Annotated in this window: 50 protein-coding genes, 1 pseudogene and 1 other annotated feature; of the genes and pseudogenes, 39 read left to right on the top strand and 12 right to left on the bottom strand. The window is 37.3% G+C overall.

Going from position 1 to position 51,954, the window contains the following annotated elements:
• Nucleotides 1-171: 171 nt before the first annotated feature.
• A complete protein-coding gene (gene pdxR / locus CD152_RS11580; protein ID WP_103214810.1) occupies nt 172-1,506 on the bottom strand; it encodes a MocR-like pyridoxine biosynthesis transcription factor PdxR in 1,335 nt (444 codons plus the stop codon).
• A gap of 104 nt (nt 1,507-1,610) precedes the next feature.
• On the opposite strand from pdxR, the gene pdxS reads away from it, so the two are divergent.
• The 3 genes from pdxS (at nt 1,611) to CD152_RS11565 (ending at nt 3,790) form a co-directional block, all read left to right on the top strand.
• On the top strand, nt 1,611-2,498 hold the full coding sequence (pdxS, locus tag CD152_RS11575; protein WP_103214809.1) for a pyridoxal 5'-phosphate synthase lyase subunit PdxS: 888 nt from the start codon (nt 1,611-1,613) through the stop codon (nt 2,496-2,498).
• A 1-nt stretch (nt 2,499) separates the two neighbouring features.
• The gene (gene pdxT / locus CD152_RS11570) at nt 2,500-3,060 is read left to right on the top strand and encodes a pyridoxal 5'-phosphate synthase glutaminase subunit PdxT (protein ID WP_101057584.1); all 561 of its coding nucleotides are present in this window, start codon (nt 2,500-2,502) and stop codon (nt 3,058-3,060) included.
• Nucleotides 3,061-3,163: 103 nt separating this feature from the next.
• Nucleotides 3,164-3,790, top strand: coding sequence for a nitroreductase family protein (locus CD152_RS11565; RefSeq protein ID WP_101035791.1), 627 nt, complete (start codon nt 3,164-3,166; stop codon nt 3,788-3,790).
• 79 nt (nt 3,791-3,869) lie between these two features.
• Here the strand turns inward: CD152_RS11565 and CD152_RS11560 are convergent, their stop codons facing one another.
• A complete protein-coding gene (locus tag CD152_RS11560; RefSeq protein ID WP_103214808.1) occupies nt 3,870-5,078 on the bottom strand; it encodes a NupC/NupG family nucleoside CNT transporter in 1,209 nt (402 codons plus the stop codon).
• A gap of 184 nt (nt 5,079-5,262) precedes the next feature.
• Here CD152_RS11560 and CD152_RS11555 point away from each other — a divergent pair, with 184 nt between their 5' ends.
• The 29 genes and pseudogenes from CD152_RS11555 (at nt 5,263) to tuf (ending at nt 36,272) form a co-directional block, all read left to right on the top strand.
• A complete protein-coding gene (locus CD152_RS11555; RefSeq protein WP_101141334.1) occupies nt 5,263-5,724 on the top strand; it encodes a CtsR family transcriptional regulator in 462 nt (153 codons plus the stop codon).
• A gap of 10 nt (nt 5,725-5,734) precedes the next feature.
• Nucleotides 5,735-6,121 carry a UvrB/UvrC motif-containing protein gene (locus tag CD152_RS11550; protein WP_015912387.1) on the top strand — a complete coding sequence of 129 codons (387 nt, stop codon included), beginning with the start codon at nt 5,735-5,737 and terminating at the stop codon, nt 6,119-6,121.
• Nucleotides 6,111-7,115, top strand: coding sequence for a protein arginine kinase (locus CD152_RS11545; protein WP_101141331.1), 1,005 nt, complete (start codon nt 6,111-6,113; stop codon nt 7,113-7,115). Before CD152_RS11550 ends, CD152_RS11545 begins: the two co-directional genes overlap by 11 nt.
• Nucleotides 7,116-7,124: 9 nt before the next feature.
• Nucleotides 7,125-9,551, top strand: coding sequence for an ATP-dependent Clp protease ATP-binding subunit (locus CD152_RS11540; protein WP_101141329.1), 2,427 nt, complete (start codon nt 7,125-7,127; stop codon nt 9,549-9,551).
• A gap of 222 nt (nt 9,552-9,773) precedes the next feature.
• A complete protein-coding gene (gene radA, locus CD152_RS11535) occupies nt 9,774-11,135 on the top strand; it encodes a DNA repair protein RadA (protein ID WP_015912383.1) in 1,362 nt (453 codons plus the stop codon).
• 12 nt (nt 11,136-11,147) lie between these two features.
• Nucleotides 11,148-12,197 carry a PIN/TRAM domain-containing protein gene (locus CD152_RS11530; RefSeq protein ID WP_101141328.1) on the top strand — a complete coding sequence of 350 codons (1,050 nt, stop codon included), beginning with the start codon at nt 11,148-11,150 and terminating at the stop codon, nt 12,195-12,197.
• The gene (gene ispD, locus CD152_RS11525) at nt 12,190-12,870 is read left to right on the top strand and encodes a 2-C-methyl-D-erythritol 4-phosphate cytidylyltransferase (RefSeq protein WP_086039305.1); all 681 of its coding nucleotides are present in this window, start codon (nt 12,190-12,192) and stop codon (nt 12,868-12,870) included. The genes CD152_RS11530 and ispD overlap by 8 nt, the downstream gene beginning before the upstream one ends.
• The gene (gene ispF, locus CD152_RS11520) at nt 12,867-13,346 is read left to right on the top strand and encodes a 2-C-methyl-D-erythritol 2,4-cyclodiphosphate synthase (protein ID WP_086039304.1); all 480 of its coding nucleotides are present in this window, start codon (nt 12,867-12,869) and stop codon (nt 13,344-13,346) included. The genes ispD and ispF overlap by 4 nt, the downstream gene beginning before the upstream one ends.
• Before the next feature lie 17 nt (nt 13,347-13,363).
• Complete coding sequence (gltX, locus tag CD152_RS11515) at nt 13,364-14,818, top strand: glutamate--tRNA ligase (RefSeq protein WP_103214807.1); 1,455 nt, start codon at nt 13,364-13,366, stop codon at nt 14,816-14,818.
• Between the two features lie 237 nt (nt 14,819-15,055).
• Entirely contained in the window at nt 15,056-15,709 is a 654-nt protein-coding gene (gene cysE, locus CD152_RS11510) for a serine O-acetyltransferase (protein ID WP_101038220.1), read from the top strand.
• Nucleotides 15,693-17,087, top strand: a complete 1,395-nt coding sequence (gene cysS / locus CD152_RS11505) for a cysteine--tRNA ligase (protein WP_101141324.1) — start codon at nt 15,693-15,695, stop codon at nt 17,085-17,087. Before cysE ends, cysS begins: the two co-directional genes overlap by 17 nt.
• Nucleotides 17,080-17,490 carry a Mini-ribonuclease 3 gene (locus CD152_RS11500; protein WP_101141322.1) on the top strand — a complete coding sequence of 137 codons (411 nt, stop codon included), beginning with the start codon at nt 17,080-17,082 and terminating at the stop codon, nt 17,488-17,490. The genes cysS and CD152_RS11500 overlap by 8 nt, the downstream gene beginning before the upstream one ends.
• Nucleotides 17,477-18,220 (top strand): 23S rRNA (guanosine(2251)-2'-O)-methyltransferase RlmB, encoded by a 744-nt coding sequence (gene rlmB / locus CD152_RS11495; RefSeq protein WP_101141320.1) that lies wholly within the window; start codon nt 17,477-17,479, stop codon nt 18,218-18,220. The genes CD152_RS11500 and rlmB overlap by 14 nt, the downstream gene beginning before the upstream one ends.
• The gene (locus tag CD152_RS11490; protein ID WP_101141318.1) at nt 18,220-18,738 is read left to right on the top strand and encodes an NYN domain-containing protein; all 519 of its coding nucleotides are present in this window, start codon (nt 18,220-18,222) and stop codon (nt 18,736-18,738) included. Before rlmB ends, CD152_RS11490 begins: the two co-directional genes overlap by 1 nt.
• Nucleotides 18,739-18,813: 75 nt before the next feature.
• A complete protein-coding gene (locus tag CD152_RS11485) occupies nt 18,814-19,440 on the top strand; it encodes a hypothetical protein (protein ID WP_103214806.1) in 627 nt (208 codons plus the stop codon).
• Nucleotides 19,441-19,582: 142 nt separating this feature from the next.
• Nucleotides 19,583-19,762, top strand: coding sequence for a preprotein translocase subunit SecE (gene secE, locus CD152_RS11480; RefSeq protein WP_086039301.1), 180 nt, complete (start codon nt 19,583-19,585; stop codon nt 19,760-19,762).
• Between the two features lie 13 nt (nt 19,763-19,775).
• Nucleotides 19,776-20,321, top strand: coding sequence for a transcription termination/antitermination protein NusG (nusG, locus tag CD152_RS11475; RefSeq protein ID WP_015912371.1), 546 nt, complete (start codon nt 19,776-19,778; stop codon nt 20,319-20,321).
• Between the two features lie 148 nt (nt 20,322-20,469).
• The gene (rplK, locus tag CD152_RS11470) at nt 20,470-20,892 is read left to right on the top strand and encodes a 50S ribosomal protein L11 (RefSeq protein WP_041636217.1); all 423 of its coding nucleotides are present in this window, start codon (nt 20,470-20,472) and stop codon (nt 20,890-20,892) included.
• A 106-nt stretch (nt 20,893-20,998) separates the two neighbouring features.
• A complete protein-coding gene (gene rplA, locus CD152_RS11465; RefSeq protein ID WP_015912369.1) occupies nt 20,999-21,694 on the top strand; it encodes a 50S ribosomal protein L1 in 696 nt (231 codons plus the stop codon).
• A 46-nt stretch (nt 21,695-21,740) separates the two neighbouring features.
• Nucleotides 21,741-21,866, top strand: a sequence feature (ribosomal protein L10 leader region).
• Nucleotides 21,867-21,903: 37 nt separating this feature from the next.
• Nucleotides 21,904-22,422, top strand: a complete 519-nt coding sequence (gene rplJ / locus CD152_RS11460) for a 50S ribosomal protein L10 (RefSeq protein ID WP_015912368.1) — start codon at nt 21,904-21,906, stop codon at nt 22,420-22,422.
• 55 nt (nt 22,423-22,477) lie between these two features.
• On the top strand, nt 22,478-22,843 hold the full coding sequence (gene rplL / locus CD152_RS11455; RefSeq protein WP_015912367.1) for a 50S ribosomal protein L7/L12: 366 nt from the start codon (nt 22,478-22,480) through the stop codon (nt 22,841-22,843).
• Between the two features lie 112 nt (nt 22,844-22,955).
• A pseudogene (locus tag CD152_RS11450) lies at nt 22,956-23,551 on the top strand (class I SAM-dependent methyltransferase).
• A 192-nt stretch (nt 23,552-23,743) separates the two neighbouring features.
• Nucleotides 23,744-27,286, top strand: a complete 3,543-nt coding sequence (rpoB, locus tag CD152_RS11445) for a DNA-directed RNA polymerase subunit beta (RefSeq protein WP_103214805.1) — start codon at nt 23,744-23,746, stop codon at nt 27,284-27,286.
• Nucleotides 27,287-27,389: 103 nt separating this feature from the next.
• Nucleotides 27,390-31,001 (top strand): DNA-directed RNA polymerase subunit beta', encoded by a 3,612-nt coding sequence (gene rpoC / locus CD152_RS11440; RefSeq protein WP_103214804.1) that lies wholly within the window; start codon nt 27,390-27,392, stop codon nt 30,999-31,001.
• Between the two features lie 405 nt (nt 31,002-31,406).
• Nucleotides 31,407-31,664, top strand: coding sequence for a ribosomal L7Ae/L30e/S12e/Gadd45 family protein (locus CD152_RS11435; protein ID WP_041636216.1), 258 nt, complete (start codon nt 31,407-31,409; stop codon nt 31,662-31,664).
• An 86-nt stretch (nt 31,665-31,750) separates the two neighbouring features.
• Nucleotides 31,751-32,170 (top strand): 30S ribosomal protein S12, encoded by a 420-nt coding sequence (rpsL, locus tag CD152_RS11430; RefSeq protein ID WP_015912363.1) that lies wholly within the window; start codon nt 31,751-31,753, stop codon nt 32,168-32,170.
• Between the two features lie 109 nt (nt 32,171-32,279).
• Entirely contained in the window at nt 32,280-32,750 is a 471-nt protein-coding gene (gene rpsG / locus CD152_RS11425; protein WP_015912362.1) for a 30S ribosomal protein S7, read from the top strand.
• Between the two features lie 108 nt (nt 32,751-32,858).
• Nucleotides 32,859-34,940, top strand: coding sequence for an elongation factor G (gene fusA, locus CD152_RS11420; RefSeq protein ID WP_101171267.1), 2,082 nt, complete (start codon nt 32,859-32,861; stop codon nt 34,938-34,940).
• A gap of 144 nt (nt 34,941-35,084) precedes the next feature.
• Nucleotides 35,085-36,272 carry an elongation factor Tu gene (tuf, locus tag CD152_RS11415; protein WP_086039297.1) on the top strand — a complete coding sequence of 396 codons (1,188 nt, stop codon included), beginning with the start codon at nt 35,085-35,087 and terminating at the stop codon, nt 36,270-36,272.
• A 52-nt stretch (nt 36,273-36,324) separates the two neighbouring features.
• Here tuf and CD152_RS11410 read toward each other — a convergent pair whose 3' ends face one another.
• The 3 genes from CD152_RS11410 to CD152_RS11400 are packed head-to-tail and all read right to left on the bottom strand — an operon-like array spanning nt 36,325 to nt 39,828.
• On the bottom strand, nt 36,325-37,497 hold the full coding sequence (locus CD152_RS11410) for a M20 metallopeptidase family protein (protein WP_101171268.1): 1,173 nt from the start codon (nt 37,495-37,497) through the stop codon (nt 36,325-36,327).
• A complete protein-coding gene (locus CD152_RS11405) occupies nt 37,497-38,675 on the bottom strand; it encodes a M20 metallopeptidase family protein (protein WP_103214803.1) in 1,179 nt (392 codons plus the stop codon). The genes CD152_RS11410 and CD152_RS11405 overlap by 1 nt, the downstream gene beginning before the upstream one ends.
• Nucleotides 38,650-39,828, bottom strand: coding sequence for an amidohydrolase (locus CD152_RS11400; protein WP_101171270.1), 1,179 nt, complete (start codon nt 39,826-39,828; stop codon nt 38,650-38,652). The genes CD152_RS11405 and CD152_RS11400 overlap by 26 nt, the downstream gene beginning before the upstream one ends.
• A gap of 162 nt (nt 39,829-39,990) precedes the next feature.
• Here CD152_RS11400 and CD152_RS11395 point away from each other — a divergent pair, with 162 nt between their 5' ends.
• The 5 genes from CD152_RS11395 to CD152_RS11375 all read left to right on the top strand — a co-directional run bounded on the left by CD152_RS11395 (nt 39,991) and on the right by CD152_RS11375 (nt 45,480).
• Nucleotides 39,991-41,181, top strand: a complete 1,191-nt coding sequence (locus CD152_RS11395) for a glycine C-acetyltransferase (RefSeq protein ID WP_101141178.1) — start codon at nt 39,991-39,993, stop codon at nt 41,179-41,181.
• 173 nt (nt 41,182-41,354) lie between these two features.
• Nucleotides 41,355-42,308: an NAD-dependent epimerase/dehydratase family protein gene (locus CD152_RS11390; RefSeq protein ID WP_101141175.1), complete on the top strand. Its 954-nt coding sequence runs from the start codon at nt 41,355-41,357 to the stop codon at nt 42,306-42,308.
• Nucleotides 42,309-42,501: 193 nt separating this feature from the next.
• On the top strand, nt 42,502-43,572 hold the full coding sequence (locus CD152_RS11385) for a branched-chain amino acid aminotransferase (protein WP_101171271.1): 1,071 nt from the start codon (nt 42,502-42,504) through the stop codon (nt 43,570-43,572).
• Nucleotides 43,573-43,663: 91 nt separating this feature from the next.
• The gene (locus CD152_RS11380) at nt 43,664-44,698 is read left to right on the top strand and encodes a PTS transporter subunit IIC (protein WP_232237431.1); all 1,035 of its coding nucleotides are present in this window, start codon (nt 43,664-43,666) and stop codon (nt 44,696-44,698) included.
• 89 nt (nt 44,699-44,787) lie between these two features.
• On the top strand, nt 44,788-45,480 hold the full coding sequence (locus CD152_RS11375) for an HAD family hydrolase (RefSeq protein ID WP_101141169.1): 693 nt from the start codon (nt 44,788-44,790) through the stop codon (nt 45,478-45,480).
• A gap of 48 nt (nt 45,481-45,528) precedes the next feature.
• Here the strand turns inward: CD152_RS11375 and CD152_RS11370 are convergent, their stop codons facing one another.
• Together CD152_RS11370 and CD152_RS11365 are read right to left on the bottom strand one after the other, a co-directional pair.
• Nucleotides 45,529-46,185 carry a deoxynucleoside kinase gene (locus CD152_RS11370; protein ID WP_015912351.1) on the bottom strand — a complete coding sequence of 219 codons (657 nt, stop codon included), beginning with the start codon at nt 46,183-46,185 and terminating at the stop codon, nt 45,529-45,531.
• Between the two features lies 1 nt (nt 46,186).
• Nucleotides 46,187-46,786: a deoxynucleoside kinase gene (locus tag CD152_RS11365; RefSeq protein ID WP_101039970.1), complete on the bottom strand. Its 600-nt coding sequence runs from the start codon at nt 46,784-46,786 to the stop codon at nt 46,187-46,189.
• Between the two features lie 72 nt (nt 46,787-46,858).
• Here CD152_RS11365 and tadA point away from each other — a divergent pair, with 72 nt between their 5' ends.
• Together tadA and CD152_RS11355 are read left to right on the top strand one after the other, a co-directional pair.
• Complete coding sequence (gene tadA, locus CD152_RS11360) at nt 46,859-47,353, top strand: tRNA adenosine(34) deaminase TadA (RefSeq protein ID WP_101171272.1); 495 nt, start codon at nt 46,859-46,861, stop codon at nt 47,351-47,353.
• 54 nt (nt 47,354-47,407) lie between these two features.
• Nucleotides 47,408-48,277 carry a Cof-type HAD-IIB family hydrolase gene (locus tag CD152_RS11355; RefSeq protein WP_101039966.1) on the top strand — a complete coding sequence of 290 codons (870 nt, stop codon included), beginning with the start codon at nt 47,408-47,410 and terminating at the stop codon, nt 48,275-48,277.
• Nucleotides 48,278-48,293: 16 nt separating this feature from the next.
• Here the strand turns inward: CD152_RS11355 and CD152_RS11350 are convergent, their stop codons facing one another.
• The 5 genes from CD152_RS11350 to thiD all read right to left on the bottom strand — a co-directional run bounded on the left by CD152_RS11350 (nt 48,294) and on the right by thiD (nt 51,852).
• Nucleotides 48,294-48,851: a sugar O-acetyltransferase gene (locus tag CD152_RS11350; protein WP_111626117.1), complete on the bottom strand. Its 558-nt coding sequence runs from the start codon at nt 48,849-48,851 to the stop codon at nt 48,294-48,296.
• A gap of 1 nt (nt 48,852) precedes the next feature.
• The gene (gene folE2, locus CD152_RS11345; RefSeq protein WP_101141167.1) at nt 48,853-49,731 is read right to left on the bottom strand and encodes a GTP cyclohydrolase FolE2; all 879 of its coding nucleotides are present in this window, start codon (nt 49,729-49,731) and stop codon (nt 48,853-48,855) included.
• 13 nt (nt 49,732-49,744) lie between these two features.
• Nucleotides 49,745-50,407: a bacillithiol biosynthesis deacetylase BshB2 gene (gene bshB2, locus CD152_RS11340; RefSeq protein ID WP_015912345.1), complete on the bottom strand. Its 663-nt coding sequence runs from the start codon at nt 50,405-50,407 to the stop codon at nt 49,745-49,747.
• Nucleotides 50,408-50,420: 13 nt separating this feature from the next.
• On the bottom strand, nt 50,421-50,777 hold the full coding sequence (locus CD152_RS11335) for a YojF family protein (protein ID WP_099482401.1): 357 nt from the start codon (nt 50,775-50,777) through the stop codon (nt 50,421-50,423).
• Nucleotides 50,778-51,021: 244 nt separating this feature from the next.
• A complete protein-coding gene (thiD, locus tag CD152_RS11330) occupies nt 51,022-51,852 on the bottom strand; it encodes a bifunctional hydroxymethylpyrimidine kinase/phosphomethylpyrimidine kinase (RefSeq protein WP_103214802.1) in 831 nt (276 codons plus the stop codon).
• Nucleotides 51,853-51,954: the final 102 nt, after the last annotated feature.

Raw genomic sequence — 51,954 nt, 5'->3', positions numbered from 1 at the left:
TAAGCTCTCTAGCGCCGATGGTAGTTGGTCTTACGATCCGCGAGAGTAGGACGTTGCCGGGCAATATATAGATGGATGCGATGAGCCGCACATTGGGGACCTGTTAGGTCTCTTTTTTTTATACAAAAAAGTAACTGCATTTTCATGTAGTTACTTTTATTTATTGTAGATTTAATTTTTAAGTCGTTTAATAACAGAAGAAATTTCATCGTCTTCGATACTTCCAAATCCGATAATATACTGATTTTTATAACTTGTTTTTTCTCCAGAATAGTAATCATCTATCGTATTAATTGCGATACTATCTTTATTGATAACTTCTGTCGTCTCGAGTACGAAGTGCATACCCGCATCACTGCCAGTTATATTGCTTTGCTTAAAGGTCTCTTTAACAGACTGAAGTACAAGCTCTAATTTCTTCTTATATTCCTTTCTCATTCTGTTAATATTCCGTTCAAATTCACCATCTTTCATAAATGCAGCGATCATATATTGAATATGTCTTGGTACAGTATTATTCGGCTTTGACATCGATTTATACAACTCCAGCAGTTTATCAGGCAGTACTAAATAGGCACATCTGATACTTGGGAAGATAGATTTTGAGAATGTACTCATATATATTACACGTTCATTGCTCATACCTTGTAATGCAGCGAGAGGCCTTCCTTTATATCTAAATTCACTATCATAATCATCTTCAATAATGTAGCGATTTTGTTTTTGTTTAGACCAATTAATCAGTTCGGTTCTGCGCTTTGCACTGAGTAAGACACCTGTTGGGAACTGATGACTTGGTGTAACGTGCACAATTTCAACATTTTCAGGAAGTGATGAAGCTATGAGCCCTTCTTCATCAACATCGATATACTGATAGTGTTTATGTTCACTTTGTAATACTTTTCTAATGAGTGGATAACCAGGATTTTCTAATATATATGAGCTGTTACCTAATATTTTAGTAAGGAGTGTAAACAGCTGTTCTGTAGAACTACCGATAATGATTTGATAGTTTTCACAGTTCACTCCGCGAGAGTGGTATAGATAGCGCCTAATTTCATTGCGTAATATTTCTTCCCCCTGAATATCACCACGTTCTAACAAATGATACTGATCTTGTTCAAATGCATCTCGTGCGTATTTTCTGAATTTGTGAAATGGAAATGATTTAATGTGACTGTCTTCTATCTTAAGAGATAATTGTCTTTGCTTATGATGATAATCTGGTATGTCTGCTTTACTTTCTGGTGCTATATTTATCGTCTGAATATCTTCTACAAAGAAACCTACTTTTGGTACTGAATATATATATCCTTCATCAAGTAATTGCTGATATGCGATTTCGATTGTCGTCCCACTTAAGTTCAGGTGTGTACTGAGTTTACGTTTCGAAGGAAGTTTTTCTTTATGTTTTAATTTCCCAGATAAGATATCTCTTTTTATGTTTTCATATAATTGCGTATATAAATATTTTTGATCACTGAATTTGTATGTAAGTATCTCCATGAAACTGACCCCTTTATTTTATTGATAACTGATACTTTTATAATATCAGAAACTATTATACATTAGTAATTGTAGTGTAAATCCAGAATATGAGGTGTATATTAATGAGTAAAATCGTAGGATCAGATAAAGTTAAACGTGGTATGGCAGAAATGCAAAAAGGCGGCGTTATTATGGATGTTGTCAACGCTGAACAAGCAAAAATTGCTGAAGCTGCAGGTGCAGTAGCAGTAATGGCATTAGAACGTGTTCCTAGTGATATTCGTGCAGCAGGTGGCGTTGCTCGTATGGCTGACCCCCGTATCGTTGAAGAGGTAATGAATGCTGTATCTATTCCTATTATGGCAAAAGGTCGTATCGGTCATATTACTGAAGCACGTGTATTAGAAGCAATGGGTGTTGACTATATCGACGAATCAGAAGTATTAACACCAGCAGATGAGGAATTCCACTTAAAGAAAGATGAATTTACAGTACCTTTCGTTTGTGGATGCCGTGATTTAGGAGAAGCAGCACGTCGTATTGGCGAAGGTGCAGCGATGTTACGTACGAAAGGTGAGCCTGGCACAGGAAATATCGTTGAAGCTGTGCGTCACTTACGTAAAGTAAATGCACAAGTACGTAAACTAACTGTTATGAATGATGATGAAATTATGACGGAAGCAAAACTTTTAGGGGCACCATATGAAGTATTAAAAGAAATTAAAGCTTTAGGTAAGTTACCAGTTGTAAACTTTGCTGCAGGCGGTGTTGCTACACCAGCGGATGCGGCATTAATGATGGAACTTGGAGCAGATGGTGTATTCGTTGGTTCTGGTATCTTCAAATCAGAATCACCAGAAAAATTTGCGAAAGCAATCGTTCAAGCAACAACACATTATCAAGACTATAAATTAATCGGTGAACTTTCTAAAGAGTTAGGTGCAGCGATGAAAGGTTTAGATATTAATAAACTTTCTTTAGAAGAAAGAATGCAGGAACGTGGCTGGTAATATGAAGATAGGTGTATTAGCACTGCAAGGTGCTGTAAGAGAGCATATTCATCATATTGAACTAGCAGGTCACACGGGGATACCTGTAAAACGTGTGGAACAACTAGCGGATATTGATGGATTAGTATTGCCCGGTGGAGAGTCGACAACGATGCGCCGTCTGATGGATCTATATGGCTTTACTGAAGCGTTACGCCAAAGTGAGCTACCAATGTATGGCACATGCGCAGGATTAATCTTACTTGCAAATGATATCGTCGGTTATGAGCAAGGTCATTTAAGGAAGATAGATATTATAGTTGAACGTAATTCATTTGGACGTCAAGTCGATAGCTTTGAAGCTAATATTGATGTTAAGGGTATTGAAGATCAAGTAGATGCAGTCTTTATCCGTGCACCCCATATTGTGTCAGTAGGACCAGGTGTTGAAGTATTAAGTTCGGTAGAAGATAAGATGGTAGCCGTGAAGCAAGGGAAATATCTTGGTATATCTTTTCACCCGGAGCTTACAGAAGATTATAAGATAATGAAATATTTTATTGAAGAAATGGTAACGAAATAATATTTTTATGAGAAGACACCAATTATACAATTGGAGTCTTCTTATTTTGATACAATTTATATGCATGATATAATCTATCATTATAGAAAAAGGAGCTTCTTACATGAAAGACTTATCATTAAAACAAGCAATCGAATCACGTCATTCAATAAAAGAGTTTAATCCAGAAATCACAATTCCTCATGAAACGATGGAAGAAATGATTACATTAGCAACGAAGGCACCATCGTCTTTAAATTTGCAGCCTTGGAGATTTGTTGTAGTAGAATCCAATGAAGCGAAAGCAGCAATCAGAGATCATGTTCATTTTAATACCCGTCAATTAGATACGAGCTCAGCTTTTGTACTTGTATTATCGGATAATAACCATAAAAATGACTTAGATAGAATTATGCAGCAAAATGTAAAAGAAGGATATATGGATCAAAATATAAAAGATGAAAATACGAAGTTAATTCAACAGCTTCTCGATCAGACGCCAGATGAATTTATGCATACTCAAGGAATGATGGATTCTGCCATGGCAGCAATGCAGTTTATGCTTGTCGCAAAAGATTATGGCTTTGATACAAATCCAATTGGTGGTTTTGACAGAGGAGCGGTATTACAAGCGTTAAATATTGACGGAGGACGATACACACCTGTAATGTTCATCGCAATTGGAATTGCAGCTAAAGAACATTATCCATCTTCAAGACATGATGTATCAGAAATATTGACATATAATTAATTAGAGACGAATTTTGTAAGAAAAAATCAACATTATTATAAAAAAGAGTGGACTGTTTATGAAACAGTCCACTTATCTTTTATATAAAGAAACCTGCAATTGTTGCTGAAATGAATGATACAAGTGTAGCGCCGTATAATAATTTCAGACCGAATCTAGCGACCACATCACCTTGCTTATCATTAAGTGATTTAATAGCACCTGCGATAATACCGATAGATGAGAAGTTAGCAAAAGATACTAAGAATACAGAAACGATTCCGACCGCATGTTCTGATAATTCGCCAGTCTTTCCTTTAACAATAGACTGAATATCTAGCATTGCGACAAATTCATTCGAAACGAGTTTTGTAGCCATAATAGATCCTGCACGCACCGCATCGTCCCAAGCGATTCCTGTTAAGAATGCAAGAGGTGCAAACAAATACCCAAGTATAGTCTGAAAGTTCATTTCGCCTGGTGTAAATGCATCAACAATACCATTAAGCATTGCAATTAAGGCGATATAACCGATTAACATTGCTGCAACGATAATAGCAACTTTAAATCCATCAAGAATATATTCGCCAAGCATCTCGAAGAATGATTGTTTCTTTTCATCTTCAGTCATGATCACCGCATCTTCTTCTTCAGCCGATACTCCATAAGGATTGATGATTGAAGCGATAATAAATCCACCAAATAGATTAAGTACGATGGCTGTAACAACAAATCTTGGTTCAATCATCTGAAAGTATGCTCCGACAATTGATAATGAAACAGTAGACATTGCTGAAGCTGTTAAAGTATACAGTCTATGCTTCGGTATAAATGGTAGTTGTTTCTTTAATGAAATGAATACTTCTGATTGACCAAGAATTGCTGCAGCTACTGCATTGAAGGATTCAAGTTTACCCATGCCGTTTACTTTTGAAATAACTAAGCCTAAATATTTGATGATGAAAGGTAAGATTTTTAAATATTGAAGAATACCTATTAATGCTGAAATAAAAGTGATTGGTAACAATACATCAAAGAAAAATGAATTAGCTACGCCATCATTTTTAACACCTGGGAATACAAAGTATACACCTTCTGCTGCATACTTAAGTAAATAACCAAATCCGGTTGCTAGTTGTGTAACGAGCCAAATCCCAGCTGTTGTTTTTAGCAAGACGAAAGCAAGTATAAATTGAATTACAAGCATGATACCAATATATTGCCATCTTACACCTTTTTTATCCGAACTCATGATCCATGCGAGAGACAAGAAGATAATAAGTCCGATAATACCTATTATAAAGTTCATAATATCGCTCCTTTTAATATTAATTTTAACTATACATATCATACTATATAATTTATGAAAGCGCTAAACAAATTTTAATTTCATTTTGAACATATGTTCAAATATGAAAGATAAACATATTGTTTGCACTAAATGACAAATCAAAATATAATAAAGTCAAAGAAGGTCAAAGGTGGGTGATGTCATGCACAATATGTCGGATATAATTGAACAATATCTAAAGCAACTGCTTGAAGAAGCGACAGATGACGTCGTGGAAATTAAGCGTGCCCATATTGCAGAGAAGTTTGATTGTGTACCTTCACAGTTAAATTATGTCATTAAAACAAGGTTTACAAATGAACATGGTTATCAAATCGAAAGTAAACGTGGTGGCGGTGGCTATATCCGTATTACAAAGATTGAATCAAACGATAAGTCAGCTTTTTTAAATCATCTTAAAAAGCTTACAGGGAAGCAGGTTTCACAGCAAAATGCTGAACGTATTATTGCCGGTCTATATGATAACGAATTGATTACATTAAGAGAGAAGAAGTTGATTATGTCAGCGATCCATAGAGATACTTTAATGATGGAAGTACCGTACCGTGATTATATTAGAGCGAATATATTACAAAATGTACTTGCCATCATCCAATACAACTAGGAGGTACAGTATGGCTTATGAAGAAGAATTTTCGATGAATCAGCTATTGAAACATTTACTTAATAGCGGAGAATTTCAAACACATCCTGATAAATGTCCTAACTGTGGTCTTTCACTAAGAGAGGCGTTGCATATCGGTAAGTTCGGTTGTAGTGAATGTTACGACGCATTTAGTCAGTATGTCCCTCAAGTAATAGAGAGAGTTCAAGCGGGTAATTTGGAACATGTCGGACAGCAACCTTTTAAGTCTCAAGAAAAGATTGCACTCAAAAAGCGTATTGAAGCACTGGAAGAAAAACTACAGCAATTAATAGAAGTACAAAACTTTGAAGAAGCTGTAAATGTAAGAGACGAAATAAAAGTATTAAAGGAAGGTGGTGATACTCATGTTGAGTAAACACCTTCAAAGTGAACTTAGTGACTGGATGCAAAGTGGTAAAGATGAACCGGTCATCTTGAGTTCTAGAATCAGATTGGCACGTAATTTAGAAGGCTTTGTGCATCCGATGATGTTTAATGAGGGAGATGCAGAACGCGTTATTGAAGCGGTAGGGAATGTGCTTCATGATTATGAAGAAATAAAGATGAGTACAATATCTGAACGAGAGCGCTTAATGCTTGTCGCAAAACATTTGATGAGTAAAGAATTATTGGATAATAACGGTGGTGCTGTCTATATTAACGATGATGAATCAGAAAGCATAATGGTAAATGAGGAAGATCATATCAGAATACAGGTGCTTGGTAAAGATCTATCTCTTCAGAAGTTATATATGCGTGCTCAAGGTATTGATAAGCTTTTAGATGAAAAGCTAACAATGGCCTTTGATGAGCATTATGGATATTTAACAACATGTCCTACTAATATAGGAACAGGTCTACGTGCTAGTGTAATGCTCCATTTACCAGGACTTTCTATTATGAATCGTATGAATAGAATCGCTCAAGCTATCAATCGTTTTGGTTTTACGATTCGTGGTATATATGGAGAAGGGACACAAGCATTAGGTCATATATACCAAGTATCTAATCAGCTGACGCTCGGTAAAGATGAAGAAAGTATTATTGAAGATCTTCAGCAAGTTGTTGAACAGATTATTGAGGAAGAACTCAATATGCGTAAACGAATGAATAATTACGATCATATTGAAACCATTGATAGAATTTATCGTAGTTTAGGTATTTTGAAATACAGCCGTAAGATTTCGGTAGAAGAAGCCAGCCTTCGTCTAAGTGAAGTGAAGCTTGGAATTGACATGGATATCATCGATATTCCGTTTAGATTTAATGAACTTATGGTAGCAATTCAAGCACCTTTTTTAGATACTGTATATGATACACAAGGCACAATAGAAGAAAAAAGAGCAGAGATGCTACGTACGCATCTATAAGGAGGAATTATATTGTTTGGTAGATTAACAGAACGTGCTCAAAGAGTACTTGCACATGCACAAGAAGAAGCAATTCGTTTAAATCACAACAACATTGGAACAGAACATTTATTGTTAGGCCTTGTAAAAGAGCCTGATGGTATCGCTGCAAAAGTCTTAGCGGCTTACAATATCACAGAAGATAAAGTTGTATCTGAAGTAGAACAACTTATCGGTCACGGCACAGACATGGGTGGCACAATACAATATACGCCACGTGCAAAGAAGGTAATCGAATTATCACTTGATGAAGCACGTAAATTAAACCATAATTTCGTAGGAACAGAGCATATTCTGCTTGGTTTAATCCGAGAAAACGAAGGTGTTGCAGCACGCGTGCTAGCGAACCTTGACTTAAATATTACAAAAGCAAGATCTCAAGTTGTAAAGTTACTTGGTAGTCCTGAAATGGCAGGCAAAGATGCGAATGCTTCAAAATCACAAAATACACCGACACTTGATGAACTTGCGCGTGATTTAACAGTCATTGCAAAAGATGGCACACTTGATCCAGTGATTGGACGTAGCGCTGAAATTACACGTGTTATTGAAGTGTTGAGTCGTCGTACAAAAAATAATCCTGTGCTTATTGGCGAACCTGGTGTAGGTAAAACAGCGATTGTAGAAGGGTTAGCACAAGCAATTATCAATAATGAAGTGCCAGAAACATTAAAAGGAAAACGTGTGATGAGTTTAGATATGGGTACTGTGGTTGCAGGCACTAAATATCGAGGTGAATTCGAAGAGCGTCTTAAGAAGGTGATGGAAGAAATTCATCAGGCAGGTAATATTATCTTATTCATCGATGAGTTACACACTTTAATTGGAGCCGGGGGTGCTGAAGGAGCGATTGATGCTTCTAACATATTAAAACCTGCACTTGCACGTGGTGAGCTACAATGTATTGGTGCAACAACGTTAGAGGAGTATCGTAAATATATAGAGAAAGACGCAGCCCTTGAGCGTCGATTCCAGCCTGTTCAAGTCGATCAACCGAATGTAGAAGATGCAATAGAAATATTGAAAGGGTTGCGCGATCGCTATGAAGCACATCACAGAATCAAAATTTCTGATGAAGCACTTGTAGCGGCAGTTAAGATGAGTGATCGTTACATTTCAGATCGCTTCTTACCAGATAAAGCGATAGATCTAATCGATGAAGCAGGTTCTAAAGTACGCTTACGAAATTATACAACACCACCAAGCTTAAAAGAGCTTGAAGCGGAATTAGAAAAAGTGAAAAATGAAAAAGATGCTGCAGTACATTCTCAGGAGTTTGAACAAGCGGCAAGTTTACGTGATAAACAAACGCAGCTTGAGAAAAAGTTAGAAGAAACTAAAAAGGAATGGCAAAAAACACAAGGTTCAAATAATACTTCAGTGACTGAAGATGACATTGCCAATGTTGTAGCACAATGGACAGGTATTCCGATTGCTAAAATTGCAGAAACTGAATCTCAAAAGCTGTTGAACCTGGAAGAAATTCTGCATAATCGTGTCATTGGTCAGTCAGATGCCGTATCATCTATTTCTAAAGCTGTGCGTCGTGCACGTGCTGGTCTTAAAGATCCAAAGCGTCCGATTGGAAGCTTTATCTTCTTAGGACCTACTGGTGTAGGTAAAACAGAACTTGCAAAAGCACTAGCAGAAGCAATGTTTGGTGAAGAGGATGCGATGATTCGCGTAGATATGAGTGAGTTTATGGAGAAACATAGTGTGTCACGTATGGTAGGTTCTCCTCCAGGATATGTAGGGCATGATGATGGCGGTCAATTAACGGAAAAGGTACGTCGTAAACCTTATTCAGTTATCTTATTTGATGAAATTGAAAAGGCACATCCAGATGTCTTTAACATTCTGTTACAAGTACTCGATGATGGACGTCTTACAGACTCAAAAGGTCGTACAGTAGATTTCAGAAATACGGTTATTATCATGACGAGTAACGTCGGAGCTCAAGAAATTAAAGATAATAAATTTGTTGGTTTCGGCGGGCAGACTGCAGCTCAGGATTATGAAACTATCCGTAAAACGATGATGGATGAACTCAAGAAACAATTCCGTCCAGAGTTTTTAAACCGAATTGATGATATTATCGTGTTCCACAAATTGGAGAAAGATCATTTGAAAGAAATTGTTACGTTAATGGTTGAAGGTCTTGCAAACAGACTGAAAGAACAAGATATCCATATTTCATTGACAGATGCAGCAAAAGAGAAAATTGCGGATGAAGGCTATGATCCTGAATACGGAGCAAGACCACTTGCTAGAGCAATTCAAAAGCACATTGAAGATCAGTTATCTGAAGAACTATTAAAAGGTGAAGAATTAACTGGACATCATATTAATATAGATTATGTGGATGATGCATTTAAAATTGATAAAGCAAGAGCATAGTGGATGAGTAGTAACATAATTTTAGCTTAGCAATCTTAATTAATAGCGGTATAGAAACTACTATAATCAAACCCGAATAGTGCTGAAAATAAAGAACATTTTCTGAGCACCATTCGGGTTTTTACTTATGGTAGAACACTTGTGTACTGACTTTTTTGTTATAATTGTTTAATTAGTTAAAAAGTTTTAAAATAAATACATACATAATGAGGAGGAATCGCTTTGGCAAAGGTGAAAAGTACATTTGAATGTATGGCCTGTGGTTATCAGTCACCGAAATGGATGGGAAAATGTCCGAATTGTGGTGCATGGAATCAAATGGAAGAAGTTATTGAACATAAACAGAAGGGTCCTAAAAATGCGATTTCTGAATCACAAAGTGATAATAAAGTTGAAAAACTAAAAGATATAACGAAAGAAAGTGTTCCTCGTGATCACACGCAGATGAAGGAACTAGATCGTGTACTTGGAGGAGGAATCGTTCCCGGTTCATTGATACTTATCGGCGGAGACCCAGGGATTGGGAAATCCACATTACTACTACAAGTTTGTGCAATGCTTTCACAAAACCATCCCGTACTTTATATTTCTGGAGAGGAATCGGTAAGACAAACGAAACTACGTGCCGATCGTCTATTAGAGGATGCAGGGGAGCTTGATGTCTATGCAGAAACCAACCTTCAGATTATTCACGAAACGGTAAAACGATCGAAACCGAAATTTTTAGTTATCGATTCAATTCAAACAATATTTCATCCAGAGGTTACAAGTGCACCTGGTTCTGTATCGCAAGTTAGAGAATGTACACAAGAGTTAATGCGTATCGCAAAGCAGATGAACATTGCAACATTTATCGTAGGGCACGTAACAAAAGAAGGACAAATTGCAGGTCCAAGGCTACTAGAACATATGGTTGATACAGTTCTTTACTTTGAAGGAGACACTCATCACAGCTACAGAATATTACGCGCGGTGAAGAATCGTTTTGGTTCGACAAATGAAATGGGTATATTTGAAATGAAGAATACAGGCCTTAAAGAAGTCCTGAATCCTTCAGAAATGTTCCTTGAAGAACGTACAAAAAATGTAGCAGGTTCAACTATCGTTGCAACGATGGAAGGCACGCGTCCATTACTAGTTGAAGTTCAGTCACTTGTAACGCCGACATCTTTTCATAATCCAAGAAGAATGGCATCAGGTGTCGACCATAATCGACTGAACCTATTGATGGCTGTACTAGAGAAAAAACAAGGATATTTATTACAGCAACAGGATGCATATGTGAAAGTTGCGGGTGGTGTAAAACTTGATGAACCTGCTGTTGATTTAAGTGTTATCGTAAGCATCGCTTCAAGCTATAATGATAAACCGACACGAGGCGATGACTGTTTTATCGGAGAAGTCGGTCTGACTGGTGAAGTGAGACGTGTTGCACGTATTGAACAACGTGTACAAGAAGCTGAAAAACTCGGTTTTAAACGTGTCATCATCCCAAAAAATAATATTGGTGGCTGGGATTTCCCCGGAAATATTGAAGTGATTGGTGTAACAAATATTAACGAAGCATTAAAAATGGCATTTTAAGGAGGTGTATAGATGTTAAGAAAGCTTGTTTTATTAATATTTTTCGTTGTAGGTGCTTCAGCAGGTATCTTCTTGATACCTGAGCTTGTTGGACTGTTTGATTTTAAAGTTCCTGATATATTATCTAACCCATATATCGATGGGGCCGTAGGTATCGCTGTCTTTTTTCTTTTATTTTACTGGCTTGTCGATCGTGTTGTGGCTTTAATTATAAGAGGTGAGAAACTCCTCCTTAAGATCAATTTTATTGATTTGATTATCGCAACTTTTGGTATGATTATTGGTCTGATGATTGCTTCAATGATCAGTTTAATCTTTAACTTTATGGGGTTTCCTTTTCTTAAGAATACGGTACCGATTATTTTAGCAGTTGTATTAGGATATTTAGGTTTTCAAGTGGGTATTCAAAAACGTGGTGAGATATTAAGTTTCTTGCCTGAACGTTTTCAGCCTAATAAGAGAAAATCATTCGATTTCCCAAAACTATTAGATACTTCTGCAATTATCGATGGGCGTATTTTATCAATTGTGAAATGTGGTTTTTTAGATGGTACGATTGTAGTGCCTCAAGGTGTGCTAGATGAATTACAATTAATAGCTGACTCGACAGATGGAATAAAGAGAGATAAGGGACAACGTGGATTAGATATATTAAGTGAACTGCAAGAGACAGGACATCCTGTGAATATTATTCCGGGGAATAAGAATATTAAAGAAGTGGACCAGTTGCTTGTTACGATGGCGAAAGACATGAAAGCTAGTGTGATTACTACAGATTTCAATTTGAATAAAGTCTGCCAAGTGCAAGGTATCCAAGTGCTGAATGTAAATGATCTGTCAGAAGCAATAAAACCTATTGTCGCTCAAGGAGATAAGATGTTATTGAACGTCACGAAATCAGGAAAAGAAGAAGATCAAGGTGTGGGCTACATGGAAGACGGTACGATGGTTGTTGTAGAACATGGTAAAAAGTTTATCAACAAACAAATTCAAGTAGAAGTGCAATCAATATTGCAGACATCTTCAGGGCGAATTATTTTTACGAAGAAAGTGAATGACTAATATGTATGATGTAATTATTCCCGCGGCCGGTATGGGGAAAAGAATGCAGGCTGATAAAAATAAAATTCTATTACAACTACATAGTAAATCGATTCTTGAACATACACTTGAAACATTTCAGAGCGATGACAATTGTCGTGCAATTCATTTAGCAGGTCAAAAAGACGAATTGGAAATGCTTAAAGCAATGTCTCTAGCTTATAACAAGATAGAAGTAGTAACAGCAGGGGGGAGCGAAAGGCAGTATAGCATCTATAATGTTCTCAAAGCTATTCAGCCGTGCGAGTATGTGTTTGTACATGATGCAGCGAGACCTTTTGTTACACAAGAAACATTGTATAGGTTATATACAAAAGTCCAACAAAATAAAAGCGTTGTTGCCGCTGTTAAAGTGAAAGATACGATTAAGCGTGTGATTGATTTTCAAGTAGAAGAAACATTAAATAGAGAAGAGCTTTGGCAGATTCAAACACCACAAGCATTCAGCTATCATTTATTACTTGAAGCATATAATAAAGCAGATGAAGATGACTTTTTAGGTACTGACGATGCATCGCTTGTTGAACGATTATACCCGGTTAACATCGTTGAAAGTGATTATGATAACATTAAGATTACAACGCCTGAAGATATGTTCTTTGCGGAAGCAATACTGAAGAAAAGAGGGATTTGATGAGAATTGGATATGGATATGATGTACACCAATTAGTCGAAGGTCGAACTTTGATCATCGGCGGCATTGAACTAGAACACGATAAAGGATTACTGGGTCATAGTGATGCCGACGTATTACTGCATGCGATTACAGATGCAATCTTAGGTGCTGTCTCTCTTGGTGACATCGGCAAATTTTTTCCGGATGATGATCCGAAGTACAAAGGTGTGGATTCTAAGATTTTATTAAAAGAGGCATACCAGCATGTTCTTAAATTAGGATATGAAATAGGGAATTTAGATGCGACAATTATTGCAGAAAAACCGAAATTTCGTCCACATATCGATGCTATGCGAGAGTCGATTGCGAATGTCTTAAATACAGACATTTTCAATGTGAACGTCAAAGCGACAACGAACGAGAAGATGGGTTATTTAGGACGACAAGAAGGTATACAGGCACAAGCTGTGGTATTATTATTAAAAACAAACTAATTAATGGAGTGAACAAAATGAGTAAAGTAAGAGTAAGGTATGCACCAAGTCCAACAGGGTTCTTACATATTGGGAATGCGCGTACAGCATTATTTAACTATTTATTTGCTAGACATAACGGTGGAGATTTTATTATCCGAATTGAAGATACAGATACTGCGCGCAACGTAGAAGGTGGAGAAGCAAGCCAGTTAAAGTTCTTACAATGGTTAGGGATAGACTGGGATGAATCAATTGATAAAGATGGAGGTTTTGGTCCATATCGTCAATCTGAGCGTGCTGATATTTATAATCCAATTATCGAGAAATTATTAGCTGAAGACAAAGCTTATCGATGCTATATGACTGCTGAAGAATTAGAAGCAGAACGTGAAGCACAACTTGCGCGTGGAGAGATGCCAAGATATGGTGGGAAGCATGCGCATTTAAAGAAAGAAGAAGAAGAGGCGCTAATCGCTGAAGGTAGACAACCTGCAATTCGTATCCGTGTCCCGAAAGATAAGGTATATACGTTTAACGATATGGTTAAAGGAGAAGTTTCATTTGACTCTAATGGCATTGGCGATTGGGTTATTGTTAAGAAAGATGGTATCCCGACATATAACTTTGCAGTAGCAATCGATGATCACTTTATGGAGATCACTCATGTTATTCGCGGTGATGACCATATTTCAAACACACCGAAGCAAATGATGGTCTATGAAGCGTTAGGATACGAAATTCCGACGTTTGGTCATATGACGTTGATCGTGAATGAAGACCGTAAGAAATTATCTAAACGTGATGGTTCGATCATTCAGTTTATCGAACAATACCACGACCTTGGATACTTACCAGAAGCATTATTTAATTTTATCGGACTGCTCGGCTGGTCCCCAGAAGGTGAAGAGGAAATCTTTACAAAAGAACAATTCATTGAAATGTTTGATGAGAAACGTCTAAGCAAATCACCAGCATTCTTTGATAAACAAAAACTAGCGTGGATCAACAACCAGTATATGAAAATGAAAGATCTAGATACTGTATTTGAAATGACGTTACCACATATGAAAAAAGCTGAACTTGTTTCTGAGCAACCGACAGATGAAGAACTCGCATGGGCAAAAGCTTTAGTTGGATTATATCAGGAGCAGATGAGTTACGCTGGTGAGATTGTTGAACTAAGCGAACTTTTCTTCCGTGATGAAATTGAACTTGGAGAAGCAGAGTCTGAAGTCGTAAATGGAGAACAAGTCCCTGAACTTGCTCAAAGTTTGGTAGGTCAGTTAGAAGCATTAGATACATTTGATGCGGCCAGTATTAAAGGAGCAATTAAATCTGTACAGAAAGAAACGGGTATAAAAGGGAAGAATTTATTTATGCCGATTCGTGTTATGACAACAGGACAAATGCATGGGCCAGAATTACCAAACACATTAGAATTGCTCGGTAAAGAAAAAGTAATAGCGCGTGTTCAAAAGTACGTGAAATAAAATCGTTGAAAAATTATCACTATCCTTTATAATCAAGGTATGAGACTAAGTAAGTCTTCAATTTATCTTTTAGAGAGTATTCGGCTGGTGGAAGAATACGATAAATAGATGACTGAATGCACCTCATGCATGAAATTGAATATAATATGAGTGAATAGATGCTATCTATTAATAAGAGTGGAACCGTGCTGAAGCACCTCTGTAATAAGAGGTGCTTCTTTTTAGTTAGGGGGGAGGATACCGTTGTTTAAACGTATTAAAGATGATATTGCGATGGTTTTTGAACAGGATCCGGCAGCGAGAAGTAGTATTGAGGTATTTTTGACATATTCGGGGTTACATGCAGTTTGGTGGCATTTGATTGCCCATTGGTTCTTCAATCGCAGAATGTACTTTATTGCACGAAGTATCAGTCAGATTTCAAGATTCTTCTCTGGAATTGAGATTCATCCAGGTGCAAAGATAGGAAGGCGTTTATTTATTGACCATGGTATGGGGATTGTCATTGGTGAAACGTGTACGATTGGTGATAACGTTACAATTTATCAAGGAGTAACGCTTGGTGGTACGGGTAAAGAACGTGGGAAACGTCATCCTGATATAGGAGATAACGTATTAATTGCAGCTGGGGCTAAGGTGCTGGGAAATATACAGATTGGAAATAATGTAAATATTGGAGCGAATTCTGTTGTTCTGAAATGCGTTCCCGATTATTCTACTGTTGTAGGAATACCGGGACGTATTGTAAGGCAAAATGGGGTCAAGGTGAAAGTCGGTAAGTCGTTTGAACATACGAATTTGCCCGACCCGGTATATGAAAAATTAAAAGAACTAGAACGTCATATAGAGGCGTCAAGAAATGGAGAGATTCAGGATGATTACGTTATATAATACATTGACTAGAAGTAAAGAAAAGTTTGTACCCATTGAAGAAGGAAGAGTAAAAATGTATGTATGTGGACCGACTGTCTACAATTATATTCATATCGGAAATGCACGTCCGGCTATCAGTTTTGATGTGGTACGCCGTTATTTTGAATATCGAGGGTATGAGGTTGATTATGTCTCTAACTTCACCGATGTAGACGATAAGCTGATTAAAGCGGCAAATGAACTTGGAGAGACGGTGCCAGAGATCGCAGACCGTTTTATTGAAGCATACTTTGAGGACACACATGCTTTAAACTGTAAGACTGCAACACATCACCCACGTGTAATGGATCATATGGAGGACATTATTGAATTTATCGATGAATTAATCAAGAAAGGATACGCTTATGAAAGTGGTGGCGATGTATATTTCAGAACACGTAAGTTTGAAGGATATGGTAAGCTTAGCCACCAGTCAATTGATGAACTTAAAGTAGGTGCACGTATCCAGGCAGGGGAGCTCAAAGATGATGCGCTTGATTTTGCGTTATGGAAAACAGCAAAGCCAGGAGAAATCAGCTGGCAGTCACCTTGGGGAGAAGGACGACCGGGATGGCATATTGAATGTTCTGTAATGGCAAAGAAACATTTAGGAGATTCTATCGATATCCATGCTGGAGGAAGTGATTTAACATTCCCGCACCATGAAAATGAAATTGCACAATCAGAAGCGCACAACGACACGACTTTTGCTAATTATTGGCTACACAATGGATTTATTAATATAGACAATGAGAAAATGAGTAAATCTTTAGGAAACTTCATTCTTGTACATGACATTATTAAAGAAATTGATCCGAATGTATTACGTTTCTTTATGATCAGTGTCCACTACAGAAACCCTATCAACTATAATATGGAGCTTGTTGCTAGCGCTAAAGCAGGGCTTGAGCGTATTCAAAATGCGTACCAGGCGATGAAAGAACGTCAGGCAATATCGGTGGATGTTGTAGATCATGCTGAAACAATCCTTGTGATTGATAACATATTGAAACAATTTGAAACTGCCATGGATGATGATTTCAATACTGCTAATGCGATTACTGCATGGTATGAACTTGCGAAACAGGCTAATATATATAACCAGAATTCATCTACAGATTTAAAAGTCATTAATCGATTTATCGAAGTGTTTGAAGTTTTTAGTGAAGTCTTGGGTGTGAAACTGGATACAAGCGATACATTGCTAGATGAAGAGGTTGAACGATTAATTGAAGAGCGTCAAGAAGCTAGGAAGAATAAAGATTTTAAACGTGCAGATGAGATTCGTGATGCATTAAAGGCACAAAATATTATTCTTGAAGATACGGCTCAAGGTGTGAGGTATAAACGTGGTTAATCAGGCAAGTTTATATAATCCGTTGACGCTTGCATATTTAGGTGATGCAGTTCTGGATTTATATATACGCAATTACATTGTACGTGAAAAAAATCGTAAACCAAATGAACTGCATCGATATGCGACATTCTTCGTTTCTGCTAAGAGTCAGTCTCAGACATTTGATGCGCTTGTTGAGGACAATTTTTTTACAACGAAAGAAATGGACATATTAATGCGTGGACGTAACGCTAAGAGTCATACAAAAGCAAAAAATACAGACGTCGTAACTTACAAAAAAAGTACGGGATTAGAAGCGGTCATCGGATACTTGCATTTGAATGAAGATAAAGAAAGGCTCGATGCACTGCTTAACGAAATCATATCACTGTGTGAAAAGAGGGGTAAAGATGAAAACAATTGATGAGATAATCGTAGGCAGGCATGCTGTAAAAAGCGCTGTAACTTCAGATCATGAAATCAATAAAGTATTAATTCAAGAAGGTATTAATAAATCTCAAATCAGCAATCTTTTGAATCTGTGTAAAGAAAAAAAGATTGTCGTTCAAACAGTTCCTAAATCAAAACTAGATCATTTATCAGATGTTCCGCATCAAGGGGTACTTGCAATGATATCTCCTTATGAGTATACGGAACTTGAAGATTTTCTGAGCAATAAAGCGTCTGATAAGTTAAGTACAATTATGATATTAGATGGACTGGAGGACCCACACAACTTAGGATCAATTATTAGAACTGCCGATGCTATTGGTATAGATGGCATCATGATACCAAAGCGCCGTTCTGTAAGTCTGAATCAAACGGTTGTCAAAGCTTCTACAGGCGCAGTGGAGCATGTGCCGGTAATGCGAGTGAATAATATTAATCAGGCAATTGATAAATTAAAGGATGCGGGTTACTGGGTAGCGGGAACGGATGCCAAGCAATCAGTGGACTATCGCAAAATGACTGCTGATATAGATTTAGCAATCGTTATTGGTTCAGAAGGTGAAGGGATGAGCCGATTGGTGAAAGAGAAATGCGACTTCTTGATTCATTTGCCGATGGTGGGTCATGTTAACAGTTTAAATGCTTCTGTTGCGGCAAGTTTACTGATGTACGAAGTATATCGTAAAAGGAATCCAATAGACTGATGAAAGAATTTTATACAATTATAGACGGCTATAATGTAATAGGGCAAAGTCGTTATCTATCCGCCATTGCATTGGACTCACTAGAAGAAGCACGTGTGAAGTTATTACTGGAACTTGCGAATTATAATGCTAGGATTGAAGATGATGTCATCGTGGTCTTCGATGCGTATGATGTAAAGTCTCATGAACATGAAGAAATATTCCATGGTATTCGTGTGATTTATTCTAAAGAGAATGAGACCGCGGATGCAGTGATTGAGCGTTTAACTTTTGAGTTATATAAAAAGCATATTACAACGATTAAAGTCGTAACGAGTGATATGTCAGAACAGCATGCAATCTTTGGTAGCGGTGCACTACGCATACCATCACGAGAATTTATTGCGAATCTTGAAGAAGAAAAAATAATGGTGGAAAAAGATATGAGACAGATGCATGAAGTAAAACCAAGGACTAGAATCGTGCTAGATGAAGAAACCTTGCAAAAGTTAGAGCGTATAAGAAGAGGAAAACATTAATTTCTTGAGTAAAAACTATTGTTTGTAATAATCTTTAAAACGATTTACGCTATAGTTAAAAACTAGAGGGGCATCATGCTTAAAACATACTTAACACTATGTGAACAATCTTCTCCTTACGCTGTAATGACTTTAAAAGAAATTGTGTATGAAATACAAAATGGAAATCTGGATTATTTTGAGGCTTTAGTTGTGCGTATGCAAAATGGGATAGAAGTTTATATTAGAAAGTATTACTATATTGAACGCTCTATAGTCTATCAGCAATGTTTAATAACATTGTATGAAACAGCACTGAACTACAAGAAAGAGCGCAATGATTCTTTCGAACGCTATTACTATCATATGCTAAAATTCGCATTGTTAAATATGATGAAACAAAATAAAGGCGTACGTGATATAGAAGAAATCAGTATTGATATGGTAGACCGTTATAATCGCCCCGTTGCTGAACATATTATCGATGTCAATGCATTAAGGCCAGAAGTCATGAGTGAGTACCACGCATTAACGGACGCACTTACGCCAGTAAACTTAAAACTTAGCCTGCTTGAAAGCAAAGTTTTAGGCTATGTACAAGAAGGATTATCCATCAAGGCGATGGCGCTATTAGAAGACGAGTCTATAAAAACGATTCAAAATGCAATTGTAAGACTAAAACGTAAAATTAGAAAACATTTACTGGATGATGGAGACGTTTGACAAAGTTTAAGATAATTTGTATATTTAACTAGGATTATAACAAAATGATGCACAGTATAATAAGTAAATATAAATAAAAATATATCGGATGTTCACGTTCGGTATATTTTTTATCATTCAATAAAATTGGAGGCAAGACCAGATGGAAAATAAAGAAAACTTTTTTCAAGGTGTAGTTTCTGAGATGAAAAAGACGACTTGGCCTACGGGACAAGAAGTTGTAAGAGACACATCGATTGTTGTAGCGACAGTTATCTTCTTTATCATTTTCTTTTTCCTTATCGATATGGGGATTACAGAATTAATTCGATTAATTAAATAAGGAGGCATATTAAATGTCTGAGGAAAGTAAAAAACACTGGTATGCAGTTCATACATACTCAGGATATGAAAACAAAGTTAAGGACAATTTAGAAAAGCGTCTTGAATCAATGAACATGCAAGACCAAATTTTTCGTGTTGTGATTCCAGAAGAGGAAGAAACAACAATTAAAGATGGAAAGAAGAAAACGAGCCTCAAAAAGACGTTTCCTGGATATGTGCTCGTAGAACTTGTGATGACGGATGAATCATGGTATGTCGTACGTAATACTCCGGGAGTTACAGGTTTTGTAGGTTCGGCTGGCGCTGGATCTAAACCAAATCCATTATTGCCTGAAGAAGCGAAATTTATCTTGAAATCTATGGGTATGAATGAAAAGACAATCGATGTCGAGATTGAACTTGGTGAACAAGTACGTGTTACAAGTGGGCCGTTCACGAATCAAGTTGGTGAAGTAAAAGAAATCGATGCGGAGAAGTATAAATTAACAGTGCTCGTTGATATGTTTGGACGAGAAACACCTGTTGAAGTTGAATTTGATCAGATTGAAAAATTATAATATTTATTTTATAAATAAATGTAAATTTTCACTTGCCAAAATGGGTTTAAAGTGGTAAAATTTTATAGTCGTGCAAATGCACGTATATGAGTGGGAGGGTAAATATCATACCCTGTGACCACATCACGATATCAAGGAGGTGCACATCGTGGCTAAAAAAGTAATCAAAGTTGTTAAATTACAAATCCCTGCAGGGAAAGCGAATCCAGCACCACCAGTTGGTCCAGCATTAGGTCAAGCGGGTGTAAACATTATGGGATTCTGTAAAGAATTTAACGCACGTACACAAGAACAAGCAGGTTTAATTATTCCGGTTGAAATTTCTGTATTTGAAGACCGTTCATTTACATTTATCACTAAAACACCACCTGCAGCAGTATTACTTAAGAAAGCAGCTAAAATTGAGAAAGGTTCTGGTGAACCAAACAAAAATAAAGTTGCTACAGTAACTGAAGATCAAGTACGTGAAATCGCTGAAGCTAAAATGGAAGATTTAAATGCAGCAAGCGTAGAAGCGGCAATGAGAATTGTTGCTGGTACTGCTCGTAGTATGGGTGTAGAAATTAAATAATAGAATTAAGATTTAAGCAGACGTTAACTCGTCTGCTCTTGCATTGTATATAGCAATGCCCGTGGGAGGAAATTCCGCTAAAACCACTATAAGGAGGAAATGAACAATGGCTAAAAAAGGTAAAAAATATCAAGAAGCCGCTCAAAAAGTTGATAGCACAAAATTCTACTCTGTAGAAGAAGCAATCAAACTTGCGAAAGAAACGAGCACTGTTAATTTTGATGCATCTGTTGAAGTTGCATTCCGTCTAGGAATTGACGTGCGTAAAAACGATCAGCAAATCCGTGGAGCTGTAGTACTTCCAAATGGTACTGGTAAAACTCAACGTGTATTAGTATTTGCTAAAGGTGAGAAATTAAAAGAAGCTGAAGCAGCAGGTGCTGACTTCGTTGGTGATTCAGAATACATCAATAAAATTAACCAAGGATGGTTCGATTTTGATGTTATCGTTGCAACTCCAGATATGATGGGAGAAGTTGGTAAACTTGGTCGTGTGCTTGGACCTAAAGGTTTAATGCCAAACCCTAAAACTGGAACAGTTACTATGGACGTAACGAAAGCAGTTCAAGAAATCAAAGCTGGTAAAGTAGAATACCGTGCTGAGAAATCTGGTATCGTTCATGCTGCAATTGGTAAAGTATCATTTGATGCTGATAAATTAGTTGAAAACTTTAACACACTTAAAGATGTTTTAGCTAAAGCTAAACCAGCTTCATCTAAAGGTACTTACTTCAAAACAGTTGCTGTAACAACAACTATGGGCCCTGGTATTAAAATCGACCCATCAGAAGTAAGAAACTAATTTTTAAAAACAATTGACAAGATTCAAGTTTCACGATATAGTGTAATTTGTATTTTATAAATAACCTAAGACAGTAGGGGCGTTAAGCTTAATAATCCTACCGAGGTGAAATTTGACTTGAACATTTCAAGCACTTTTTGCCATGGGTGAAAAGTGCTTTTTTAATATTCTTATTAGAAAAGCACGAAAATCTTAATGGAGGTGTCACAATGAGTACAAAAGCGATCGAAATCAAACAACAAAAAGCTGACGTGATTACTGAACAGTTAAAAAATTCAGTATCAACAATCATCGTTGACTACCGTGGTTTAACAGTTGCGCAAGTAACTGAACTACGTAAACAACTTCGTGAAGCTGGCGTTGAATTCAAAGTATATAAAAACACTTTAGTTCGTCGTTCTGCTGCTGCTGCTGGAATTGAAGGAATTGATGAATTCTTAACAGGTCCAAATGCTATCGCGTTCTCAACTGAGGAAGTTGTTGCTCCAGCTAAAATTATCGCTGACTTCGCTAAAGAAAACGAAGCGTTAGAAATTAAAGCTGGTATCATCGAAGGAACTGTAACGTCTGCTGAAGATGTTAAAGCTATTGCATCTTTACCATCAAAAGAAGGACTTATTTCTATGGTTCTTTCAGTATTACAAGCTCCAATCCGCAACTTCGCATATGCAGTTAAAGCGGTTGGTGAGCAACAAGGCGGAGAAGAAACTGCTGCTGAAGAAGCGTAAGCTCTTGAAACAAGTTTCATAAAAACTAATTAAAATTTAAATGGAGGAATAAAACATGTCTAACGAAAAAATTATCGAAATGATTAAAGAAATGTCAGTTTTAGAATTAAACGATTTAGTTAAAGCAATCGAAGAAGAATTTGGTGTAACTGCTGCTGCTCCTGTAGCTGTAGCTGGTGCTGCTGGTGGCGAAGGTGCTGCTGCTGAGAAAACTGAATTTGACGTAGAATTAGTATCTGCTGGTTCTTCAAAAATCAAAGTTGTTAAAGCTGTTAAAGAAGCAACTGGTTTAGGATTAAAAGACGCTAAAGACTTAGTTGACAACGCTCCTAAAGTTGTTAAAGAAGCTGTTTCTAAAGACGAAGCTGAAGAATTAAAAGCTAAATTAGAAGAAGCTGGAGCAACTGTAGAAGTTAAATAATTTCTCTTTTGTTTAAAACCCGTTATGTATATAACGGGTTTTTCTTAATTTATATTGGTATAATTTCAACTGAGTGCGCATTGCGCTGAGTAGAAATAAGTGAGGTGTCAAGGTGAGTCATTATTATAGTGAAGAACCAACGGTAGAAAGTCATGAAAGCACAATTAGTTTTAATATGGGTCGCCACGATTTAAAACTTACGACAGATAGTGGTGTGTTTTCCAAAGGTGGAGTTGATTTTGGATCGAATTTGCTTGTCAAAACTTTTTGGAAGATGTGCATCCAATCCGTGTGCTTGATGTAGGATGTGGATATGGCACGATGGGGTTGATGATCGCAAAACATTTTCCGGATTGTACATTGCATATGGTGGATGTTAATGAGCGTGCATTAAATCTTGCACGAAAGAATGCGATGCATAACAATGTTAAAGATGTACATATATACAAAAGCGATGGTTTAAATGAAGTGACTGAATTTTTTGATGCAGTCATCACAAATCCGCCAATTCGTGCAGGTAAAGATGTGGTACATCGTATTCTTTCAGATAGTTATAACATATTAGAACATCAAGGTGCGCTATATGTGGTAATACAAAAGAAACAAGGAATGCCATCAGCTAAGAAAAAGATGGATGAGGTTTTTGGTAATGTCACAGTGCTTAAGAAAGACAAAGGCTACTATATATTAAAGAGTGTAAAAGGTTGACCTTATACAATCTGTCTGTTATAGTAATAGAATGTAAAATTTTAAATGAATAAGTGTGCACTTTTCTATCTTTTATAGATGTCGGATGAGCAAAAGAAAATGAAAATGGAATGATCTGATTTCCGTTTTCTTTTTGTCTTAACAACGCTATATGAATAAGTGTGCACCACAATTTTTTGAGGGGTGAATCTGTTGACAGGTCAACTTATCCAATACGGAAGACATCGTAAACGTAGAAGTTATGCGAGAATTTCCGAAATTCTAGAACTACCTAACTTAATCGAGATTCAAACGAAATCTTATGACTGGTTCCTAAAAGAAGGTTTAATTGAAATGTTTAAAGACATTTCTCCGATTGAAGACTTCACAGGTAACTTATCATTAGAGTTTGTAGATTACAAATTAGGTGAACCAAAGTACGATTTAGATGAATCGAAAAATCGTGATGCAACTTATGCTGCACCACTTCGTGTTAAGGTTCGTTTAATCATCAAAGAAACAGGTGAAGTTAAAGAACAAGAAGTATTTATGGGTGATTTCCCATTAATGACTGATACAGGTACTTTCGTTATTAACGGTGCTGAACGTGTTATTGTGTCTCAGCTTGTTCGTTCACCGTCAGTATATTTCAATGACAAAGTAGACAAAAACGGTAAAGTCAGCTTCGGTGCGACTGTAATCCCTAACCGTGGTGCATGGCTTGAATATGAAACTGATGCGAAGGATGTTGTATTTGTACGTATTGATCGTACGCGTAAACTTCCAATTACAGTATTGCTCCGTGCGTTAGGATTTAGTACGGATCAAGAAATCATTGACCTATTAGGTGATAATGAATATTTGCGTAACGCATTAGATAAAGATAATACTGAATCAACTGAAGCTGCATTACTTGAAATTTATGAACGCTTACGTCCAGGTGAACCACCAACAGTTGAGAATGCTAAGAGTTTATTATACTCTCGCTTCTTTGATCCAAAACGCTATGATCTAGCAAGCGTTGGACGTTATAAAATGAACAAAAAACTACATTTAAAACACCGTCTATTTAACCAAGTGTTAGCTGAGCCAATTGTGAACACAGAAACAGGTGAAATCGTAGCTGAAGAAGGTACATTATTAGACAGACGTAATTTAGATCAAATTATAGATGTGCTAGAAAGTAATGCAAATCAAAAAGTTTATGATTTAGATAATGGCTTATTAGATGAACCAATCGAAATTCAGTCCGTTAAAGTTTACGTTCATGGAGATGAAGAGAAACGTACAACAACAATTATCGGTAATGCTTTTCCAGATGATGAAGTAAAATGTATTACTCCGGCAGATATCCTATCTTCTGTGAGTTACTTCTTTAACTTACTAGCAGGTGTTGGATTTACGGATGATATTGACCACTTAGGTAACCGTCGTTTACGTTCGGTAGGTGAATTGTTACAAAACCAATTCCGTATTGGGTTAAGTCGTATGGAGCGTGTTGTGCGTGAACGTATGAGTTTGCAAGATACTGAATCTGTAACACCACAACAATTAATTAATATCCGTCCTGTAATTGCATCTATTAAAGAATTCTTTGGTAGTTCTCAATTATCTCAGTTCATGGACCAGGCAAACCCATTAGCTGAGCTTACACATAAACGTCGTTTATCTGCGTTAGGACCCGGTGGTTTAACTAGAGAACGTGCTGGTATGGAAGTACGTGACGTTCACTATTCTCACTATGGCCGTATGTGTCCAATTGAAACACCTGAGGGACCAAACATCGGGTTAATCAATTCACTTTCAAGTTATGCGCGTGTAAATGAATTTGGTTTCATTGAAACGCCTTATAGAAAAGTTGATATCGAGACAAATACAGTAACAAGCCAAATTGATTACTTAACAGCAGATGAAGAAGATGCTTACGTAGTTGCTCAGGCGAATGCGCGTTTAGATGACAATGGTAAATTCTTAGATGATGAAGTTGTATGTCGTTTCCGTGGAGATAACACAGTTATGGCACGTGAACGCATGGACTACATGGATGTATCGCCGGAACAAGTTGTGTCTGCAGCGACTGCATGTATCCCGTTCTTAGAAAACGATGACTCGAACCGTGCATTAATGGGTGCGAACATGCAACGTCAAGCAGTACCTTTAATGAATCCAGAAGCGCCATTTGTTGGTACAGGTATGGAACACGTAGCTGCACGTGACTCTGGAGCTGCAGTAGTCGCGAAATATAAAGGTCGTGTGGAACACGTAGAAGCACGTCAAATTAAAGTTCGCCGTATTGTTGAAGAAGGCGGAAAAGAAATCGAAACAGATTTAGATGTATACAAATTAGCGAAATTCGCACGTTCAAACTCTGGTACTTGTTACAACCAACGTCCAATCGTTGAAGCTGGTAACATCGTAACGAAAGGTGAAATCTTAGCAGATGGTCCTTCTATGGAACTTGGTGAGATGGCACTTGGTCGTAACGTTGTAGTTGGATTTATGACTTGGGATGGTTATAACTATGAGGATGCCGTAATCATGAGCGAACGTCTTGTGAAAGACGACGTATATACTTCTATCCATATTGAAGAGTATGAGTCTGAAGCACGTGATACGAAGCTTGGACCTGAAGAAATCACAAGAGATATTCCTAACGTATCTGACAATGCACTTAAAAACTTAGATGATCGTGGTATTATCTTCGTTGGGGCTGAAGTACGTGACGGTGACATCCTAGTAGGTAAAGTAACACCTAAAGGAGTTACAGAATTAACAGCAGAAGAACGCTTATTACACGCAATCTTCGGTGAGAAAGCACGTGAAGTACGTGACACTTCTTTACGTGTACCACACGGTGCTGATGGTATCGTATTAGACGTTAAAGTCTTCAATCGTGAAGATGGCGACGAGTTACCACCAGGTGTTAACCAATTAGTACGTGTTTACATCGTTCAAAAACGTAAAATTCATGTTGGGGATAAAATGTGTGGACGTCACGGAAATAAAGGGGTTATCTCACGTATCTTACCAGAAGAAGATATGCCATTTATGCCTGATGGAACACCAATCGACATCATGTTAAATCCACTTGGTGTACCTTCTCGTATGAACATCGGACAAGTATTAGAGTTGCACTTAGGTATGGCTGCTAAAAACTTAGGTCTGCATGTTGCGTCTCCAGTATTTGATGGAGCGAACGATGAAGATGTTTGGTCAACAATCGAAGAAGCTGGTATGGCACGTGACGGTAAAACTGTACTTTATGATGGACGTACTGGTGAACCATTCGATAACCGTGTATCAGTTGGTGTAATGTACATGCTTAAACTTGCACACATGGTTGATGATAAGTTACATGCACGTTCAACTGGACCTTACTCACTTGTTACACAACAACCACTTGGTGGTAAAGCGCAATTTGGTGGACAACGTTTTGGTGAGATGGAAGTATGGGCACTTGAAGCTTACGGTGCTGCTTATACATTACAAGAAATCTTAACGTACAAATCAGATGATACTGTAGGGCGTGTTAAAACTTATGAAGCAATTGTTAAAGGTGAAAACATTCCACGTCCAGGTGTTCCAGAATCATTCCGTGTACTTATGAAAGAGTTACAAAGTTTAGGTTTAGACGTTAAAGTAATGGATAACAAAGATGAAGAAATTGAAATGCGTGATTTAGAAGATGACGATTTCGTTGATTCGAAGATTAATATTGCTAAAGCGCCGATGCCAGAAGCTGAGATCACTGAATAATCACTGTCTCGGAAGAATTAACCGATGATTCAGCTGAGGCTGAATCATCTCTAAATTTCATTATGATATATAAAAATTTTTAATATACTAAGGAGGTAGGGCTTTGATTGATGTAAATAACTTTCATTACATGAAGATAGGTCTCGCTTCACCTGAAAAAATCCGTTCTTGGAGTTTCGGTGAAGTTAAAAAGCCAGAAACAATTAACTACCGTACATTAAAACCTGAAAGAGATGGTTTATTCTGTGAGAAAATTTTCGGTCCGACAAAAGACTGGGAATGTAGCTGTGGGAAATATAAACGTGTACGTTACAAAGGTATGGTCTGTGACCGTTGTGGCGTTGAAGTAACAAAATCAAAAGTACGTCGTGAACGTATGGGTCATATTGAACTTGCAGCACCTGTATCACATATTTGGTACTTTAAAGGCATTCCATCACGTATGGGATTATTGCTAGACATGTCACCACGTTCTTTAGAAGAAGTCATCTACTTTGCTTCTTATGCGGTAATTAAACCAGGTCCAACGGGTCTAGAGAAGAAAACGTTATTATCTGAAAGAGAATATCGTGAATATTATGATAAATTCCCAGGTCAATTTACTGCAAAAATGGGTGCTGAAGCAATTAAAGATTTACTTCTTGATATCGATTTAGATCAGGAGTTACGTTCGTTACGTGAAGAACTAGAATCTGCAACTGGTCAACGTTTAACACGTGCAATTAAACGTCTTGAAGTAGTAGAATCATTCCGTAACTCAGGAAATGATCCGTCATGGATGATTTTAGACGTATTACCGATTATCCCACCTGAAATTCGTCCGATGGTTCAATTAGATGGTGGACGTTTTGCGACAAGTGACTTGAACGATTTATATCGTCGTGTGATTAACCGTAATAACCGTTTAAAACGTTTATTAGACTTAGGTGCACCTGGCATCATCGTTCAAAACGAAAAACGTATGTTACAAGAAGCAGTTGATGCATTAATCGATAATGGTCGTCGTGGCCGTCCAGTAACTGGACCAGGTAACCGTCCATTAAAATCCTTATCACATATGCTTAAAGGGAAACAAGGTCGTTTCCGTCAAAACTTACTTGGTAAACGTGTAGACTACTCTGGTCGTTCGGTTATCGTAGTAGGACCTAACTTAAAGATGTATCAATGTGGTCTTCCTAAAGAGATGGCACTTGAATTATTTAAGCCATTTGTTATGAAAGAACTTGTTGAACGTGAAATTGCTACAAACATTAAGAATGCTAAAGGTAAAATTGAACGTATGGAAGCAGAAGTATGGGATGTGTTAGAAGATGTTATTCGTGAACATCCAGTACTGTTAAACCGTGCACCGACACTTCACCGTCTAGGTATCCAGGCGTTTGAACCAACATTAGTTGAAGGACGTGCAATTCGTCTTCACCCGCTTGTAACAACTGCTTACAATGCCGATTTCGATGGTGACCAAATGGCCGTTCACGTGCCTTTATCAAAAGAAGCACAAGCTGAAGCACGTATGTTAATGTTAGCAGCACAAAACATCTTAAACCCGAAAGATGGTAAGCCAGTAGTTACACCATCTCAGGATATGGTACTTGGAAACTATTACTTAACATTAGAACGTGTAGGTTCTATCGGTGAAGGTAAAATCTTTAAAGACGCAAATGAAGTTATCATGGCTTATGTTAATGGTTATGTTCATTTACATTCAAGAATCGCCGTTTATGCAGGATCATTTAACAATCCTACATTTACAGACGAACAAAATAAACAGTTATTGTTAACTTCTGTTGGTAAAGTAATATTCAATGAAATTATGCCGGAATCTTTCCCATATATTAATGAACCATCTTTATCTAACTTAGAAACAAGAACACCAGACAGATACTTTATCAATGCAACTGATATTACTGAAGAAGGACTACTTAAATTATTGGATGAAACTCCACTTGTTAAACCGTTTAATAAGAAATTCTTAGGTCAGATCATTGCAGAAGTATTTAATAAGTTCCATATAACAGATACTTCAATGATGTTAGATAGAATGAAAGACTTAGGATTTAAGTATTCATCACGTGCAGGTATTACTGTAGGTGTATCTGATATCGTAGTATTACCAGATAAGCAGGAAATCATTGATGCTGCAGAAGAAAAAGTAGATAAAGTAACGAAGCAGTTTACACGAGGTTTAATTACTGAGAGCGAACGTTATGCGGCTGTTATCGAAATCTGGACAAAAGCAAAAGATGATATTCAAGCTAAGTTAATGAACTCTTTAGATGATTTAAATCCAATCTTCATGATGAGTGATTCTGGTGCCCGTGGTAACGCATCTAACTTTACGCAGTTAGCAGGTATGCGTGGACTGATGGCCAACCCATCTGGTCGAATCATTGAGTTACCGATCAAATCATCATTCCGTGAAGGTTTAACAGTATTAGAATACTTTATCTCGACACACGGTGCCCGTAAAGGTCTTGCCGATACAGCACTTAAAACAGCCGATTCTGGTTACTTAACACGTCGTCTTGTTGACGTAGCGCAAGATGTTATCGTTCGTGAACCAGATTGTGGTACAGACCGTGGATTACTGGTATCAGCGATTCGTGAAGGTTCAGAACTTATTGAACCATTTATCGAACGTCTTGAAGGCCGTTATTCAAGAGAGACGGTTAGACATCCAGAAACAAAAGAAGTATTAGTTCAATCTAACCAATTAATCACACCTGAAATCGCGAAATCAATCGTGGATGCAGGCATTGAAGAAATGCACATCCGTTCAGCATTTACTTGTAATACACGTCACGGTGTATGTGAAAAATGTTACGGTAAAAACCTTGCAACAGGTGAAAAAGTTGAAGTTGGTGAAGCAGTTGGAACAATTGCTGCACAATCTATCGGTGAACCTGGTACACAGCTTACAATGCGTACGTTCCATATAGGTGGGGTAGCCGGTGCCGATATCACTCAAGGTTTGCCGCGTATTCAAGAGTTATTCGAAGCGCGTAATCCAAAAGGTCAAGCTGTAATTTCTGAAATTAACGGTGAAATCATCGATATTAATATCGTAAAAGATCGTATGCAAGAAATTAAAGTTAAAGGCGAAAATGAAGTACGTACGTACTTAGCGCCTGGTAACGCAAGACTTAAAGTTGAAATCGGTCAGAAAATCGCGCGTGGTGAAGTAATGACTGAAGGTTCAATTGAGCCTAAAGAGTTACTTGCAATTGCAGGTTTAAATGCAACTCAAAGTTACCTACTTAAAGAAGTACAAAAAGTTTACCGTATGCAAGGGGTAGAAATTTCTGATAAACACGTTGAAGTAATGGTGCGTCAAATGTTACGTAAAGTACGTATTATCGAAGCAGGAGATACGAATCTTTTACCAGGAGCATTAGTAGATATTCATACATTTACAGATGCGAACAGAAAAGTGTTTAAAGAAAGAAAACACCCAGCAACAGCGAAGCCGGTATTACTTGGTATTACGAAAGCTTCTCTTGAGACAGAAAGTTTCTTATCAGCAGCTTCATTCCAGGAAACAACACGTGTGTTAACGGATGCAGCAATTAAAGGTAAGCGAGATGACTTACTCGGACTTAAAGAGAACGTTATTATCGGTAAATTGATTCCAGCTGGTACAGGTATGAGACGTTACAGAGACGTTGAATATGATAAGGTTGTACCAGAAACTGAAGAAACAACTGTTAATAATTAATTGAAAGAAAACGAGACATTTGTGTCTCGTCTTTTTTATATTTTTAAGAAGTAAAAAGTTACTTAAATTTTGAATAATATGCTATAATGCAAAAAATGTAGAAAAATAAATTAAGTAAAGTACAATTAAAACTCAAGATCCTTATAAAAGACGACATTATTAAGGGAATATATGGTGCCAATCTTTACTCATAAAAGAGAAGTATTGATTCCAGATACTATGAAAAATGTAAGAGAACAACCTTATGGAACTATCGATTATAGAAGAATTGTTACCGATCTTATAACGTATTCGTAACATTCAAATGATTTTTTTAAATGTTATTTTTATATAGTTGACGTAAGGTTTAAAAGATGGTAATATTATTTAGGTTGATGAGTAGCTTTATAGCTTTGGAGGATAATAATGTCTAATGAAAAAGTTATGCACTCTAGTCAATATGTTGTGGGACTTAAGGAGACGTTAAAGTCACTTAGGAAAGGAACTGTCGATCACATTGTGATTGCACAGAACACTGAAATCCACTTATTAACTAATGTGCTATTACTAGCATACCAGCAAGAAATACCTATTGAATTCAGTGAATCAAAAGAAACACTGGGAAAGCAATATGGAATTCAAGTTAGGGCAACAGTGGTTGCACACTTGAAACCCGCTTTGTAAGGCGGTATTCTTACAAATTTTTATTTACCTTAAAAATGAACCACCTGGATGTGTGGAATTAAAGAAGAGAGAGGAGGACATTTAGAATGCCAACTATTAACCAATTAGTTAAAAAGCCAAGAACTTCTAAAGTTAAAAAATCAACTGCACCTGCATTAAACAAAGGTTATAACAGTCATAAGAAAAAAGCTACAGATTTAGCATCTCCACAAAAACGTGGTGTTTGTACTCGTGTAGGAACTATGACACCTAAAAAACCTAACTCAGCATTACGTAAATATGCACGTGTGCGTTTATCAAATAATATCGAAGTTAATGCTTATATTCCTGGTATCGGACACAACTTACAAGAACATAGTGTAGTACTTATTCGTGGAGGTCGTGTAAAAGATTTACCGGGGGTACGTTACCATATTGTACGTGGAGCATTAGATACTTCAGGTGTTGACGGCCGTATGCAAGGACGCTCTTTATACGGTGCTAAAAAACCTAAAGAGAAAAAATAAGCATTATAAATGATGAATTCTATTAAGAATATTTCGTTTGTGTAAAAGTTATCTTCTTACTAGACATGAAACAATCAAAAAAATATACTGAAGAAAGGAGGATATTAATATGCCTCGTAAAGGTCCTGTTGCAAAAAGAGACGTATTACCAGATCCAATTCATAATTCTAAATTAGTTACTAAATTAATCAATAAAATTATGATCGACGGAAAACGTGGTACTGCTCAAAAAATCTTATACAATGCATTCGATTTAGTTCAAGAACGTTCTGGTCGTGATGCAATGGAAGTTTTCGAAGAAGCAATCAACAATATTATGCCTGTATTAGAAGTTAAAGCTCGTCGTGTTGGGGGTTCTAACTACCAAGTACCTGTAGAAGTTCGCGCTGAGCGTCGTACAACTCTAGGTTTACGTTGGTTAGTGAACTATTCACGTCTTCGTGGTGAGAAAACTATGGAAGAGCGTTTAGCTAATGAAATCTTAGATGCTGCTAACAACACTGGTGGTGCTGTTAAGAAGCGTGAAGATACTCATAAAATGGCGGAAGCAAACAAAGCATTTGCTCACTACCGTTGGTAAGATGAATTATAGCCTTTCCGGTCACATTTGGCAGCTTGCTGTCTATACGTGACTGTTAGGCTATACTTTCTATAAAATAAACCAATCCTGGAAGGAGAAAGAATACCCATGGCAAGAGAATTCTCTTTGAAGAACACGCGTAATATCGGTATCATGGCTCACATCGATGCTGGTAAAACGACGACTACTGAACGTATTCTTTATTATACTGGTCGTATCCATAAAATTGGTGAAACACATGAAGGTGCTTCACAAATGGACTGGATGGAACAAGAACAAGAACGTGGTATCACAATCACTTCAGCTGCTACAACAGCTCAGTGGAATGGCCATCGTATCAACATCATCGATACACCTGGACACGTAGACTTCACTGTTGAAGTTGAACGTTCATTACGTGTACTTGATGGTGCGGTTACAGTACTTGATGCACAATCAGGTGTTGAACCACAAACTGAAACTGTATGGCGTCAAGCAACGACTTATGGAGTACCTCGTATCGTATTCATCAATAAGATGGATAAAACTGGTGCGGATTTTAATTACTCAGTAGGCACGTTACATGACAGATTACAAGCAAATGCACATCCTATTCAAATGCCAATTGGTGCTGAAGATCAATTCAACGCAATCGTTGATTTAGTTGAAATGAAACTTTACACTTACACAAATGATTTGGGTACAGATATTGAAGTTACTGAAGTTCCTGAAGAGCATTTAGCAGACGCTGAAGCAATGCGTGAACAATTAATTGAAGCAGTTGCTGATGTTAATGAAGATTTAATGGAGAAGTACTTAGGTGGAGAAGAGATTTCAGTTGATGAACTGAAAGCGGCAATCCGTCAAGCGACTTGTGACGTTGAATTCTATCCAGTATTAGCTGGTACTGCATTCAAAAACAAAGGTGTTCAATTAATGCTTGATGCTGCAATTGAGTACTTACCATCACCATTAGATGTTAAACCAATCATTGGTCATGCTGCTGATGATGAAAATGAAGAAATCATAGCTAAACCTGATGATTCAGCACCTTTCGCTGCATTAGCGTTTAAAGTTATGACAGACCCATTCGTTGGTAAATTAACATTCTTCCGTGTATATTCTGGTACATTAAACTCAGGTTCGTATGTACAAAATGCTACTAAAGGTAAACGTGAACGTGTTGGACGTATTTTACAAATGCATGCCAACTCACGTGAAGAGATTTCAACAGTTTACTCTGGTGATATCGCTGCTGCAGTAGGTTTAAAAGACACTACAACTGGTGACACTTTATGTGATGAGAAAAACCAAGTTATCCTAGAATCAATGGAATTCCCAGAGCCTGTTATTCATTTATCTGTTGAGCCTAAATCTAAAGCTGACCAAGATAAAATGACAAATGCTCTTGTTAAATTACAAGAAGAGGATCCAACATTCCATGCACATACTGACCCTGAAACTGGACAAGTTATCATCGGTGGTATGGGTGAGTTACACTTAGATATCCTAGTTGACCGTATGAAACGTGAATTTAAAGTTGAAGCAACAGTTGGGGCGCCAATGGTATCATACCGTGAGACGTTCAAAACAGCTGCTGCAGTTCAAGGTAAATTCTCACGTCAATCTGGTGGTCGTGGACAATATGGTGACGTTCATATTGAATTTTCACCAAACGAAGTCGGTGGCGGATTCGAATTCGAAAATGCTATCGTCGGTGGGGTAATTCCTCGTGAATATATTCCTTCAGTTGAAGCTGGTCTTAGAGATGCAATGGAAAACGGTGTATTAGCTGGATATCCATTAATCGATGTTAAAGCGAAATTATTCGATGGTTCTTACCATGATGTCGATTCATCTGAAATGGCTTTCAAAGTAGCTGCTTCATTAGCACTTAAAGAAGCTGCTAAAAAATGTAATCCTGTAATCTTAGAACCTATGATGAAGGTAGAAATCGTAATGCCTGAAGAATATATGGGAGATATTATGGGTGACGTAACAAGCCGTCGTGGACGTGTTGAAGGTATGGAAGCTCGCGGTAACGCTCAAGTTGTTCGTGCATTCGTACCATTAGCAGAAATGTTCGGTTATGCGACTAACTTACGTTCTAATACGCAAGGTCGCGGTACTTACTCAATGGTATTTGATCACTATGAAGAAGTACCTAAATCAATTGCTGAAGATATCATTAAGAAAAACAAAGGTGAATAATCCGTATTTATTGTGCATTCGTGCTTAATATATTGCAATTTATCACTAAATGTTTTATAAATGAATTATGAATTCCCTCATGAGGGTGAGAATCCCTCATGAGTAATAAATACTATTAACTTAAAACTAAGGAGAGATTTCAAAATGGCTAAAGAAAAATTTGATCGCTCGAAAACACATGCCAATATTGGTACAATCGGTCACGTTGACCACGGTAAAACTACTTTAACAGCTGCTATCGCAACTGTTTTATCAAAAAAATTAGGTGGAGAAGCTCGTTCTTACGACCAAATCGATAACGCACCTGAAGAAAAAGAACGTGGTATCACAATCAATACTTCACACATCGAGTATGAAACTGAAAAACGTCACTATGCTCACGTTGACTGCCCAGGTCACGCGGACTACGTTAAAAACATGATTACTGGTGCTGCTCAAATGGACGGTGGTATCTTAGTAGTATCTGCTGCTGACGGTCCAATGCCACAAACTCGTGAACACATCCTTTTATCACGTAACGTTGGTGTACCAGCATTAGTAGTATTCTTGAACAAAGTTGACATGGTTGACGATGAAGAATTATTAGAATTAGTTGAAATGGAAGTTCGTGACTTATTATCTGAATATGACTTCCCTGGTGACGATGTACCTGTAATCGCTGGATCTGCTTTAAAAGCATTAGAAGGCGTTGAAGAATACGAAGACAAAATCATGGAATTAATGGACGCAGTTGATGAGTACATCCCAACTCCAGAACGTGATTCTGACAAACCATTCATGATGCCAGTTGAGGACGTATTCTCAATCACTGGTCGTGGTACAGTTGCAACTGGACGTGTTGAGCGTGGACAAGTTAAAGTTGGTGAAGAAGTTGAAATCATTGGTTTAACTGAAGAACCAGCAAAAACTACAGTTACAGGTGTAGAAATGTTCCGTAAATTATTAGATTACGCTGAAGCTGGAGATAACATCGGTGCTTTATTACGTGGTGTTTCTCGTGAAGACGTACAACGTGGACAAGTATTAGCTAAACCAGGTTCAATTACTCCACATACTAAATTCAAAGCTGAAGTTTACGTATTATCTAAAGAAGAAGGTGGACGTCATACTCCATTCTTCACTAACTACCGCCCTCAGTTCTACTTCCGTACAACTGACGTAACTGGTGTAGTTAACTTACCAGAAGGTACTGAAATGGTAATGCCTGGAGATAACATCGAAATGAACGTTGAATTAATTTCTCCAATCGCGATTGAAGACGGAACTCGTTTCTCAATTCGTGAAGGTGGACGTACTGTAGGATCAGGCGTTGTATCTGTAATCGAAAAATAATTATCACATTTTGTGATATAGAAAAAGCTATGAGGCACGCCTCATAGCTTTTTTATTTTAGTTCGTTCATTTTTTCAATGAGTGCTAAGAATATTTTGGGACCATTTAACAGACCGTTTTCATCCATATCAAATTTTGGATGATGATGAGGATAATCTGCTTGCATTGACGTGTTTTTTACTCCTGTATTAAAGTAACATCCCGGACGTTCTTTTAAGAAGTAAGCGAAATCTTCACCACCTAAACTAGGGGTGGTAGTAACAACATTATTGATGGATGGTATATTTTCAGCAATATTCTTGAGCCATAATGTTTCTTTCTCGCTATTGATAAGTGCAGGATATCCATGGGTGTATTCAAGATTAATTTTCACATTAAAGCTTTTTTCTATTCCTTCAGAAATTTCATGCAATCGCTGAATAATTATATTTTTGATTTCCTCTTTATATGTACGTACTGTACCTGTTAATGTAACACGATCAGCAATAACGTTAAACGCATCTCCGCCTTTAAACTCACCAATAGTTACAACGCCTGTCTCAATAGGATCTACGCTACGTGATATAATTGTCTGAAGCTGAGAGATTAAATGACTTGCTGCTACGATAGAATCATGTGTTACATGGGGGGTCGCACCATGCCCACCTTTTCCTTGTATAGTAATCTTCAAAGAATCTGCATAACCGTATGATGGTCCTGTAATAAAGCCGACATCACCGGTTTCCATACTGCTAGATGAATGTGTACCAAACACGAAGTCTACACCTTCTAATATCCCAGCTTCAATCATGGACTTTGCACCGCCAGGCAGTACTTCTTCAGCATGCTGGAAACATAATACGACATTCCCTTTAATTTCGGATTCATATTTCTTTAAAATTTTCGCAGTAATTAGTAACATCGCAGTATGCCCATCATGACCACATGCATGCATTACCCCTTGCACTTGTGAGCGATAAGGAACATCTTTTTGGTCATTAATTGGCAATGCATCAAAGTCTGCTCTGAGTAATACTGTTGGTCCATCGCTTTGTCCCGAAAGTTTGCCGTATAGGCCATAGCCTCCGACATTTGTTACTACTGGAATATTAAGTTCAGTTAAATAATCTTCTATAAATTTAGAAGTATTTTTTTCTTGAAAAGAGAGTTCCGGGTTCATATGTAAGTAACGTCTAATTTCTATAAGTTCTTCTTTATAGTTAATGACCTCATCTATCCAGTTCATTATTTATCCTCCTTGTTGAAAAAGTCTTCAGTAGCTTGTAAAAATACTTTAACTGCATTGAGCATGCCTTTCTCATCAATATCAAATTTCGGATGATGATGCGGGAAATCAGCTTTAAAGTTTTCGTTACGTGTTCCTGTATAGAAGAAAGAACCCGGAACACGTTGTAAATAATAAGAGAAATCTTCTCCGCCAAGAGAAGGTTTTAGTTCGACAAGTGCCTCGATATCTTCTATCTTTCTAGCAGCATTAACAATAAGGTCAGTCTCATTGGTAGTATTTACTACGGGTGGATAGCCTTTACTATATTTAAGGTCATAGGTAATACCCATCGTAGTAACAAGTCCTTCAAGACATCTTTTTAATTCATCTATCATCAACTTTTGTGTTGTCGGGTCAAATGTTCTTATGGTACCGGCTATTTTAGCACTATCAGGGATGACATTATTTTGGTCTCCGGCTTGTAGTTGTGTTACCGAGATGACAGCAGGTGTAGTCGCGCTTGTTTTACGTGAAACTATATATTGAAGATCATTACACAGTCTGATAGCAGCAGCCACAGGATCAATCGTAGTGTCAGGATGAGCTGCATGTCCACCTTTCCCTTTTATTGTAATCCAGAAATCATCAGGTATTCCGGTTGCAGTCCCGTATTTATAGCCTAATTTTCCTACGTCTAGATCACTAGAGACATGCTGTCCGATGATAGCATCTACCCCTTTTAAACAATTGTCTGCAATCATTTGTATTGCACCACCAGGATCTACTTCTTCAGCATGCTGATGTATAAAAACAAGATTGCCGTTTATTTTATCAAAGTTCTTTGCGAGAATCTTTGCCGTAATCATAAGTACGGCTGTATGTGCATCATGTCCACAAGCATGCATCACACCAGGGACTTGTGATTTATAAGGTGCATCTTTCTCGTCCTGTATTGGTAGTGCATCAAAGTCTGCACGTATCGCAAGCGTCGGAAGAGATTCATCTTTGATTAACCGTCCGACAACTCCTCTACCACCGACATTACGTTCTACTGTAATACCTTGCTCCTCAAGAAATGCTGCGATATACTCAGGTGTCTTTTCTTCTTGGAAAGAGAGCTCTGGATGCATGTGCAAATGTCGTCTTATTGCTACTAATTCATCATAGTATTTATTGACTAATGTTATCATACACATGCTCCTCTTTTAATATAAGTAGGAATAACTTTACAGCATCAATCATAGCTTGTTCATCAAAATCAAAGAGAGGATGATGGTGAGGAGCGGTAATCCCTTTTGCTTTATTTCCTGCTGCAGTTAAAAAGAATGCGCCTGGTTTATGCTGTATATAGTATGAAAAGTCTTCACCGATCATTAATTGCTCAGTTTCTTTATATTCAATCCCTGCATGTTGTGCAGCGCGCTGTATGACTTCTACCGATTGCGTATCATTTATTACTGCAGGATAGCCATCAATATAATCGAATGTATAACCTGCTCCTTTAGCTGCGGTAATGCCTTTTATTTCTCTATCCATTGCTGTTTTTATCAACGCTTTAACTTCTGGGTTAAAAGTCCGTACTGTACCTGTACAATAAGCGCTATCACTGATGACGTTAAAAGTATCGCCTGCGACGACTTTACCTATTGTCAGAACAGCTTGTTCAGTAGGAGGCACATTACGTGAAACGATTGTCTGCAAATTGATAATGAGTTCGGCTAGAACAACAATGGCATCTACTGTTGTATCGGGGTGAGCTCCATGACCTCCTTTTCCTTGGACAGTAATATGAAACGTATCTGGACTAGCCATTAAAGCACCTTTTCTTGAATAGATAGCACCTTGTTCATAAGGAGACCATAGATGATTACCATAAACTTTATCAACACCAGCTAGCGCTGCGTCATTTACCATATCATGTGCACCACCTGGAGCGACTTCTTCAGCAAATTGAAAAATTAGCGTGACCGACCCCGTTATTAATTCATAAGTTGAATTTAGAAGTCTTGCAACAGAGAGTAGAATTGAAGTATGTCCGTCATGTCCACAAGCATGCATAACGCCATCATTTTTAGAGCGGTAAGCTACATCTTTCTGGTCTTGTATCGGCAATGCATCAAAATCCGCACGTAGAGCGATAGACGGACCTTCTCCATTTGATATGTTTGCTACAATACCTTTACCGCCCACATGTTCTCTAATTTTGAAATGTTTGAGGTGAGTTAAAGAATCTAATATATATGCGTATGTCTTTTCTTCATGAAAACTAATTTCAGGATGCTGATGAAGATATCTTCTGACCTCCACCATCTTATCAAAATCGTTAGCAATTAATTGTTCAATGTCCATTTCAACGCTCCTTACTCCAAAAAAAATTTAATATTTCTAGTGTATCAAAAAGTTTAGAATATTTAAACTTTTTTTGTATGCAAGTTTTCAATAGCAAGTTCATTAGAACTCCTAAAATAGTTGTGTTATGATGATAGTGAAAATGAAAAGGGGTGTCAATTTATGACTAAAGCTTTACAATCATTCTTAACGGAACGTTTAGACGAACTAAAGGACAATGGTTTATACAATGAAATTAATGTAGTACAAGGACCAAATGGTGCTAAAATTAAGATTGACGGTAAAGAACTTATCAATCTATCTTCTAATAACTATTTAGGACTAGCAACACATGAGCGTTTAAAGAAAGTTGCTAAAGAAGCGTTAGATTCTCATGGTGTAGGCGCGGGCGCAGTTCGTACGATTAATGGTACTTTAGACTTACATGTGCAATTAGAAGAGAAACTAGCAGAGTTCAAAGGTACAGAAGCTGCGATTGCATATCAATCTGGTTTTAACTGTAACATGGCTGCTATTAGCGCAGTAATGGATAAAAATGATGCAATTCTTTCTGATGAATTAAACCACGCTTCAATCATTGATGGTTGTCGCTTATCAAAAGCGAAGATTATTCGTGTTAATCACTCAGATATGGCTGATTTACGTATGAAAGCAAAGGAAGCGGTTGAGTCTGGTCTATATAATAAAGTAATGTATATTACTGATGGCGTTTTCTCAATGGATGGAGATGTTGCAAAGCTTCCTGAAATCGTAGAAATTGCTGAAGAATTTGGATTAATTACATACGTAGATGATGCACATGGATCAGGTGTTATGGGTAAAGGGGCAGGAACAGTTAAGCACTTTGGTCTTCAAGATAAGATTGACTTCCAAATCGGTACATTATCTAAAGCAATCGGGGTAGTAGGTGGATATGTAGCAGGAACTAAAGATTTAATCGACTGGTTAAAAGTGGCTTCACGACCATTCTTATTCTCTACTTCTCTTGCACCTGCCGATACACGTGCGATTACGGAAGCAGTAACAATAATTATGGAATCTACAGAATTACATGATAAATTATGGGAAAATGGAGACTACTTAAAAGCAGGATTAGAAAAATTGGGCTTTGATATCGGTCATTCTGAAACACCGATTACACCATGTATTATTGGTGATGAGAAGACAACTCAAGAATTCTCTAGACGTTTAATGCAAGAAGGCGTATATGCAAAATCTATCGTTTTCCCAACAGTGCCACGTGGAACAGGGCGTGTGCGTAACATGCCGACAGCAGCACATACGAAAGAAATGCTTGATGAAGCGTTAGCAATCTATGAGCGAGTAGGAAAAGAATTAAATATTATTAAATAGTTTAAAGTCTAGAGTGTAACTCTAGCCTTTTTATATATTTTCATATACAAAAGAAAATGAATGTACTCTTATCGTGGACATGTAAGCGTTTCTAATGTAAAATCAAGGGGTAATACTTAATATATTAATAATTTGTACGTTTGGAGAAAACAAATGTATAAGGGGAGAATGAAATGGAAAAGATTATGATTACTGGTGCTTTGGGTCAAATCGGTACAGAATTAACATTAAAATTAAGAGAAATCTATGGGATGGATAATGTATTAGCTACTGATTTGCGTCGTCCTGAAGCAGGTGCTAAAGTATTAGAAGGGCCATTTGAAGAACTAGATGTAACGGATGCTGAGCGTATGGATAAGTTAGCTTCAGCCTTTAATGCCGATACGATTATGCATATGGCAGCACTCTTATCCGCAACAGCTGAAAAGGATCCAGTATTTGCATGGAATTTAAATATGGGTGGCTTACTTAACGCATTGGAAGTTGCACGTAAATATAATATGCAATTCTTTACGCCATCTTCGATTGGTGCTTTTGGACCAAGCACACCAGCTGACAACACACCGCAAGTCACAGTTCAACGTCCTACAACAATGTATGGTGTAAATAAAGTTTCTGGTGAGCTATTATGTGACTATTACTTCCACCGTTTTGGTGTAGATACGCGTGGGGTACGTTTCCCAGGACTTATCTCGCATGTTAAAGAACCAGGTGGTGGTACAACTGATTATGCAGTAGAGATTTACTTCAAAGCAATTCGTGAAGGTAAATATACTTCATACATAAACAGTGGTACTTTCATGGATATGATGTTTATGGATGATGCGATTGATGCAATCATTAAGTTGATGGAAGCACCTTCTGAAAACCTAAAAGACCGTAATGCATTTAATGTTACTGCAATGAGCGTTGATCCGGAAATGATTGCTGCAAGCATTCGTAAATTAGTGCCAGACTTCGAACTTGATTATGATGTGGATCCGGTGCGTGAGGGTATTGCACAAAGCTGGCCAGATTCAATTGATGCAACAGAAGCAAAGAAACAGTGGGGATTTGATCCTAAGTTTGATTTAGATGCAATGACGAAGGAAATGTTAAATGCAATTAAATTAAAAGAAAATAAATAATTGATGAATCTTATAAAAAATCCAAAGAAATGTGTGGTATTAGCTACCCATCTCTTTGGATTTTTTTAACTGAATAATGAAAGCGTTTTAATTGTATAAAAGAATTAGAATTTTCTAAAAACTTATTGAAAATCGAATTTGGAGTTGTTATACTAAGGGACATTAATAATAGATTTTGAAAGGATTGGATGAAATGGTAGTAGTATTTGAAGTGGAAGAACGAATGCACAAACAACAAAAACCTGATCCTGAAAACTTAGGATTTGGTAAATTCTTTACAGATTATATGTTTTCAATGGATTACTCAAATGAAGAAGGTTGGCATAATAAAAAAATAATACCTTATCAAGAGATCTCTATGAGTCCTGCTTCACAAGTACTTCATTACGGCCAAGCAGTATTTGAAGGGCTGAAAGCTTACAAGACGCAACATGGTGTTCAGTTATTTCGACCTGATCAAAATTTTAAACGAATGAATCGATCATGTGAGCGTTTAGAAATACCACAGATAGATGTTGAAGAAATGGTGCAAGCGCTCAAACAACTTGTTGAACTTGAAAAAGATTGGGTTCCAAATGGTGCAGGTCAATCTTTATACATTAGACCGATTGTATTTGCGAACGAACCTTTCCTCGGTGTACGACCAGCCATTAACTATAAATTTCTCGTTCTTTTATCTCCGGTCGGTGCATATTATGGTGGCGGACAACTATCACCAACGAAAATCTATGTCGAAGATGAATATGTTAGAGCTGTTAGAGGTGGTGTAGGATTTGCTAAAGCAGCAGGAAACTATGCTGCGAGTTTAATAGCACAGTCTAGAGCTGAAAAATTAGGCTATGATCAAGTGTTGTGGCTGGATGGTTTAGAACAGGCTTATATTGAAGAAGTAGGAAGTATGAATATTTTCTTTGTTATCGATAATAAACTCGTCACACCTGAACTGAATGGCAGTATATTACCGGGTATTACACGTAAATCTATTTTAGAGCTTGCAGAGCATCTAGGGTACGAAGTGGAGGAGCGACGCATTAGTATTCAGGAAGTTGTGGATAGTGTAAAGAATGGTAGTTTAACAGAAGTATTCGGTGCAGGAACAGCAGTCGTAATCTCACCTGTTGGCGAGATTAAATATAAAGAGGATGTATTAACGATTGGCGATGGCAATACAGGTAAAATTACCGAAGAACTATATAGTGCTTATACTAGTATTCAAAGTGGTTCTAAAGAAGATCCTTTTGGATGGTGTGTATTAGCAGAATAATTATTAAGGAGTGGTTCAACTATGGATATTCATATTTGTAACGATAAAGAAGGTCATATTATGTAAAAAAATAAAATAGGAGTGAATGATTATGAAACATGAGATGAGTAGAAAAGACTATTTTAAAGATCGATTCGAAAAAGGGGCACAAGGTATCTCAGCAGGAATCTTTGTAGCGCTCGGGGTAGGAATGTTACTAAAGTCAATGGGGGGATTATTACATATTGATTTGTTAGTTCTTTTCGGTACGATTTCGATGTTAATTTTAGCACCTGCACTAGGAGGAGCTATCGCTTATAGTTTGGGCGCAAATGGAATTACATTAGTTTCTGCTATGGTTGCTGCAACAATCGGTGGTAATGCACTGAAAGAAGTAGATGGAGCTTTTACAATCCAGACAGGACTGCCTATCGGTGCAATTATCGGTGCAATCGTAGCAACTTATGTGGGTAAGAAAGTGACCGGAAAGACCATTCTCGATATGATGGCAGTGCCAGTATCTGCAGTGCTTGCTGGTAGTGTAGTAGGTTATTATCTAGCGCGCATTGTGGAACCTGCATTAGTCGTTATTTCGAAATCAATTGCTCAATCTGTAGAAGGACAACCACTTATCTCATCTGTAGTAATTGCACTTGTATTTGCAGTTATTGTAATGACACCAGCATCTTCAGCAGCACTGGTTATTGTCTTACAACTTGATCCAGCATCTTCAGCGGCAGCACTCGTTGGAATCTCAGCACAATTCGTCGGATACACAGCTATGGGGTTAAAGGATAATGATCTAGGCGGCTTCTTGGCACAACTCGTTTGTACACCTAAGGTTCAGTTCCCGAACATTGTAAATAATCCTAAAATTACGATTGCCCCTCTTGTCGCAGCTGCTGTCAGTGGACCTGTTGCGATTCTATGGTTTAAGCTGGGCGTACCTTATGAAATTGGTGGGATCGGTTTATGCGGGTTCATCGCACCGATGCAGATTTTAAATGATCAAGGCATTGTCGCATTTACACAGTTTATGATTGCAGGCGTCTTTCTGCCGCTTGTCGTAACGTATGTATTACACTACGGTGTTGCACGACGTTTTAATCATGTGAAGGCTGGGGATTTAGCTTTAGAAATCAAATAAACAAAATATCTCACTCAATTTAGAGTGAGATATTTTTACGTGAAACGGTGAAAAATAATAAAAGCGAAGTTAGGGAGTAGAGCAAGATTATGATGAAATTGATCATTTTTGATAAAGATGGGACATTAATGAAATTAGGACACCCAATGGTTAAGTTAGCAGATGACTTGATTAATGAATTTTCAATACGCACAAATATCCATGTGCCAAAATCTGAAATAAAGGATGCTTTCGGTATTGTCGAAGGTCAAGTTGATGAATTGCTTCGTGCAAAAACGACAAAGACAATCGTATCCAGTTTAGAAAAGCTTCCGAATGGTGATGCAATGGCCAGCTGGTTACTTAAAAAGATTGAACATGCAACGTCTGACAATGAAGCGGAAGACATCGAAATTATTGAAGGTGTTCAGGAAACATTGAAATATCTACATGATAAAGGTTACCTTCTTGCTATCGTATCAGCCGATGACACTGCATCGATGGATTTATTTATAGACAAATATGGTCTTCGTGAATATTTCGATAAGATTATCACGAGCGATTCATCAGATTATCATAAACCACAAAAAGAATTGTTACAGCTTATAATGGATGACTTAAATATTGCCAAGGAGAATACGATGATGGTAGGAGATACTGAGATGGATGTTGAACTTGGTCAGAATGCTGAAGTCAGAAAAATCATAGGCGTATTATCAGGCTCTGGCGATGCACAAGATTTGCGAAATGCGGATATAGTATTAAATAGTGTGGCTGAGATTGTTGATAGGTTAGGGTTATAAACCAATATAAAAATGGTGCGGTAATGTTTTACCGTACCATTTTTATATTTATCTTTTATGGATTGCACGATGTGTGTGGATCACTTTAGCAATCTTCTCGATCACTGGATCAAGTGAATCGATGTCACCATATACATCATATTCATTGATATTAATTCTTACGACAGGGCATGCATTGAAGTTTTCAATCCATTCGACGTAACGTGCGTATAATGCACGCCAATAAGCTTCATCTGTTTCGATTTCCATTTGACGACCACGTTCCGCGATACGATTGATCACATCTTCATAATCGCTTTCTAAGAAGATTAAACAGTCGGGTTGCGGGAAATATGGCGTCATTACCATTGCTTCATACAACTGATAATAAGTTGCGAAGTCTTCTTTCGTCATCGTGCCGCCTTCTTCATGCATCTTAGCAAAGATATCTACATCTTCATAGATTGAGCGGTCCTGAATAAAACCGCCGCCATATTCAAACATGCGTTTTTGTTCTTTAAAACGTTCTGCAAGAAAATAGATTTGTAAATGAAAGCTCCAGCGATCAAAATCATTGTAGAATTTTTCTAAGTAAGGATTGTTATCTACTTTTTCAAAAGAAGTTCTGAAGTTTAGCTTCTCAGCCAGTGCTTTTGTTAACGAACTTTTTCCGACTCCGACAGTACCAGCGATAGTGATGATTGCATCATTAGGGATTGTATACATATTAAGCTCCTATAATATCTTTTATTTGTTGTACGATATGCTCATAATCTGCTGCATTGTTTACAAAGTCCATATCGCTTGTATCGATAAGTAACGTCTGATGATCATGTTTCATTGATTCATATACACGTCTATAATCTTCGGTTAACTTTATTAAATAATCGTCTTCGATATGAGATTCAAAGTCGCGATTACGTAATTGAATACGCTGTTTCAGTACCTCTAGGTCAGCGGTTAAAAACACAGTAATGTCAGGGTTACGAACTTCACGTGTCAATATATCGTAGATGTCTTCAAACATCCTGTACTCTTTTTCATTCAAAGTGTTGTTTGCGAACACTTTATTTTTTAGAATATGATAATCGCTGACTGCAGATATATCATTTGATAATTCTGTTAAAACCTTATATCTGTTGCATAGGAAAAACATTTCTGTCTGAAAGCTCCACTTATCAATATCTTCATAAAAATCAGATAGGAATGGATTTTCTTCAACGATTTCATAGATAGGGGTTAAATTTAATGTGGATGATAGTTTCTTAGTCAGTGAACTTTTGCCGACACCGATCGGTCCTTCTATCGCTATAAATAAAGGTGCCATATTTCTCTCCTCAAATGTTAAAATAAAATAGTATTTGTATTGTACCATAAAACGAATAAGGCGGATGAAGAAATGAATCATGAAATCTTTATGCAGATGGCGATTGATGAAGCAAAAAAAGCATATAAAATCAATGAAGTACCTATTGGAGCAGTCGTTATAAAGCATGGGGAAGTTATTGGACGTGGACATAATTTACGAGAATCGTCACAAAATCCATTGATGCACGCAGAAGTTGTTGCAATAAATGAAGCAAGTAAAAATATTGGCTCATGGCGTTTAGAGGAATGTGTATTGTATGTGACGCTTGAACCTTGTGTAATGTGTAGTGGGGCGATTGTAATGAGCAGGATTCCGACTGTCGTATATGGTGCCCATGATGCAAAAGGTGGTTGTAGTGGATCGCTCATGAACTTGTTGCATGAATCGCGATTCAATCATCAGGCAACAGTAATTGCAGGTATTAAACATGATGAGTGTAGTATGTTACTCAAAGATTTCTTTAAAACACTCAGAAATAATAAATTACTCGAGAAGAATAAGAAACTTGAAGAGGGACATCTTTAGATAAAAGTCACTGAATTTGATACACTATATGTACTAATGATAGGAGATGAAATGATGATTAGACTAATCGCAACAGATATGGATGGTACGTTATTGAATAGTGCGCATGAAATCTCAGAAGAAAATATTCAAGCGATTAAATATGCACAGTCGAAAGGTGTCACGGTGGCTATTGCGACAGGACGTGCATTTTATGAAGCGAATACGCCTGTGAAACCGACTGGACTTAAAGTCCCTTTTATTTGTCTGAATGGTGCCGAAGTACGTGACGAAGCCTTCAATATAATTTATACTTCTAAGATTAGTGATGAACAGATTGGGCTCATCACAGAAATACTTAAAAAACATCATCTATACTATCAAGTATATACAAGTGCCCGTATCTATACTGAGGATAAAGAGAAGGATCTTGAAATTTACTTAGATATTGCGGAGAAAATGGGGCATACTCCAGACGTTGAAAAGATTCGTAAATCAATACAAAAGCGTATAGATAACGGTTCTTTAAAGGAAGTTGATAGCTATGAAGAAATATATCAACGTGAGGGCGAAGTTGTTCTGAAATTTCTGGCATTCTCTAGTGATTTGTCAAAGATAGATGCAGCAAAGACTGAACTTGCTGAGTATAATAGTTTAGCAATATCTTCATCATCAAGAGGAAATATAGAAATTACGCATACTAATGCACAAAAAGGAATTGCTTTGGAATCTATATGTGAAAAACTGAATATCACTATGGATGAAGTGATGGCCATTGGAGATAACTTAAATGATATTTCGATGTTAGAACGTGCCAGATATTCATTTGCTATGTCAAATGGAGCAGAGGAAGTTAAAAAGATTGCTAGATATATGGCTGGGGATAATGAAGAAAGTGGTGTAGGACGCGCAATTATGCAAGTTATGAATGGAGAAATAAAATAAGCAGCCGTCTGGCTGCTTATTTTATTTGCCTGATTACTGTTGCAGGAATGCCTGCAACGACAGCATTATCTGGTATATCTTTTGTTACAACTGCACCGCTCGCGATAACGACATTATTACCTATCTTTACACCTGGATTAATGATACTGCGTCCACCAATCCAGCAATTATCACCAATCACAACCGACTTTGCATACTCTAAACCGCTATTGCGTTGAATAGGATCAATCGGATGAGTGGCTGTATAGATATGCACACCTGGAGCTATCATACAGTTATCGCCAATTGTAACTGACGCACCATCTAAAATCGTTAAATCATGATTTGAATAAAAGTTTTCACCTACGTGAATATTATAGCCATAATCAACACGTATATTCGCTTCGACATGAATGTGCTCGCCCGTGGTTCCGAAGATTTCTTTAATAAGTTTGCAGCGAGCATTTACTTCATTTTCTAGTAGATTATTGTAACGACGTGTCATAAGTTTTGAAATCATTCTATCGTGTGCAAGTTGTACGTCAGAAGGATTATACATAGCACCTTGTAGCATCTTTTCTTTTTCAGTAAGCATATTATTTATTATAGCTCAAACGCGCAAACGCATCATGCTGATGAATAGATTCTTCATTGCGACATTCAATTGTAAAACCTGTAACGAAATCAAGTTCTACTAAATCAGCTGCAATTAATCGTAATAAATCTTCGACAAAACGTGGGTTTTCATATGCACGTTCCGTTACTGATTTTTCATCTGTACGTTTTAATATTGGGTATAACATTGAACTAGCGTTAACTTCCATCGCTTCTAAGATGCGTTCTTTGAAGTTTGCTGGTAATTCACCTTCTGGTGCAAAGTCAGCTTTAACTGTCACGATACCGCGTTGGTTATGAGCAGAGTATTCGCTGATTTCTTTAGAGCATGGGCAAAGTGTTGTTACCATTGCAGTCAATGTTAACGATTTATTAACTGTCGTATCACCTTCAACTGTCATAGAAAAACGTGTATCAGCATGTCCGATGGCACGTAGGTTTGTTACTGGACTGAAACGGTCAAAGAACCATTTTGCATCTACATCAACAGTCGCATCTTTTTGATACATTACTGTCTGTAAAGTAATTAATACTGTTTTTAATGTATCGAAATCAAGCGATAAACCATTGTCATAATGGGCTTCAACGGATTCTAAAATACGGCTCATATTAATGCCTTTTTCATCTTTAGCTAAATGCGTAGATAGGCTAAATGTTCCTGCTGTCTGATAACCATCCAGTCGGACGGGATATGTTAAATTTTTAATACCTACATGATCGATTTCAAATAAAAAATCTTTTTTCGAACTTTGCAGGTCTGTCATCTTTTCTTTCTCAGTAGGTTTAGTCCCTTTAATAGGGTCTACCGAACCGAAATGTTTCCATCGACCTTCACGTGTATTTAAATTATATTGATCCATCTCATTCTCCTAATTAAACTTCGTATTCGTAGAAGCGTTCTTTTCGAAGCCACATATCTTTTGCCGCTTCTGCTTCTTGTGTATTTGCCGCTAAATTTTCTAGCATTGGTCCTGTTTGCGAAGCATGTGCACCTAATACATTCATCTTTCTTTCCTCATATCCCGTAATATCATATTCAACATTCGGTTCTCCGATATTCTCAACAGTATCATTACTGAAAGCGACTAAATGTAATCTAGGCTTTTCACCTTCCATACGACGCACCGCTTCAACTACTGCATCTGCTGTAGCTTCGTGGTCTGGATGTACAGAGTAACCGGGATAGAACGAAATGATCTTTGAAGGATTCAATTCATTGATTAATCCTGTTACCATGTCGACTAAGTCGTCTAATAATTCAAATTCTAACGTTTTATCACGGTAACCCATTTTGCGTAAGTCGGTAATTCCCATCACGCGACAAGCTTCTTCTAATTCTTTCTCACGAATCTTTGGTAATGATTCACGGGTTGCAAATGGCGGATTACCTAGGTTTCTCCCCATTTGCCCTAGCGTTAAGCATGCATAAGTAACTGGCGTACCTGCATCTATATGTTTCATAATCGTACCTGATACACCGAATGCTTCATCATCCGGATGAGGGAAGATTACGAGCACTTGTCTTTCTTGTTCCATCATCATTTCCCCCTTAAACCTCAAATGGCGTTTCGCTTATTTCAAGCGCTGCAGCAAGCTGACCTTGATAGTTTAAACCAGCCATTAAAAAACGGCCTTCTTCATCAATTTCAAAATGTGTTAAACCTTGCACGTAAATCCAACCGCCATTCAATTTTAAACCAACACGGAAAGGCTCTTTTCCGCCGCCAGTAATAATCCCTTGAATATATGATACTTGAATATTACGTAAGAATGTACCTGCATTGAACACTTTTTGATCAAAGTGACTTGCATAAGCACCATTCGTTGTTTCTACATGTAAATAGACAGGTTTCTCTTGAAATTGATTCAATAGCTCCTGTACTTGTTGTTTTTCGATTAATTCCATCTTCATTACTCCTCAAAGTTTATACTAGACTATTTTACTAAATAAATTGTAAAAATTATACCTTTTGAGCTTGCATAAGAAAAAAAGGCGCAAAAAAACTGAGTGATATCCATATGTAGAATGCTTTATGCTCGAATTGATGGCGTTTCACGAGCAGACACGAGTTAAATCAAAAAAGATGACTGGAAACAAAGAACATTTCCTGCCATCTTTTCGTAATATTACTCATGTCACAACCTTTTTATTACACTTCTTTCGTTGTTACTTCAATCTTCTCAACATTATTGTAAGCACCATGCTGTACTGGTCCTACAAATTCGTTCATTTTCCATCCGTGTTTAATTGCTGATGCGACAAATCCTTTAGCAGCAATTACCGCTTCACGTGGAGATTTACCTAATGCTAAGTTTGCTGTTGTAGCAGCAGCAAATGTACAACCTGCACCGTGATTATATGATGATTGGAATTTATCAGTTGTCAGTAATGTATAAGTATCGCCATCGTAATATAAATCTAATGCTTCATCAGATTCTAAAGCTTTTCCGCCTTTGATGACAACGTGTTTTGCACCACGTTGGTGAATGATTCCAGCAGCTTCTTTCATTTGCTCGATTGTTGTTAGTTTACCTAAACCAGATAATTGACCTGCTTCGAACAAGTTCGGTGTCACAATTGTAGCAAGTGGTAATAAATATTTAATCATAGCATCCGTGTTGCCAGGATTAAGCACTTCATCTTCCCCTTTGCATACCATAACAGGGTCCACTACGAAATACGCAGCATCAGAATCTTCAAAAGCTTTGGCCGCACGCTGGATGATTTCTTCAGTTCCTAACATACCTGTTTTAATGGCATCAGGGCCGATAGATAATGCAGTTTTAATTTGTTTATCTAATAATTCAATTGGCAGCGGTGTAACATCATGGGCCCAAGTTTCTGGATCCATTGCGACTACAGCGGTTAAAGCCACCATACCGTATGTGTTATATTCCTGGAAAGTTTTTAAGTCAGCTTGCATACCAGCTCCAGCACTTGTATCAGAACCAGCAATTGTTAAAATCTTTTTTAAGCTCATTTTCATTTCCCCTATTCTTGTTTGTTTGTTAATATCATATCATGAATACGTTTAATTCAAAATGATATATTTATAATATATATGAGGTGTATAGTATGGAAT

Source organism: Macrococcoides caseolyticum, from assembly GCF_002902665.1.
GTDB classification, from domain to species: domain Bacteria; phylum Bacillota; class Bacilli; order Staphylococcales; family Staphylococcaceae; genus Macrococcoides; species Macrococcoides caseolyticum.
The sequence above is the reverse complement of the archived record's forward strand: the minus strand, read 5'-3'. Positions and strand labels throughout refer to the sequence as shown.

Bases quoted from the DNA above. Each gene is read 5' to 3' on its own strand.
- pdxR (WP_103214810.1), bottom strand. From the start codon at position 1,506: ATGGAGATACTTACATACAAATTCAGTGATCAAAAATATTTATATACG.
- pdxS (WP_103214809.1), top strand. From the start codon at position 1,611: ATGAGTAAAATCGTAGGATCAGATAAAGTTAAACGTGGTATGGCAGAA.
- pdxT (WP_101057584.1), top strand. From the start codon at position 2,500: ATGAAGATAGGTGTATTAGCACTGCAAGGTGCTGTAAGAGAGCATATT.
- CD152_RS11565 (WP_101035791.1), top strand. From the start codon at position 3,164: ATGAAAGACTTATCATTAAAACAAGCAATCGAATCACGTCATTCAATA.
- CD152_RS11560 (WP_103214808.1), bottom strand. From the start codon at position 5,078: ATGAACTTTATAATAGGTATTATCGGACTTATTATCTTCTTGTCTCTC.
- CD152_RS11555 (WP_101141334.1), top strand. From the start codon at position 5,263: ATGCACAATATGTCGGATATAATTGAACAATATCTAAAGCAACTGCTT.
- CD152_RS11550 (WP_015912387.1), top strand. From the start codon at position 5,735: ATGGCTTATGAAGAAGAATTTTCGATGAATCAGCTATTGAAACATTTA.
- CD152_RS11545 (WP_101141331.1), top strand. From the start codon at position 6,111: ATGTTGAGTAAACACCTTCAAAGTGAACTTAGTGACTGGATGCAAAGT.
- CD152_RS11530 (WP_101141328.1), top strand. From the start codon at position 11,148: ATGTTAAGAAAGCTTGTTTTATTAATATTTTTCGTTGTAGGTGCTTCA.
- ispD (WP_086039305.1), top strand. From the start codon at position 12,190: ATGACTAATATGTATGATGTAATTATTCCCGCGGCCGGTATGGGGAAA.
- gltX (WP_103214807.1), top strand. From the start codon at position 13,364: ATGAGTAAAGTAAGAGTAAGGTATGCACCAAGTCCAACAGGGTTCTTA.
- cysS (WP_101141324.1), top strand. From the start codon at position 15,693: ATGATTACGTTATATAATACATTGACTAGAAGTAAAGAAAAGTTTGTA.
- rlmB (WP_101141320.1), top strand. From the start codon at position 17,477: ATGAAAACAATTGATGAGATAATCGTAGGCAGGCATGCTGTAAAAAGC.
- CD152_RS11490 (WP_101141318.1), top strand. From the start codon at position 18,220: ATGAAAGAATTTTATACAATTATAGACGGCTATAATGTAATAGGGCAA.
- CD152_RS11485 (WP_103214806.1), top strand. From the start codon at position 18,814: ATGCTTAAAACATACTTAACACTATGTGAACAATCTTCTCCTTACGCT.
- secE (WP_086039301.1), top strand. From the start codon at position 19,583: ATGGAAAATAAAGAAAACTTTTTTCAAGGTGTAGTTTCTGAGATGAAA.
- nusG (WP_015912371.1), top strand. From the start codon at position 19,776: ATGTCTGAGGAAAGTAAAAAACACTGGTATGCAGTTCATACATACTCA.
- rplA (WP_015912369.1), top strand. From the start codon at position 20,999: ATGGCTAAAAAAGGTAAAAAATATCAAGAAGCCGCTCAAAAAGTTGAT.
- rplJ (WP_015912368.1), top strand. From the start codon at position 21,904: ATGAGTACAAAAGCGATCGAAATCAAACAACAAAAAGCTGACGTGATT.
- rplL (WP_015912367.1), top strand. From the start codon at position 22,478: ATGTCTAACGAAAAAATTATCGAAATGATTAAAGAAATGTCAGTTTTA.
- CD152_RS11435 (WP_041636216.1), top strand. From the start codon at position 31,407: ATGTCTAATGAAAAAGTTATGCACTCTAGTCAATATGTTGTGGGACTT.
- rpsL (WP_015912363.1), top strand. From the start codon at position 31,751: ATGCCAACTATTAACCAATTAGTTAAAAAGCCAAGAACTTCTAAAGTT.
- rpsG (WP_015912362.1), top strand. From the start codon at position 32,280: ATGCCTCGTAAAGGTCCTGTTGCAAAAAGAGACGTATTACCAGATCCA.
- fusA (WP_101171267.1), top strand. From the start codon at position 32,859: ATGGCAAGAGAATTCTCTTTGAAGAACACGCGTAATATCGGTATCATG.
- tuf (WP_086039297.1), top strand. From the start codon at position 35,085: ATGGCTAAAGAAAAATTTGATCGCTCGAAAACACATGCCAATATTGGT.
- CD152_RS11410 (WP_101171268.1), bottom strand. From the start codon at position 37,497: ATGAACTGGATAGATGAGGTCATTAACTATAAAGAAGAACTTATAGAA.
- CD152_RS11405 (WP_103214803.1), bottom strand. From the start codon at position 38,675: ATGTGTATGATAACATTAGTCAATAAATACTATGATGAATTAGTAGCA.
- CD152_RS11400 (WP_101171270.1), bottom strand. From the start codon at position 39,828: ATGGACATTGAACAATTAATTGCTAACGATTTTGATAAGATGGTGGAG.
- CD152_RS11395 (WP_101141178.1), top strand. From the start codon at position 39,991: ATGACTAAAGCTTTACAATCATTCTTAACGGAACGTTTAGACGAACTA.
- CD152_RS11390 (WP_101141175.1), top strand. From the start codon at position 41,355: ATGGAAAAGATTATGATTACTGGTGCTTTGGGTCAAATCGGTACAGAA.
- CD152_RS11385 (WP_101171271.1), top strand. From the start codon at position 42,502: ATGGTAGTAGTATTTGAAGTGGAAGAACGAATGCACAAACAACAAAAA.
- CD152_RS11380 (WP_232237431.1), top strand. From the start codon at position 43,664: ATGAAACATGAGATGAGTAGAAAAGACTATTTTAAAGATCGATTCGAA.
- CD152_RS11375 (WP_101141169.1), top strand. From the start codon at position 44,788: ATGATGAAATTGATCATTTTTGATAAAGATGGGACATTAATGAAATTA.
- CD152_RS11370 (WP_015912351.1), bottom strand. From the start codon at position 46,185: ATGTATACAATCCCTAATGATGCAATCATCACTATCGCTGGTACTGTC.
- CD152_RS11365 (WP_101039970.1), bottom strand. From the start codon at position 46,786: ATGGCACCTTTATTTATAGCGATAGAAGGACCGATCGGTGTCGGCAAA.
- tadA (WP_101171272.1), top strand. From the start codon at position 46,859: ATGAATCATGAAATCTTTATGCAGATGGCGATTGATGAAGCAAAAAAA.
- CD152_RS11355 (WP_101039966.1), top strand. From the start codon at position 47,408: ATGATTAGACTAATCGCAACAGATATGGATGGTACGTTATTGAATAGT.
- CD152_RS11350 (WP_111626117.1), bottom strand. From the start codon at position 48,851: ATGCTTACTGAAAAAGAAAAGATGCTACAAGGTGCTATGTATAATCCT.
- folE2 (WP_101141167.1), bottom strand. From the start codon at position 49,731: ATGGATCAATATAATTTAAATACACGTGAAGGTCGATGGAAACATTTC.
- bshB2 (WP_015912345.1), bottom strand. From the start codon at position 50,407: ATGGAACAAGAAAGACAAGTGCTCGTAATCTTCCCTCATCCGGATGAT.
- CD152_RS11335 (WP_099482401.1), bottom strand. From the start codon at position 50,777: ATGGAATTAATCGAAAAACAACAAGTACAGGAGCTATTGAATCAATTT.
- thiD (WP_103214802.1), bottom strand. From the start codon at position 51,852: ATGAGCTTAAAAAAGATTTTAACAATTGCTGGTTCTGATACAAGTGCT.